This window comes from Maricaulis sp. D1M11 (assembly GCF_047308265.1).
GTDB lineage: Bacteria > Pseudomonadota > Alphaproteobacteria > Caulobacterales > Maricaulaceae > Maricaulis.
The window spans coordinates 391,503-444,651 of the sequence record NZ_JBKQWY010000002.1; the positions used below are offsets into that span (position 1 = coordinate 391,503).

Annotated in this window: 48 protein-coding genes and 4 tRNA genes (1 of these 52 running past the window's edge); 31 read left to right on the top strand and 21 right to left on the bottom strand. The window is 60.5% G+C overall.

Going from position 1 to position 53,149, the window contains the following annotated elements:
• The 9 genes from RMQ97_RS06110 to astB form a co-directional block, all read left to right on the top strand.
• Window positions 1-113, top strand: partial view of a SulP family inorganic anion transporter gene (locus tag RMQ97_RS06110; protein WP_413660020.1) — the final stretch only. It extends 1,363 nt beyond the left edge of the window; 113 of the gene's 1,476 nt are visible here — the last part of the coding sequence; its start codon lies beyond the left edge, outside the window; its stop codon occupies window positions 111-113.
• A 14-nt stretch (window positions 114-127) separates the two neighbouring features.
• Complete coding sequence (locus RMQ97_RS06115; RefSeq protein WP_413659969.1) at window positions 128-985, top strand: universal stress protein; 858 nt, start codon at window positions 128-130, stop codon at window positions 983-985.
• 198 nt (window positions 986-1,183) lie between these two features.
• Window positions 1,184-2,902: a L,D-transpeptidase family protein gene (locus RMQ97_RS06120; protein ID WP_413659970.1), complete on the top strand. Its 1,719-nt coding sequence runs from the start codon at window positions 1,184-1,186 to the stop codon at window positions 2,900-2,902.
• Window positions 2,903-3,164: 262 nt separating this feature from the next.
• Window positions 3,165-4,256: an OmpA family protein gene (locus RMQ97_RS06125; protein WP_413659971.1), complete on the top strand. Its 1,092-nt coding sequence runs from the start codon at window positions 3,165-3,167 to the stop codon at window positions 4,254-4,256.
• A gap of 353 nt (window positions 4,257-4,609) precedes the next feature.
• The gene (locus RMQ97_RS06130; RefSeq protein ID WP_413659972.1) at window positions 4,610-5,896 is read left to right on the top strand and encodes a cystathionine gamma-synthase family protein; all 1,287 of its coding nucleotides are present in this window, start codon (window positions 4,610-4,612) and stop codon (window positions 5,894-5,896) included.
• Window positions 5,897-5,977: 81 nt separating this feature from the next.
• Window positions 5,978-7,243, top strand: a complete 1,266-nt coding sequence (locus tag RMQ97_RS06135) for a hydrolase (RefSeq protein WP_413659973.1) — start codon at window positions 5,978-5,980, stop codon at window positions 7,241-7,243.
• A 35-nt stretch (window positions 7,244-7,278) separates the two neighbouring features.
• A complete protein-coding gene (locus RMQ97_RS06140) occupies window positions 7,279-8,292 on the top strand; it encodes an arginine N-succinyltransferase (protein WP_413659974.1) in 1,014 nt (337 codons plus the stop codon).
• 5 nt (window positions 8,293-8,297) lie between these two features.
• Window positions 8,298-9,749: a succinylglutamate-semialdehyde dehydrogenase gene (gene astD / locus RMQ97_RS06145; protein ID WP_413659975.1), complete on the top strand. Its 1,452-nt coding sequence runs from the start codon at window positions 8,298-8,300 to the stop codon at window positions 9,747-9,749.
• A gap of 3 nt (window positions 9,750-9,752) precedes the next feature.
• Complete coding sequence (gene astB, locus RMQ97_RS06150; protein ID WP_413659976.1) at window positions 9,753-11,093, top strand: N-succinylarginine dihydrolase; 1,341 nt, start codon at window positions 9,753-9,755, stop codon at window positions 11,091-11,093.
• A gap of 79 nt (window positions 11,094-11,172) precedes the next feature.
• Here astB and phhA read toward each other — a convergent pair whose 3' ends face one another.
• From phhA to RMQ97_RS06170, 4 genes are all read right to left on the bottom strand, one after another.
• Window positions 11,173-12,045, bottom strand: a complete 873-nt coding sequence (gene phhA / locus RMQ97_RS06155) for a phenylalanine 4-monooxygenase (RefSeq protein WP_413659977.1) — start codon at window positions 12,043-12,045, stop codon at window positions 11,173-11,175.
• Window positions 12,046-12,214: 169 nt separating this feature from the next.
• Complete coding sequence (locus tag RMQ97_RS06160) at window positions 12,215-13,387, bottom strand: beta/gamma crystallin-related protein (RefSeq protein ID WP_413659978.1); 1,173 nt, start codon at window positions 13,385-13,387, stop codon at window positions 12,215-12,217.
• A gap of 169 nt (window positions 13,388-13,556) precedes the next feature.
• Window positions 13,557-15,290, bottom strand: coding sequence for a gamma-glutamyltransferase (ggt, locus tag RMQ97_RS06165; protein ID WP_413660021.1), 1,734 nt, complete (start codon window positions 15,288-15,290; stop codon window positions 13,557-13,559).
• 66 nt (window positions 15,291-15,356) lie between these two features.
• Complete coding sequence (locus RMQ97_RS06170) at window positions 15,357-17,486, bottom strand: AsmA family protein (protein ID WP_413659979.1); 2,130 nt, start codon at window positions 17,484-17,486, stop codon at window positions 15,357-15,359.
• A 170-nt stretch (window positions 17,487-17,656) separates the two neighbouring features.
• Here RMQ97_RS06170 and RMQ97_RS06175 point away from each other — a divergent pair, with 170 nt between their 5' ends.
• Complete coding sequence (locus tag RMQ97_RS06175; protein WP_413659980.1) at window positions 17,657-18,451, top strand: M48 family metallopeptidase; 795 nt, start codon at window positions 17,657-17,659, stop codon at window positions 18,449-18,451.
• A 428-nt stretch (window positions 18,452-18,879) separates the two neighbouring features.
• Window positions 18,880-18,956 (top strand) — tRNA-His (locus RMQ97_RS06180).
• A gap of 63 nt (window positions 18,957-19,019) precedes the next feature.
• Here the strand turns inward: RMQ97_RS06180 and RMQ97_RS06185 are convergent.
• Window positions 19,020-20,039, bottom strand: a complete 1,020-nt coding sequence (locus RMQ97_RS06185) for an alpha/beta hydrolase (protein ID WP_413659981.1) — start codon at window positions 20,037-20,039, stop codon at window positions 19,020-19,022.
• 201 nt (window positions 20,040-20,240) lie between these two features.
• Here RMQ97_RS06185 and RMQ97_RS06190 point away from each other — a divergent pair, with 201 nt between their 5' ends.
• Together RMQ97_RS06190 and RMQ97_RS06195 are read left to right on the top strand one after the other, a co-directional pair.
• On the top strand, window positions 20,241-20,972 hold the full coding sequence (locus RMQ97_RS06190; protein WP_413659982.1) for a hypothetical protein: 732 nt from the start codon (window positions 20,241-20,243) through the stop codon (window positions 20,970-20,972).
• A gap of 214 nt (window positions 20,973-21,186) precedes the next feature.
• Window positions 21,187-21,438, top strand: a complete 252-nt coding sequence (locus RMQ97_RS06195) for a hypothetical protein (RefSeq protein WP_413659983.1) — start codon at window positions 21,187-21,189, stop codon at window positions 21,436-21,438.
• 62 nt (window positions 21,439-21,500) lie between these two features.
• On the opposite strand, the gene RMQ97_RS06200 is transcribed toward RMQ97_RS06195, so the two are convergent.
• A complete protein-coding gene (locus RMQ97_RS06200; RefSeq protein WP_413659984.1) occupies window positions 21,501-22,487 on the bottom strand; it encodes a helix-turn-helix transcriptional regulator in 987 nt (328 codons plus the stop codon).
• A gap of 133 nt (window positions 22,488-22,620) precedes the next feature.
• Here RMQ97_RS06200 and RMQ97_RS06205 point away from each other — a divergent pair, with 133 nt between their 5' ends.
• Entirely contained in the window at window positions 22,621-23,415 is a 795-nt protein-coding gene (locus RMQ97_RS06205; protein WP_413659985.1) for a hypothetical protein, read from the top strand.
• 106 nt (window positions 23,416-23,521) lie between these two features.
• On the top strand, window positions 23,522-24,652 hold the full coding sequence (locus RMQ97_RS06210) for a DUF2336 domain-containing protein (protein WP_413659986.1): 1,131 nt from the start codon (window positions 23,522-23,524) through the stop codon (window positions 24,650-24,652).
• 95 nt (window positions 24,653-24,747) lie between these two features.
• Here RMQ97_RS06210 and RMQ97_RS06215 read toward each other — a convergent pair whose 3' ends face one another.
• The 4 genes from RMQ97_RS06215 to RMQ97_RS06230 form a co-directional block, all read right to left on the bottom strand.
• A complete protein-coding gene (locus tag RMQ97_RS06215; RefSeq protein WP_413659987.1) occupies window positions 24,748-25,245 on the bottom strand; it encodes an Hpt domain-containing protein in 498 nt (165 codons plus the stop codon).
• Between the two features lie 26 nt (window positions 25,246-25,271).
• Window positions 25,272-25,760, bottom strand: coding sequence for a response regulator (locus RMQ97_RS06220; RefSeq protein ID WP_413659988.1), 489 nt, complete (start codon window positions 25,758-25,760; stop codon window positions 25,272-25,274).
• A 91-nt stretch (window positions 25,761-25,851) separates the two neighbouring features.
• A complete protein-coding gene (locus tag RMQ97_RS06225; RefSeq protein WP_413659989.1) occupies window positions 25,852-26,625 on the bottom strand; it encodes an NAD kinase in 774 nt (257 codons plus the stop codon).
• A 31-nt stretch (window positions 26,626-26,656) separates the two neighbouring features.
• Window positions 26,657-27,715, bottom strand: a complete 1,059-nt coding sequence (locus RMQ97_RS06230) for a DUF2336 domain-containing protein (protein ID WP_413659990.1) — start codon at window positions 27,713-27,715, stop codon at window positions 26,657-26,659.
• A 97-nt stretch (window positions 27,716-27,812) separates the two neighbouring features.
• Between RMQ97_RS06230 and egtB the strand changes: the two genes are divergently transcribed.
• The 3 genes from egtB (at window position 27,813) to RMQ97_RS06245 (ending at window position 30,831) form a co-directional block, all read left to right on the top strand.
• Window positions 27,813-29,081 (top strand): ergothioneine biosynthesis protein EgtB, encoded by a 1,269-nt coding sequence (egtB, locus tag RMQ97_RS06235; protein WP_413659991.1) that lies wholly within the window; start codon window positions 27,813-27,815, stop codon window positions 29,079-29,081.
• A gap of 140 nt (window positions 29,082-29,221) precedes the next feature.
• Window positions 29,222-29,989: a class II aldolase/adducin family protein gene (locus tag RMQ97_RS06240; protein ID WP_413659992.1), complete on the top strand. Its 768-nt coding sequence runs from the start codon at window positions 29,222-29,224 to the stop codon at window positions 29,987-29,989.
• A 14-nt stretch (window positions 29,990-30,003) separates the two neighbouring features.
• On the top strand, window positions 30,004-30,831 hold the full coding sequence (locus RMQ97_RS06245) for a hypothetical protein (RefSeq protein ID WP_413659993.1): 828 nt from the start codon (window positions 30,004-30,006) through the stop codon (window positions 30,829-30,831).
• Window positions 30,832-30,877: 46 nt separating this feature from the next.
• On the opposite strand, the gene RMQ97_RS06250 is transcribed toward RMQ97_RS06245, so the two are convergent.
• Both RMQ97_RS06250 and RMQ97_RS06255 read right to left on the bottom strand, forming a co-directional pair.
• Complete coding sequence (locus tag RMQ97_RS06250; RefSeq protein ID WP_413659994.1) at window positions 30,878-31,345, bottom strand: c-type cytochrome; 468 nt, start codon at window positions 31,343-31,345, stop codon at window positions 30,878-30,880.
• 84 nt (window positions 31,346-31,429) lie between these two features.
• Window positions 31,430-33,415: a hypothetical protein gene (locus tag RMQ97_RS06255; protein WP_413659995.1), complete on the bottom strand. Its 1,986-nt coding sequence runs from the start codon at window positions 33,413-33,415 to the stop codon at window positions 31,430-31,432.
• Between the two features lie 260 nt (window positions 33,416-33,675).
• Between RMQ97_RS06255 and RMQ97_RS06260 the strand changes: the two genes are divergently transcribed.
• A complete protein-coding gene (locus tag RMQ97_RS06260; protein WP_413659996.1) occupies window positions 33,676-33,873 on the top strand; it encodes a hypothetical protein in 198 nt (65 codons plus the stop codon).
• Between the two features lie 408 nt (window positions 33,874-34,281).
• Here RMQ97_RS06260 and RMQ97_RS06265 read toward each other — a convergent pair.
• Window positions 34,282-34,357 (bottom strand) — tRNA-Thr (locus RMQ97_RS06265).
• A 205-nt stretch (window positions 34,358-34,562) separates the two neighbouring features.
• On the opposite strand from RMQ97_RS06265, the gene RMQ97_RS06270 reads away from it, so the two are divergent.
• Window positions 34,563-35,825: an APC family permease gene (locus RMQ97_RS06270; RefSeq protein WP_413659997.1), complete on the top strand. Its 1,263-nt coding sequence runs from the start codon at window positions 34,563-34,565 to the stop codon at window positions 35,823-35,825.
• Between the two features lie 48 nt (window positions 35,826-35,873).
• Here RMQ97_RS06270 and RMQ97_RS06275 read toward each other — a convergent pair whose 3' ends face one another.
• From RMQ97_RS06275 to RMQ97_RS06285, 3 genes are all read right to left on the bottom strand, one after another.
• On the bottom strand, window positions 35,874-36,437 hold the full coding sequence (locus RMQ97_RS06275; RefSeq protein WP_413659998.1) for a DUF1826 domain-containing protein: 564 nt from the start codon (window positions 36,435-36,437) through the stop codon (window positions 35,874-35,876).
• A gap of 71 nt (window positions 36,438-36,508) precedes the next feature.
• Window positions 36,509-37,738 carry a GTP-binding protein gene (locus tag RMQ97_RS06280; RefSeq protein WP_413659999.1) on the bottom strand — a complete coding sequence of 410 codons (1,230 nt, stop codon included), beginning with the start codon at window positions 37,736-37,738 and terminating at the stop codon, window positions 36,509-36,511.
• A 109-nt stretch (window positions 37,739-37,847) separates the two neighbouring features.
• On the bottom strand, window positions 37,848-38,282 hold the full coding sequence (locus tag RMQ97_RS06285; protein WP_413660000.1) for a DUF1761 domain-containing protein: 435 nt from the start codon (window positions 38,280-38,282) through the stop codon (window positions 37,848-37,850).
• Between the two features lie 145 nt (window positions 38,283-38,427).
• On the opposite strand from RMQ97_RS06285, the gene metG reads away from it, so the two are divergent.
• Window positions 38,428-40,140, top strand: coding sequence for a methionine--tRNA ligase (gene metG, locus RMQ97_RS06290; RefSeq protein ID WP_413660001.1), 1,713 nt, complete (start codon window positions 38,428-38,430; stop codon window positions 40,138-40,140).
• Window positions 40,141-40,149: 9 nt separating this feature from the next.
• On the opposite strand, the gene RMQ97_RS06295 is transcribed toward metG, so the two are convergent.
• Entirely contained in the window at window positions 40,150-40,875 is a 726-nt protein-coding gene (locus RMQ97_RS06295; protein WP_413660002.1) for an ABC transporter permease, read from the bottom strand.
• A complete protein-coding gene (locus RMQ97_RS06300; RefSeq protein WP_413660003.1) occupies window positions 40,872-41,879 on the bottom strand; it encodes an ABC transporter ATP-binding protein in 1,008 nt (335 codons plus the stop codon). Before RMQ97_RS06300 ends, RMQ97_RS06295 begins: the two co-directional genes overlap by 4 nt.
• A gap of 134 nt (window positions 41,880-42,013) precedes the next feature.
• On the opposite strand from RMQ97_RS06300, the gene RMQ97_RS06305 reads away from it, so the two are divergent.
• From RMQ97_RS06305 to RMQ97_RS06325, 5 genes are all read left to right on the top strand, one after another.
• Window positions 42,014-42,967: a peptidylprolyl isomerase gene (locus tag RMQ97_RS06305; protein WP_413660004.1), complete on the top strand. Its 954-nt coding sequence runs from the start codon at window positions 42,014-42,016 to the stop codon at window positions 42,965-42,967.
• Window positions 42,968-43,040: 73 nt separating this feature from the next.
• A complete protein-coding gene (locus RMQ97_RS06310; RefSeq protein ID WP_413660005.1) occupies window positions 43,041-44,411 on the top strand; it encodes a M20 metallopeptidase family protein in 1,371 nt (456 codons plus the stop codon).
• Between the two features lie 6 nt (window positions 44,412-44,417).
• Window positions 44,418-44,867: a RidA family protein gene (locus RMQ97_RS06315; RefSeq protein WP_413660006.1), complete on the top strand. Its 450-nt coding sequence runs from the start codon at window positions 44,418-44,420 to the stop codon at window positions 44,865-44,867.
• Window positions 44,864-45,478 (top strand): glutathione S-transferase family protein, encoded by a 615-nt coding sequence (locus RMQ97_RS06320; RefSeq protein ID WP_413660007.1) that lies wholly within the window; start codon window positions 44,864-44,866, stop codon window positions 45,476-45,478. Before RMQ97_RS06315 ends, RMQ97_RS06320 begins: the two co-directional genes overlap by 4 nt.
• A 25-nt stretch (window positions 45,479-45,503) precedes the next feature.
• The gene (locus tag RMQ97_RS06325; RefSeq protein WP_413660008.1) at window positions 45,504-46,724 is read left to right on the top strand and encodes a DUF819 family protein; all 1,221 of its coding nucleotides are present in this window, start codon (window positions 45,504-45,506) and stop codon (window positions 46,722-46,724) included.
• A 47-nt stretch (window positions 46,725-46,771) separates the two neighbouring features.
• Here RMQ97_RS06325 and RMQ97_RS06330 read toward each other — a convergent pair whose 3' ends face one another.
• Window positions 46,772-48,127 (bottom strand): amidohydrolase family protein, encoded by a 1,356-nt coding sequence (locus RMQ97_RS06330; protein WP_413660009.1) that lies wholly within the window; start codon window positions 48,125-48,127, stop codon window positions 46,772-46,774.
• 114 nt (window positions 48,128-48,241) lie between these two features.
• Between RMQ97_RS06330 and RMQ97_RS06335 the strand changes: the two genes are divergently transcribed.
• Complete coding sequence (locus RMQ97_RS06335; protein ID WP_413660010.1) at window positions 48,242-48,748, top strand: MarR family winged helix-turn-helix transcriptional regulator; 507 nt, start codon at window positions 48,242-48,244, stop codon at window positions 48,746-48,748.
• 243 nt (window positions 48,749-48,991) lie between these two features.
• Window positions 48,992-49,987 (top strand): GIN domain-containing protein, encoded by a 996-nt coding sequence (locus RMQ97_RS06340; RefSeq protein WP_413660011.1) that lies wholly within the window; start codon window positions 48,992-48,994, stop codon window positions 49,985-49,987.
• Window positions 49,988-50,065: 78 nt separating this feature from the next.
• On the opposite strand, the gene RMQ97_RS06345 is transcribed toward RMQ97_RS06340, so the two are convergent.
• Window positions 50,066-50,896 (bottom strand): LytTR family DNA-binding domain-containing protein, encoded by an 831-nt coding sequence (locus tag RMQ97_RS06345; protein WP_413660012.1) that lies wholly within the window; start codon window positions 50,894-50,896, stop codon window positions 50,066-50,068.
• 184 nt (window positions 50,897-51,080) lie between these two features.
• On the opposite strand from RMQ97_RS06345, the gene RMQ97_RS06350 reads away from it, so the two are divergent.
• The gene (locus tag RMQ97_RS06350; protein ID WP_413660013.1) at window positions 51,081-51,692 is read left to right on the top strand and encodes a DUF2306 domain-containing protein; all 612 of its coding nucleotides are present in this window, start codon (window positions 51,081-51,083) and stop codon (window positions 51,690-51,692) included.
• Here the strand turns inward: RMQ97_RS06350 and rlmB are convergent.
• Window positions 51,656-52,456: a 23S rRNA (guanosine(2251)-2'-O)-methyltransferase RlmB gene (gene rlmB / locus RMQ97_RS06355; RefSeq protein ID WP_413660014.1), complete on the bottom strand. Its 801-nt coding sequence runs from the start codon at window positions 52,454-52,456 to the stop codon at window positions 51,656-51,658. The genes RMQ97_RS06350 and rlmB overlap by 37 nt on opposite strands.
• Window positions 52,457-52,581: 125 nt before the next feature.
• Between rlmB and RMQ97_RS06360 the strand changes: the two genes are divergently transcribed.
• Window positions 52,582-52,669: transfer RNA gene (locus RMQ97_RS06360), tRNA-Tyr, on the top strand.
• 193 nt (window positions 52,670-52,862) lie between these two features.
• Window positions 52,863-52,936 (top strand) — tRNA-Gly (locus RMQ97_RS06365).
• The last annotated feature ends 213 nt before the right edge of the window (window positions 52,937-53,149 follow it).

Below are 53,149 nucleotides of genomic sequence, written 5' to 3' on the forward strand. Positions count from 1 at the left end.
GGGAAGGCGCCGAGGTCGAACTGGTCGGCATGAATGAGGCCAGTGAGACCCTCGTTGACCGTCTGGGCGAGCACAACAAGCCGGGGGCGCTCGAACGCCTTCTCGGCCACTAGTCGGGGACAGGTTCATGAGCAAGATCATCGCCTTTGTGGATGCATCGGAATACGGCCAGAGCGTGTGCGATCACGCGGCCTGGCTGGCGGGTCTGAACCAGACCGATATCGAATTGCTTCACGTGCTCGGGCGTCGTGAGGCCCGCGGCGAAGCACGGTCCAACCTGTCAGGCATGCTCTCTTTGGGCGCGCGTTCTGGACTGTTGGAAGAATTGACCGAGCATGACGAAGCCGCCGCACGTCTGGCCCAGAAACATGGCCGGGCGATTCTGGAGGCTGCTCACACCCATATCGAGGGGCAGAGTGATCGGCCGGTCGCGGAACGTCTGCGCATGGGCGATTTGCTGGACGCGGTTGCGGATGTGGAGGCCGAGGCCGACGTGCTGGTCATGGGCAAGCGGGGCGAGGCGGCAGATTTCGCCCGGCTTCATCTGGGGTCAAACCTGGAGCGGGTCGCACGGTCGGCTCACAAACCGCTGCTTGTCGCGTCCAGAGAGTTCAGCCCGGTCGAAACAGCGATCATCGCCTTTGACAACGGGGAAAATGTAAACTCTGCCATCGACCGTCTTGAGGACGGGACTTTCCTGCCCGGGCTCAAACTGCATCTGGTTCATGTCGGACCGGCAGATGGTGCGGCCGGGGCGGCCATGTCAGCGGCGGCCGATCGTTTGGTCGCGTCCGGACGGGCTGTGACCACCGGTTTTGAAAGCGGGGAGCCGGAAACAGTCCTGGCCGAGCTGGTCGAGCGTGAGGGTTATGATCTGTTGATCATGGGGGCTTACGGCCATTCGCGCATCCGCAATCTGTTTATCGGCAGCACGACAACGGAAATGATCCGGGCCTGTCGTATACCGGTTCTGCTCTGGCGTTAGACGGAGCTGGCGTTAACCGGGCTCTGACGCCTGTCCCCCGTTGCGGGCAAGGTGTGGCCATAGCGCCGCAACTTCACGGGCTTGTGTCGGTCGTGCGTGTGATTTTCGCGCGAAACCGCTTTTAGAATCCTGTCCAAATGGTTAATGTCCGGGCGATTTCGGTCATCAGGCAAACGCCAGAGGGGGCGGCGGAGCACGATGAAAACGCGTATTGATACCTGGCTTGTTGCGATCACGACCCTGGTCCTTGTGGGCGGGTTGGCGACGCCTGCGCTGGCGGTCCACTTTGAGAGCACTTTGCTTGAGACCAGGCTGGAAGAGGCCCGGTCGGAGAATGCGGGCAATGAAGACTCAGGGAACGAAAACTCGGAAGATTCACCTCCGGAGCCCGGTCTGGAACTGATCGAGACCGAGCCGGAAGAGATTGTCATTCCGCGGATCGATATCCCGGAGATCCAGGCTCAGCTCCCGGTCTTGCCCGTCTGGAACGACGCTCAGCGTCTTGAACTGGTTGATGCCCTGCTGGATGCGTCCAGCCACGGATTTCCGGCCCAGGACGCCCTGGCTCTCTCCTTGATGGACGATACAGGGACGCTGGCCGAGCGACAGGACGCCGCCAATGCAGCCTATCTGCGCCTGGCGAGCTGGTTGCGTTTTGGTCTGATGGACCAGGAAACCCGCCTGCCACGACGCTACACTGCGGGTGAGGGTCAGGTGCTGATCGATAATCTGGAACAGGCGCTGCGTGGCGAGGCCGGTGTGACCGCGGCTCTGACCGCGATGCAACCGCCTGTTCGCGATTATGATCTGTTGCGGGCCGAGATGGTGCGTCTGCAATCGGTCCGGCCGATCTGGACCGGTATTGATCCGGGCGAGGCGCTTCTGCCGGGCATGGACGGCCCCCGTGTCGACCAATTGCGGGCCAGATTGAGCGCTGAAGGTCTCTTGCGCGCGCACTGGCAGCCGGGCGATGTGTTTGATGCAGTGCTGGATACAGCCGTGCGTCGGTTCCAGGGGCGGGTCAATCTTGCACCGACTGGACGGGTGGACCGGGATACGCTGCGTCAACTCAATATGACGCCTGAAGACCGGATGGCGCAGTTGCGTTTGAACCTGGAACAGCGTCGCTGGCGATCGCGAGATCTGGGAGATCGTCATATCTGGGTCAATCTGGCGGACTTCCGGCTCGAGGCCTGGTCCAATGGTCAGCTCGAACGTGTGCACCAGGTGATGGTCGGTCGTGAGGCCTCATCCACACCGGAATTCTCCGAAGAGATGCAATACCTGGTCATCAATCCTTGGTGGGGCATTCCCGGCGGGGCCGCGCGTGCGCGCTTCCGGTCTATCCGCCGTAATCCCGGCCTTGTGCGTGAATATGGTTTCCGTCTGTCAGACGGGCAGGGATATCCGATCTCGGTGTATGATATCGACTGGAGCCGCTGGGGCACGCGGAGCTGGAATTACCGTATCGCCCAGCCACCAGGCCCGGATAATCCGCTTGGCGAGATCAAGTTCATCTTCCCCAACCGTCACAACGTCTACATCCATGACACGATTGAACGGTCGGAATTCATCCGGACCCGTCGGGATTTTTCGGCAGGCTGTATCCGTGTCGAGGATCCCTTCGCGCTCGCGGAGTGGGTGCTGAATGGCCAGGACGGTTGGACCGAGGAGAGCGTGACCGAAACGGCTGCGGGTCGGAACCCGCGCGTGGTGTGGCTCGATCAGCGCCTGCCGGTGCATCTATCCTACTGGACAGTTGTCGGCGATGATGAGGGCGGTGTGCGCTATCTCAATGATTTGTACGACCGCGATGAGGCATCCATGCGAGGTCTTGTGGCAGTGTTCGATTCATTGTCTCGAGAAACAGGAAACGAAAACTATGTCGGACAGTCCCCTGTGACTGCTCTGCACTAGTTTCGTGAAAGTTCAAATTCGTGCCACAGAAGACGAATAGGGCCTCCAATAGTGTAGTGTTGCACTAAAGCGTCACCTTTTCACAGAGGTTGGTTAAGGTGCCAATTAGTCACTCTATTACGCCAATTTCGGGTGGCACTCTCAGCGCAATTCATGTATCGAAAATTACAGGAATGGCCTTGATCAGGCGATTCTCTGCGTTTCGGCATGGGCCGAATGTTGCTTGTCACACCAAGGGGGCTGGGCCTCCGGAGGGGGAATGATGAAAAAATGGCTTCTTACGGCGGCCGCCGTCGGAGCCTTGGCAGCGACGCCCGCGTTCGCTGACGAAGGCTGGTATGTGCGTGGCGCTGTCGGGTACGGCTTCCCGGGCGAAACGGACGTTACGGGCGGGCTGAATGGTGGAATCGACGGCAAGTCTGACTGGCGTCAGGCTGTGGCTGCTGGTTACTCCTGGGCTGAAGGTCTGCGACTGGAAGGTGAACTGTCTCACCGCTTCAATGACACCGGTGCTGTTGGCGCGTTTGAGGACTCCGGTTCCAGCTTCCAGATGTGGTCGCTGATGGCTAACGCCTTCTACGACTTCAAAACCGAAAGCTTCTACCACCCGTATCTGGGTATCGGTGTCGGTGTTTCCGACGTGTCCGGTTCCCTCTACGGCTGGCGCACGGGTACGATCCCGGCAGACGTCGTCGCCAATGACCCGCGTTACGTCATCGCTTCTGGCGAAGAAATGCCGTTCACCTGGCAGCTGATGGCAGGTATCGGTTGGGAACTGACCGAGCGTCTGACCCTGGACACCGAATACCGCTACGTCTCCATGTCTGAGATGGATTTCTCCCGCGGTGTGTCCGTCGAAGGTCTGGATCACCACGAAGGTTGGGTTGGCCTGCGTTATTCCTTCGCAGCTCCGCCGCCGCCGCCGCCGCCTCCGCCGCCGCCGCCGCCGCCGCCTCCCCCGCCGCCGCCTCCTCCGCCTCCGCCGCCGCCTCCGCCGCCGGCTGAGTGTGATAACGTTGGCTTCACGGTTTACTTCGAGTGGGATTCCTCTGCTCTGACCGATCAGGCTCGTTCCGTGATCAACCAGGCTGCCCAGGAAGCTGGCGCTGACGGTTGTGGCGTGACCCGCGTCTCCATCGCTGGTTACACCGACCGTTCCGGTTCCGCCTCCTATAACGTTGGCCTGTCCGAGCGTCGCGCTCGTGCAGTGTCCGCCGAACTGGTTCGCCTCGGCGTTCCGGCTTCCCTGATCGCCATGGAAGCCTTCGGTGAGAGCAATACGGCTGTCGACACTCCGGACGGTGTCCGTGAGCCGCTCAACCGTCGCTCTGAAGTCCTGATCTCTCTGGACTAAGACCTCGGTCGACTGAATTTTGGGAACGGCTCGGGCTTCGGCCCGAGCCGTTTTCTTTTGGGCGCGCCTTGGAGGGGGCGTATCAAACGCCATGTCTGATGCGTTTCGCTCATAGTTTCGATGCCGCATGCGAAAGCGGGCCGGGCGTGTTGGTAACGACGCGCGCTAGTCCTGTACTAGGTTTTTGGGTAAAATTGGAAAATATGTGCTCGCCACTGAGATGGCTGTCGAAAAAACAACCAGATTTTCCGCTGTGATGAGGATGGGCTTGACCTTGCGCAATCGAGCAGACTAGAGGGGTTGATCAGCCCCTTCCGGCCCGTTCGGCCGGTCGACAGATTCAAGAGGATCCCATGTCCAAGCCCGAGGCACCGTATCGCAAACGCTCTGTTGCCGGTCACGAGCTCAGCCCTGAAACGCAGATGATGAGCTATGGGTATGACCCCAAGCTCTCTGAGATGTCGATCAAGCCGCCGGTCTTCTTGACCTCCACCTTCGCCTTTGCGACGGCGGAAGAGGGCGCAGCCTTTTTCCGCGTCACTCTGGGCCAGGCCGAGGAAGGCGATCCAGAAGCGGCCGGACTGATGTATTCGCGGTTCAACAATCCGAACATGGAAGTGCTGGAAGACCGTCTGGCCATTTTTGATGGTGCAGAAGAAGCCGCCGTCTTCGCCTCGGGCATGGCCGCCATTTCCACCACTCTGATGGCTCTGGCGCACGCCGGCTCGGTGATCCTGCAATCCACCCCGCTCTATGGGGGTACCGAAAGCCTGATCCGCAAATTCCTGCCCAATTACGGCATCAAGGCCGTGGATTTTGATGCGGGGGCCGACGAGGCCGACCTTGTTGTTGCTGCCGAGGCGGCGATGGTACAGGGCGATGTGTCCGTCATTTATTGCGAGACGCCGACCAATCCGACCAATGACCTCGTTGACCTGGCTGCGATTGGCCGGGTGGCCGATCTGATCGCGGAAAAACAGGGCGCGCGTCCAAAAATCGTAGTCGACAATACCTTCCTGGGCCCGGTGAATACCTCGCCCTTGAGCCTGGGCGCGGATGTGCTCGTCTACTCCCTGACAAAATATGTGGGTGGACATTCTGATCTCATCGCCGGTGCGGCACTAGGCGAGTCCGAAGCAATGGCAAAAGTGCGCGGCCTGCGCGGTTATCTGGGAACCAATCTGGATGCCCATACCTGCTGGATGTTGTTGCGCTCGCTGGAAACGGTGAAAATCCGCATGGCGGCGGCGGCCAACGGGGCGCTCAAAGTGGCCGAATTCCTGCGCGATCATCCCAAGGTCCAGCGTGTTCGTTATCTGGGTTTCCTGGAGGAGGGCAGTCGTGACAAGGCTGTTTATGACGCCCAGTGTGTTACGGCCGGATCGACTTTCGCCTTTGACCTTGCCGATGAAGCAGCGGCTTTCCGCATGCTCAACGCTCTGCAGGTCATGAAGCTGGCTGTTTCGCTCGGGGGGACCGAGACCCTGATCTGTCACCCTGGCTCGACAACTCACCGGGGTGTGGATCCGGTGTTGCGAGAGCGCCAGGGCTTTACCGACGGCCTGGTGCGGATCTCCGTGGGTATTGAAAACCCGGATGATCTGATTGCGGATCTGAAACAGGCGCTCGAGCACGCCTGATCCGCTGAGGACTGCGACTATCCCCTCCCGCCAGGGCAGGAGGGGGTAGACCGCGCCGTTTAAACCGCTAAGACGGATCACATGTCGACAGTTCTAGATCTTTCTCCAGAAGAGCGTGCTGTGCTCGACTGGATCGAGACCCGATCCGATCACATGATCGAGACGGTCAAAGCCTGGTCCGCTATCAATTCGGGCAGCCGCAATGCGGATGGTCTTGAAGCCATGCGCGGCTGTCTGGTCGAGGCGTTTTCCGAGCTGGATGATTGTGAGATTTCAGCCATCGAACTCGCGCCCAGCACAGTAGTGCTGCCCGACGGAACGGTGACTGAGCAGACGTATACCCCGTCCTTCCATGCCCGGATCCGTCCCCAGGCGCCCATCCGGATCGTGATGACCGGCCACCACGACACGGTGTTTCCCAAGGATAGCCATTTCCAGTCCTGCGAGATGTGGGATGAGGACACGCTTAATGGTCCAGGGGTTGCCGATATGAAGGGCGGCATCATCGTGATGTTGCACGCGCTTCTCGGCCTGCAGCGCTTTCCGGGGCATAAGGAGATCGGGGTGGATGTGCTCATCAGCCCGGACGAGGAGATCGGAAATCTGGGCTCGGGTCCCGTTCTGGCGGAACTGGCAGCCGGGGCTGATATCGGCATGACCTATGAACCGGCTCTGGCCGATGGTTCGCTTGCGGGCGCACGCAAGGGCTCTGGCAATTGGGCGCTCAAAGTGTCCGGGCGGGCCGCACATGCGGGTCGCGAACACCATCTGGGTCGTAATGCCCTGGTCGCCGCCTGCCAGTTCGGTCTGGAACTCGACCGCCTCAATGGCAAGCGCGACGGCGTGACGTTCAACCTGGCCAAGATTGATGGGGGCGGCCCACCCAATGTGGTGCCGGACACCGCGGTGGCCCGGTTCAACATTCGAGTGGCCGAAGAAAATGATCAGATCTGGGTTGAGGCCGAGCTGGAGCGTCTGCTGGACGAGATCCGGGTGCGTGATGGCATCGAAGCCGAACTGCATGGCGGTTTCACACGTCCGCCCAAGCCGATGAGCCCGGCCAATGAACGCATGTTCGAGTGGACACGAACGGCCGGTGAAGCTCTCGGTCTGACAATTCGCTGGCAGGACACGGGCGGTGTCTGTGAAGGCAATAACCTCTGGGCTGCCGGCTGTCCGAATGTCGACACTCTGGGTGTGCGCGGTGCGGACATTCATTCCGACCGTGAAATCGTCAAACTCTCCAGCTTCGTCGAACGGGCCCAGCTGTCCGCGGTGATGTTGATGAAATTTGCCAGCGGCACGTTCGATGCCCGCGATGCAAGAGCGCTGGCCAAGCGCCGATAACCCCTTTTGGGGACCCGGACAGGGGGAGGACTGGAATGCTGATCGCACGTGCTGCGAAACGGACGGATATTGACGAGTTGATCGCGCTCGCCAAATCGGCAGGGACAGGCTTTACCAGCCTGGCCGTGCCACCGGAGCAATTGGAAGAGCGTCTGGTAAAGTCGGAGACGGCTTTTGCGGCCCAGATCTCCCGGCAGACTGAAGATACGTATCAGCTGATGCTGGAAGACACGGAAACAGGCCATATTGTGGGCTGTTCTGCGGTCAAGGCGATGGTGGGCGTGTCGAAACCCTATTGGGATTTCAAGATCATCACCATGGCCCAGCATTCTGCGGAAGCCGACCGGCGTTTCGACATGGATGCGATGTTGCTGGTCAATGATTTTGCCGGCGCGACGGAGGTGGGCACACTATTTGTCTCCGAGGCCGGGCGGGGTACCGGGGCAGGCCGTTTGGCAGCCCAGTCGCGATACTTGTTGATGGCGGCTGACCGACCGCGCTTTGGCGAGAAGGTTTTGGCCGAACTGCGCGGTGTGGTGCGCGACGATGGATCATCGCCGTTCTACGATTATGTCTCGCGTCCCTTCTTCAAGATGGATTTTGCCGAGGCTGATCAGTTGAGCGCCTCCACGGACAACCAGTTCATTCTGGATCTTGGGCCCAAGCATCTGATCTATATGGATTTGCTGCCGCCGGATGTGCGCGCCGTTGTGGGGCAGACCCATGCGGTGGGCGTGGGGGCGCGCAAACTGCTGGAATGGGAAGGCTTCCACTATGACCGCTATATCGACATTTTCGATGGTGGTCCGCTGGTGTCGACCTGGACAGAGAATGTCCGCACCATTCGTGAAAGCCGACAATACACGGTTCGCGCCGCCACGCCGCATGGCGGTGTCCAGGGGCTGTTGTCGACGGACCGATTCGATAATTTCCGCACCACGCGGACCACGGTCATCCTGGATGGTGATGTGATCGGCGTGGATTTTGAAACCCTGCAAGCCCTGGATCTTTGTGAAGGAGATCGGGTTCGTTTCTGGCGTCAGAGGTAAGACACATGCAGTTTATCCAGGGTGAGTGGCAGACCGGGTCCGGTGCCGAATTTATGTCGTTCGATCCGGCCGATGACAGTGTGATCTGGGTCGGCGAGGCAGCCGGTCCCGATGATGTTGACGCAGCATTCAGGGCGGCCCGCGCCGCTTTTCTGCCATGGGCGCGTACCCCGCTGGAGCGGCGTATCGAGATCGTAAAAGCCTTCAAGGCGCAGCTCGAAGAGCAAAAGGATGCGCTGGCCGAACTGATCGCGCGCGAAACAGGCAAGGCCTTGTGGGAAGCCACGGGCGAGGCGGGCGCCATGATCGGCAAGGTGGATATCTCGCTCAAGGCCTTTGAGGAGCGGACCGGCGGTTTCACCAGCGAAACCCCGTTCGGCTTTGCCCAGCTGGGGCACAAACCGCTGGGTGTGATGTTCGTGCTTGGCCCGTATAACTTCCCCGGCCATCTGCCCAATGGTCATATCGTGCCGGCCCTGATCGCTGGCAATACAGCCGTGTTCAAACCCTCCGAACTGACCCCGGCGGTGGGCGAGATGATGATCAATGCCTGGGATGCGGCAGGACTGCCCGCCGGCGTGCTCAACATGGTGCAGGGGGCTCGTGAAACAGGTGCGGCAGCGCTCAATCATGACGCGCTCGACGGTGTCCTGTTCACCGGTTCTTTCGGCACGGGCCAGTTCATTCACAAGCATTTTGCCGGTCGCACCGGTATTCAGCTTGCCCTTGAAATGGGTGGCAATAATCCGCTCGTGATCTGGGATGCCGAGGATACGGAAGCCGCTGCACGGATCGCCGTGCACTCTGCCTTCATGTCTGCCGGGCAGCGCTGTTCGTGCGCCCGCCGTCTCATACTGCCGGACGGTGAGGCAGGTGATGCCATCATTGCCAAGATCATCGATCTGTCCGAACGCCTGACTATCGGGGCCTGGAATTCCCAGCCGACCCCGTTCATGGGTGCTCTCATCACGCAAAAGGCGGCTCAGCACGTGCTCGATGCCCAGGACGACCTCATCGAGAAGGGGGCCAAAATCCTCCACAAAGTGGCCCGGGATCCCGCCGGTCCGGCGTTTCTGCGTCCGGGGCTGCTGGATGTGACTGGTGTGGATGTGCCGGATGAAGAGGTGTTTGGGCCGTTATTGCAGGTCATTCGTGTGGCGACATTTGACGAGGCCATCGCTGCGGCCAATGACACCGCTTATGGCCTGGCCGCCGGGCTGGTCAGCGATGACCGGGCGCTGTGGGACCGGTTCTGGATTGAAAGCCGCGCGGGCATCACAAACTGGAACCGTCCGACGGTAGGGGCGGCGTCCAACATGCCGTTCGGCGGTCCCGGACAGTCGGGCAATCTGCGCCCGAGCGCCTATTATGCGGCGGATTATTGTGCCTATCCGGTTGCGACCCAGGCCGCTGAGACGCCGGAACGCCTGGCCATTCACGGGACACAAGAGGGGTAGGGCATGAACGCGAGCGAGGCGAATTTCGACGGAATTGTTGGCCCGACCCATAATTATGGCGGGCTCTCGGAGGGTAATCTGGCCTCCACCCGCAATGAGGGGCAGGCCTCGTCTCCACGCCAGGCGGCGCTGGAGGGGTTTGCCAAGATGAAAAGCCTGGCGGATCGCGGTCTGATCCAGGGTGTGATGCCGCCGCAGGAGCGTCCCTTCCTGCCGCAACTCCGCGCCATGGGGTTTACCGGTTCTGATAGCGAGGTCCTGCAGTCCGCCGCGAGGGAGGCGCCGCGTTTTCTCAAACTGGTCTCGTCCTCCTCCCATATGTGGGCCGCGAATGCCGCCATGGTCTCACCGTCGGCGGATACAGCCGATGGTCGGGTGCATTTCACACCGGCCAATCTGCTGACCACGCCCCACCGCGGGATTGAGGGGCCGCAAACCCAACGCGCCCTGTCGCGGATTTTTGCGGATGAGAGCCGGTTCGCTGTCCACGACACCCTGCCCATGCAGCCCATGTTTGCCGATGAAGGTGCGGCCAATCATGTGCGCTTGTGCGAGGCGCACGGGGACGCAGGTGTGGAGTTGCTGGTCTGGGGCCGTGAAGGCCTAGGGGCGTATGAAGGGCGTTTTCCGGCGCGTCAGACCCTTGAAAGCTGTGAGGCCATTGTGCGCCGTCACGGCCTGTCTGCCCGGCGCACCGTGCTCGCCCAGCAGGCCCGCCAGGCGATCGAAGCCGGCGCTTTCCACAATGATGTGGTGTGCGTGGGCACACGTCAGGCCTTGTTCTATCATGAGCAGGCTTTTGAACAGACGGCCCGTGTCCAGGATGCGGTGCGAGACGCTGCAGACGGCCTGTTTGATCCGGTTTTTGTGGAAGTGCCGGCCAGTGCCGTGTCGCTGAATGATGCGATCACCTCCTATCTGTTCAATTCCCAGCTGCTTGAGATCCCGGGCGAGGATCGTCTGGTCCTTCTTGCTCCCGAGGAGACCCGCGAAAACGCTGCGACACGGGCCTATTGTGAGGCGTTGATCGCCTCCAACGGGCCGATTGGAGCGGTTGAATTTGCGGATGTCCGCCAGTCCATGCGCAATGGTGGAGGTCCGGCCTGTCTGCGTCTGCGTGTCGTGCTGACGGACGCCGAGCATGCAGCCGTACTGCCGTCCTGCCTGATGAGCGATGAGCTTTACGCGCGTTTGTGCCAATGGGCCGAGACGCATTATCGCGACCGTCTTGATCCGGCGGATCTGGCGGATCCGCAGCTGATGACTGAAGCCCACACGGCGCTGGATGCCCTGACGGGGATTTTGGGGCTGGGCGGAGATTTCTACGCCTTCCAGCGGGTTTGATTGTTTCGTCTGAGGTGCGGACAAAAATCACCCCCGATGGCTGGGCCAGCGGGGGTGATTTTTGGGAGAAAATCTGTGATTAGCTTGCCTGGGCGTCCGCCTGGGACAGCGCATAGGCCTGGGTGCCGCGATGATAGACACGGTCTTCCGGCGCTATGGAGCTGGGTGTGTATTCCGGCAAAGTAGGCAGGCGCTCATAGATCGGTGCAAAATCCTGGGACGTGGCGTCCATCAGCTCGTCATAGCTGTCGATGACAAAATAGGTCTGCTGGAAGTCATCATAGCGGTAGTCGGTGCGCATCACCCGTTGAAGATCGAAATGGATGCGGTTCGGACTGTCATCACTCAGGCTGAAGCGTGACTCGGTTTTGGACGACACAATCCCCGCGCCATAGATGCGACGGCCTTCCGGTGTGTTGATGAGACCGAATTCGACCGTATACCAGTAGAGCCGTGCCATGTTCTTGATGGAATCGAACTCCAGCGAGCGCAGCCCGCCCTGGCCATAGGCCTGCATATAGTCGGCAAATACCGGCTGGGTCAGCAAGGGCACGTGGCCAAAGACATCGTGAAAAATATCCGGCTCGGGCAGGTAGTCCAGCTTGTGGGCATCACGGATGAAGCGCCCGGACACAAAACGACGATTGGCGAGGTGTTCGTAGAATTCCTTCTCCGGGATCAAGCCAGGCACTGTCACAACGGTCCAGCCGGTCAGGGCTTCGAGCTTCTCGTTGACGCGCCGGAAATCCGGAATGCCACCCTCATTGAGATTGAGCAATTCCAGTCCGCGAAAATGCTCAGGGGCCGCCTGTCCGACAAGTTCCTTCATCTGGCGATCATAGAGCGTGCGCCAGATGCCGTGTTCCTCCTGGCTATAGAGGTCCCACTTCTGCTCGATGGTAAAATCGGCAGCGGCATCCTGTTCGGCAACAATGGGATCATTGACCGGCATCGTCTCTCCCCGGGGCATTGTTATGCGGGTATAGTTTCGTTTGTAACCAATATAACCTGTTTCGCATTCTGCGCGAAAGGATTTTTGCAAGCGGACGCCGGTGTCACATAAAAATGCCGCCAGGCTGGGCCTGGCGGCATGTCTTGATCGTGATTGTGTGGATTTGACCCTATTCGACGCACAAAACATCGGTGATGGGCTGGCATTGCCCGCCATAACACTGGGTCCCCGTGCCCAGATCCACCGTGCGACTATTGCCATAACCTCGCTCGTAATGGACCGCATCGCGGGCCCCGGCAGCCCGACAGATGGCGTCGGCCACGGAAGCGTCACACCGGCGGCCATTATCCATACAGCGGGCGATCAGCGTCCCGTTGATCTGGGGGCGCGGGAAGAAGATTGTACGCACGCCCTCAACGCCGCCGGAGATCTGGTAATAACCACCGCCATGACCGCCACCGGGATTGTGATCAAGCCGGCGGGCAGAGGAGATGCCGTTATTCAGACCCAGACGGCTCAGGCTCGGCACGTCCTCGCTGCGGATCGTGGTGCAGCGACCGCGGAAACCGGCATCAGAACACACTTCCCAGACTTCGCCCTGGGCGACCGACAGCGAGCTGGCGCGATCATTGAAGCGAATGCTGTCGAAGTTCGAGTTTTCGTATTCGATATCAACGCGTTGACCGCCATAATTCTCGCCATCATAGAGCCAGATCCCGTTGCGCGGACGGAAACCGCCCCGGCCGCCGGCACTTGCGTCAGGCGTGGCCGAGCTGATCTGGCGCGCCATGGAAGACAGGCGCGGAATATCGCCGCGGATCTCCATGCACGAACCGCCATAATTGGCATGCTGACAGGCACGCCACGGGCGATTGCCGCTATAGCGGACCGATTGGGCCTGGTCGTTGAAACCAATGCGATCGAAATTGGGTTCCCCATGGCTCAGCGTGACCGAGCGGCCCGTGTAATTCGGTCCGGAATAAAAGGTGATATCGCCAAAACGTCCGCCGCGACGTCCGGGATTGCCGGGCCGGGAGGAGGCCGGCCGAAGCGAGGAAATGCGATTATTGAACCGTGACAGGCGCGCATCACTGCCCGATACCGTGACACAATCGCCGCGATAATCAGAATGTTCGCAGATCTCCCACTGACCGGTGCGAACCCGGAAGGACGAGGCGGCATCATTGAAGCCGCGACGGCTAAGGTCGGATACCGGACCGGTGATCACGACCGAGCGACCGGTATAGTTCGGGCCGTCGAACAGTTCGATTTGCTGGGCCGAGGCCGCGCTCATGGTCAGCGCTCCAAGCCCCAGGGCGGCGGACAGGATGTGTTTCATCATGGTGATCACCTTTGTGCGCAGTCTTGGCCGGCCGTGGCCGGATACTCATGGAACTCACCGGTAAACCGGCTGTGTGAACGCAGAATGCGTCGGCGCCCCTGAACCCGTTCCGAAGAAGGGTTTCAGCTGGCGTTCATCTTTGAACCCGGCGCGCGACTGGCTTCCGGATCTAGTAGCCAATGGCGCTGCCATCCTTGCGCATTTCCGATGCGGCCCAGTAGACACCCGTATCCGGGTCACGCCAGATCGCCTGATAGCCACCATAACCGCCCGCATCGACAACCACGTCATGGCCGAGCGCGCGCAATTCCTCGACAGTGGCTTCGGGCATGCCGCTTTCCACATGCAGCACACCCAACCCGCCGGTCGATACTGCGTCTGTGGGTTCGCTCGATCCGTCATGGCGCCAGCGCGCCGCATCACCGGCTTCCTGCACACCCAGACCGAAATCAATCATCGAGGTGATGATCTGCACATGGCCCTGGGGCTGCATGGCCCCGCCCATCAGACCGAAACTCATGACGGGTTCACCATTGCGGGTCACAAAGGCGGGAATGATCGTGTGGAAGGGGCGTTTGCCCGGCGCATAGACATTGGGGTGTCCGGCCTGCATCGAAAAGAGCTGACCGCGGTTCTGTAACATGAAGCCCAGACCATCGGGCACCAGTCCCGATCCCATGCCGCGATAATTGGACTGGATGAGCGAGACCATCATGCCATTGGAATCGGCCACGGTGAGATAGGTGGTATCCCCGTCTTGCAGGATCGCCGGATCACCATGCGCCACGCTCTCCATGGCCGAGTCCTGATCAATCAGGGCCCGTCGCTGATCAGCATACTCCGCCGAGATCAGGGCCTCGACCGGAGCTGGCGCAAAGTCCGGGTCGGCATAAAACCGGGCGCGATCCTCAAAGGCGAGGCGTTTGGCCTCCACCATCAGGTGCAGAGTCTGCGCGGTCATGAACCCGGTTTCCGAGAGATCATACCCGTTGAGGGTCTGCAGCATCTGCAAGGCTGCAATGCCCTGACCCTGGGGCGGCAATTCCCAGACATCATATCCGCGATAATTCACCGAGACCGGATCGATCCACTCCGAGCGATGCGCAGCCAGATCCTCATAACGCAGAGCGCCGCCGATGCGTTGCATATAGCGATCAATGGTTCGGGCAATCTCGCCTTCATAAAAGGCATCGCGCCCCCCGCTCGCCAGCAGACGATAGGTCTGGGCGAGGTCTGGATTGCGGAAAATCTCGCCTTCGCGCGGCGCATCTCCGTCGGCGGTGAGATAGGTCGCGCGGGTATTCTCGAATTCCTCGATCATGCCGGACTGCGCCGCCGGGGCGAAGCGAGTCATGTTCATATCCCAATAGAAGGCAATGGCCTCGGTGACCGGGAAACCGTCTTCGGCATAATCGATGGCCGGAGCGAGAATATCGCTCATGGGCAGAGAGCCAAAACGCTCATGCATGGCAAACCAGCCATCCACGGTCCCGGGCACTGAAACGGGCAGGGATCCGCCCGGCGGGATTTCGCCCCAGCGTTCGACATGGGCCTGCATCGCGTCGAACGACAACCCCATCGGCGAACGACCCGCGCCGTTGAGGCCGTAGACCTGTTCTGTTTCAGGATCCCAGAGGATGACGAAAATATCGCCGCCAATGCCATTGCCGGTGGGTTCCATCAGACCGATGGCGGCATTGGCCGCAATGGCCGCATCCACGGCATTTCCGCCCTGTTTGAGAATATCGATCGCGACCTGGCTGGCGAGGGGATGGGCCGTTGCCGCGACCCCATTCTGGGCGATGACAGCACTGCGCGTAGCAAAATGCTCACCCGAAATCCGGTCGCCCGGATAGCGGGTCTCCAGCTGGGCGGCGTCGCCATCACCGGAGATGCTAAACATCGCTACACCACTTACCAGACCCGCCAAGGCGGTTGTCCATCGTCCCATTATCCCTCTCCATCACAATCAGTTGCCGCCATCATCCTCGTCATTGCCGCCCAGGGCCTGGCCTAGGAAACCGCGCAACAGGGCTTCGGCCGGATCCACCTCTTCGGTCGGTTGTTCTCCGTCCGTTGAGTCTGCCGGTTGCGGATCCGTGGGCGGATTCAGGCCCAGTGCATCCAGCAAGCCGTCACGCAGTGCGTCTTCCGGACGGACTGGAGCCGAACCATCGCCGCCCAGCGCGTTGGAAATCACCGAATTGAGCAGCGCATTGGCGACCGCCTGGGTGTCGACACCAAAGGACAGGGCGTTGAACGAGCCGTGCGCGCGCACCGGCACGGTAATCCCCTGAATGTCCCGCTCGCCGCCCTGGCCTTGGATTGAGGCCACAGCGCGCGGCTGCAGGCGATAGTCAAGCGTCTGTTCGGGCAGATTGACCCAGCCACTGCCGGTGACCCGGATCAGCGGGCTCAGCATGGCCAGATCGGAATTGCGGGCCAGACCATCCGTCACCTGGAAGGTGGCCGAGAGTTCGGTGAAGTCGGTGGCTTCATCAGCGCCCACACCGCCAATCTCCTCACCGGAGGTTTCGGACGAGGTCTGGTCATTGGCCGCCGGTCCGGACACAAAACTCTGCACATTGCGGACGACGGAGGCGAGGTTAATGCCTTTGATAGCCCCGTCCCGGAAGGTGAACGCCCCGGTTCCGTCCAGGGCCGACATCATGGCGGCCTGGCTATTCCCACTGGTGGTGAGGTCCAGACGCAGCTCGCCCGTACCGCTGAGTTGCTCGAACCCGGCAGCCGCAATCAGGAAAGGTTCGGCATTGAGATCGCGAACATCCATCGCGGCGGAGAAGGAGGGGCGGGCCCGGCGTGCATTGGCGATGACCCGCACCGAGCCGCGGCCACCATAGAGGTCGAACTGGGTGAGTTCGGTCACCAGGCGGCTGTTTTCCAGTCGCACAGCCAGGGTTGGATCATTGACGACGATGTCGCGGAACTGGAACCGGCCCACGCTCAGGCTCAGATCAGCATCAGCCACACCCAGACCGGCCAGATCGATCGGTTCATCACTCCAGGGCGGGATGCCTGCTTCGCTGGACGGTGAGGCCTCGGCAGGAGCGGAGGACAGGTAAGGGGTGACGTCCAGCTCCGGCACCGTCAGCGAGCCGGTGATCACAGGGCGAGAGCCCCCCAGATTGACGGCCAGATCGCCATTGGCGGCAATCTCGTCCATGCGCACCTGCGCGCTGGTCAGCGCGAAACGGGTTCCGGCGACGGCCAGTTGTCCGGATCCGGACACGGATTGCAGATTTTCACCCTCCGGCATGGGGGATCCCGCGAAGGCGGCCAGGCCGCGAAGGTCGGGAATGTCCAGATCCACGCGTCCAGTGAGCGTGAAATCCTCGCCCTGGGGAACGCGTCCGTTAAAACCGGCCTGGATCAGGCGTCCGCTCAGATCCAGGGTGATCGGGGTTTCAGCCCCTTCGAACAGGGCGCGAATGGAGGCGATTTCCGCCTCGAATCCGATCGACTCACCATCTGCGTTCAACGCGCCATCCAGTCGGGCGGGGCTGTCGAAATTCTCCATGCTCACCGACAGGTCGAGGCCGGTGATGGCGTGGCTGTCCGTGCCATTGGTGTAATAGATCGACCCATTGGTGATGCGCACATCGCCCAGCACGGTCTCGAAGGGCAGGGCGCCGGGCTGGCGGACAAAACCCTCGCCCGCCGGGGCTGCGGGCGCGGTTTGAGCGTCGGCATTGCCGGTTTCAAACGTCCAGTTATTGCGGTTTCCGCGCTGTTCGAGGCGAATGACCGGATCCACCAGCACGAACTGATCGATCTCGACCCGTCGACCGAGCAGCGGCAACAGGCCGACCGCGACCTGGAGATCGGCGATTTCCGCGAACACGTCCTCGCCAAACCCGTCCGCATTGGCAATGCTCACATCGCGCGCCGAGATCTGCACACGCGGCAGGATGGAAAAGCTCAGATCGCCGGACAAATCGGCGTCGCGGCCCAATTGTTCCGACAGGGCGGTTCTGAGCGGTTCGCGATAGGTGTCCGCCGGGATCAGGGCGGGCAGGGCGAACACCGCCACCACGAGAAGGGCGATGAGGATCAGCACGATATTCAACAGGCGTTTCATCGGTTTCGCTCTTGGCTACCGGCGTGTGCCGTTTCACACGCCCGGGAGAAAACAGGACTGGCAGGGCCGGAACAGGGCAGAATATCACCCAAAGGCCGCATGGCAGGACTTGGCAATCTTGCGGGCCAGTGTAAGGGTTATCCGTGACAAAAACGAAGGGGGTAATCGTTATGTCGAGTGAAAAATCCACACCGCTGATGCGCCGACGTGAGCTGATCATGGGTCTGGCTGCGGGCAGTGTCGTGCCATTCATGGCCGGTTGCGCCGAAAACGCCGCGCTGGGCCGCTCCCAATTAATGCTCGTCTCTGATGGTCAACTGGCCAATCTCTCGGCCCAGGCCTGGCAGCAATCCCTGCAACAGGAACGTGTTCTGCGCGATCCGGCCTATAACCGCCGCCTGCAGCGTGTGGGCGAGCGTGTCGTCCAGGCCTCTGGTCAGACCCAGTATGACTGGGAATTCGTGGTGTTCGACAATGATACGGTCAATGCCTGGGTTCTGCCCAATGGCAAGGTCGGTTTCTACAAGGGCATTATGGACATGATGGTGACCGATGATCACCTCGCCACTGTGATGGGCCATGAGGTCGCGCACGTCGCCGCCCGCCACTCTGCCGAACGCGCCAGCCAGCAAATGGCCGCCCAGATGGGTCTGGGTCTGCTCGACGCCCTGGCCCAGGGCCAGATGGGCGATGCCTATGACCCCGACCTCGCCGCGGCGCTGGGTGCGGGTGTCACCTTCGGCGTGATCCTGCCCTATTCGCGTCAGCACGAATACGAGGCCGATCGTCTCGGTGTCGATTACATGGTACGCTCGCAATATGATCCGCGCCAGGCCGTCGATTTCTGGATGGCCATGTCCGAACAAAGCCAGGGGCATACGGCGGAATTCATGTCCACCCACCCCTCCGACGACAATCGCATCGCCGCCATGCGCGCGCACATGCAGTCGATGAATTACGTCTGATCACAACGCATCAGACCTGTATCAGACCTGTCGCCACACAGACCCGGGGGCCTCGTGCGCCCGGGTTTTTTGTGGAGTTCACGTTTTTTGTGGAGGTCACTCTGTCGATTGCGCTCGGCCGATAGCGCGTTGGCGCGTGGGTATCGACAGGGACGGATGCAGGCGCGAGGCCCGGGAGCGAAACCGGAGAGCGAACCGGGGGAACGAACCGGGGGAACGAACCGGGGAGAGAGCCCAAGTGAGCGCCGGGGCTGAGAAGCCGCTGAAGCGGTATGACAGGGCGCTGAAAAAGCTCTGACAGCGCGCTTGCCATGTCTGCATGCCGGCGTTAGTTTCCCGCGCCTTGACGCCGCTTGGTGTCAGGCCCGTTCTGACGGTCGGCCGGTGAGGCCTGCTCTCATCCTGCCGATCCGACCAGAGCCCGATGTGCCGCCTTAGCTCAGTTGGTTAGAGCGCTAGATTGTGGATCTAGAGGTCCCCCGTTCGAACCGGGGAGGCGGTACCATTTTTTCTCTCCGGAATGCGCTGTTTTCTTCGTCACGCAGCGCCCACCGTCATCCCCTCACACTCACTCCGCGCTCACGCCCCGCGTGTCGAGCCAGGTGGTGAACTGGGTCAGCCAGTCATCGGCCGGTGTGCCGCGCTGGTAACTGCCAAACCCGTGTCCGCCGCTCTCGTAATAGTGAAACTCCACCGGACTGCCGCGCGCCTGCCAGTCTTCGATCAGCGCAAAACCCTGACCGGCAAACAGGCTATCATCGGCGGCCAGTGCCACAAAAAGCGGCGGCGGCATGGCCGGGATTTCCGGCGGATTCATGGGGCCATAGACATAGCCGAGGAAGGCCGGAACCGGGATGGCCGTGTCGGCAGTGTCCAGGCTCAGACCCAGGGCGGTGATGGCGCCGGCGGAAAAGCCCAGCACACCGGTGCGGGTGATATCGATATCCCAGTCGGCAGCACCCTCATGGATAATCTGCCAGGCCAGACCGGCATCCTGCACAGCCAGACCCATGCCGCGCGTGCGGTCAAATCCGCTAAATGGCTCGCGTCCGGAGAAGATGGCGCGCATGTGGTTGGAAAACCCGGCCTCGTCCTGCGGTGTGGTCATGGTGCGGTATTTCAGCAGGAAGACCGTATACCCTTGGGCGACCAGGGGTTCGGCGATGCGATAGCCTTCATTGTCGATGGAGACAAACTGAAAGCCGCCGCCCGGAATGAGCAGGATCGCCGCACCATTGGCCGTGTCGGGATCCGGCAGGATGGGCAGAAGCGTGGGCCGGGTCACATTGCGCACCCAGCGTTCCTCACCAAAATCGGACCAAATTTCCGTGTCTTCCGGCATGGGTGGGGTGTCGTAGAGCGCCAGGGCGCCCGGATCGATCTGGGCGAGCACGCGTGTGGTCATGGCGGGATAAGAGTCCTCTGTCAGGTCCTGGGGCAGATCCTGGGTCCGGTCCTGGCTGTGCGCTGGGGGCAGGGCGAGTGTGAACAGAGTAAGAAGCAACAGGGCGAGTGTACTGAAGACGAACAGGCAGGCCCGGGCCATGACGCCGCGCGGCTGGTGCTCATCGAAACTGTAGGGTGTCATGGGGCCGACCTGGATTGCGTGAGTGCTTGATGATGGCAGTGCGCAGTCTAGGCCGAGGGGGCGGAGAGGAGCAATCCTGTGCGCGATGGGCTGAAGGCCTGGTCTTGAGCGGGTTTTGGTGTGCGTCATTTTTATGTTGCTGGACGCGCGTCCCGTCTCGCGTTAACTCTTTTTAGTTGTTTTACGGCTTTGGGGGAAAGCATGATCTGGCGTCGTGAAGATCAGAATTTCGGGTATGTGACCTTTAATGAAAACCGGGCGCGCCTGTCCTATGAGGGGGCAAAAGACGGCACATTCGTGCGTGCGGGCCTGTTGAATGACGGTGTGGAGGCCCTGACCGCCACAGATGATTTCTTCACCGGTGCCACGATCGGCTATGGTCGCGAATTGGTCAGTACGCAATCTTTCGATGTGCCTCGCAAGGTCGGGCTGTTGGACCGCCTGAGCCGCCAGGCGCCGCGTCTGTGCATGGATATCCAGCGCAAGATGGGCTTTGCCGTGCTGGCCGCCCGCGAATTCCAGAGCTTCCAGGTGCATTACGACAATACACTGGACGCGTTTCGCGCGGCCGAGGCTGCCGGCAATCAGGCGGCACAGGAAGAGGCCGCCGCGACCCTCGTGCGTTTGATGGCGGTCTATCTCGATCGCATGGGAGAGGCCTATATCACCCACCGCGCCGCGCTGCAGACGAAACTGATGCGCGATTTCAGAGGCGAGTTCGAGGGGTTGCGCGGTGCCGAGCAAAGCCGTGTTGAGACCTTCTATGCACGCCTCGAAATGGTTGCGGGCATTTTCTACCAGGTCTACGAAGTGGAAGTGCCGCCGGTTCTCGAAGCCGAGGATCTGACGCTGAGCCATCTCAATCGCTGGGTCGAATTTTTGATCGGTGCGCTGGTTCACATGGGCGAGGCCTTCGATGCGATCAAGGATTAAGGCGCCTCCCACAAGGGGTGTTTGACAAGCAATCCGGGGCCCGCGCATCAGTGTCGCGGGCCTTTTGTTTTGAGCGCGTTTCAGATTCGGGCTTTTGCCCGAATGCGTCCGACAGTGAGGGTTTTCGTTTGGGAACTTGGTGGGTGACTGAAATTGTCGCCCTCGTGGATCAGTATCTCTTCAACGCAGACGCACACAGTGTTGGAGAGACATCATGGCTATCGCTATTCACGCCTTTATCCCCGGAGCCGGTGGTCGCACCCGTTCAATGGTGCCGCACAAATTTCGTGACGGGTTTTTCCGCATGCAGGAGCCCAACAATGATGCCAGCTGCCTGCATGTTGAAGATCTGCGCTCGGTCTGTCGTTATCTCAATCGCGGGTATCGCCTGGCCATGAGTGCCGCGGACGGTCATGCCATGCCGTCCTGGATGGGGGCGGACAAGGTGAAGATCGCCATTCGCTAGGTTTTGGCGCCTGGTGCTGGCCCTGTTCTGGTCCTGATCAAGTCCTGATCTGGCCCTGTGCGTCAGGGCAGGGCGGGAAATTCGCGCTGATACCCGATCACCATGTCCTTGAGGCCCTGGGGTCGGATGACCTCCACCTCCTGACCCCAAGCATAGAGGTGCCAGCACATTTCCAGCCAGCCCGCCGCATTGAACCGGATGGTTAAAGATCCGTCCTGGGCCCATTCCAGCTCTTGCGCCGGGTGAAACCGAAAGCGGGCGGCATGGGGGGCGGCGCGCGGCGAAAACCGCCATTCCACCGGGCCGTACTCGTCTTCATTCTGGAAGGCGCCAAAGGCCCGCTGGGCATACCGATGAATGTCAAACCCCGGCGGGCGCTCGAAACTTTCCTCATGCAGGGTGGCCTGTTCAATGTCCTCGACCCGGTAATGGCGCAGGCTCATCGCGTCGCGCGCCCGATCACGTGCAACCAAATAGCGACGGGTGCCTAGCAGCAGGCCATAGGGTTCGATCTCGCGCTGGCGAGGGGCGGGGTCATTGCGGCTGCGATAGGAAATCGTCAGTACAAACGGACCTTTGAGCGCTGTGGCGATGGCTTCGTCAACATCTTCACGCGTGCGCGGTCTCGGTCCAGGCCGTGCGGCATGGCCCATGGCTTCGAGCAGGGCCTCCTGGTCGGCTTCAAGGCGGAAGCGGTGTCGGTCAGGGATCAGCGCCTGAACCGTGTCACGCAGGTTTTTCAGGGCCCGTGCCGCGCTGTCACCCTCATCGTTCAGGCGTTCGATAACCAGATCCAGTGCGGCGATCTCCTCGGCCTGGGGCGCCAGAAACTCCGCGACTCTGCGAGGTGGCAGGCGCCAGCGTTTGCGCCCTTCACTATCAAAATAATCCTCTGCGTCCGGGAAGACCTCGGCGAGGGCCTGACCCATGCGCTGGGCTGTTCGCCGGACTACACCAAATTCCCGCTCAATCTCGTCGAGGGATATTCCGACGCGCCCCGAGGCCAGCCGGGCCAGACGCAGTAGATCGACAGCTTTGGAGAATGACATGGAGGGTCTCATCACTATGGGTGACAGAATTTGACATGACACAGGTCGGGTGTCGAGCCGTGAGAATCGGCGTTAATCTCTGTTTAGTCTTATCTCGCTCACACTTCGCACGAACAGGAATCAGGAGACCGGCTTGGTCGAAGCGGTTGAACATACGGGCCTGCAGCGCTCGACACGGGTCATTCGCGACGCCGCCAATGCCACAGGGGCTGATTTCGACTTCCTCCTGCGAACGGCTGCGCGCGAAAGCAATTTCGATCCCGCAGCCCAGGCGCGCACCTCGTCTGCGGCGGGCATGTTCCAGTTTATTGAGCAGACCTGGCTGGGTGTGATGCAGCGCCATGGTGCCGCGCACGGTCACGGTGAACTGTCCCAGGCCATTGAAACATCGGCTGGTGGGCGTTTGTCGGTGAGTGATCCGGACACGCGCCAGGCCCTGCTGGATTTGCGGTTTGATGCTGGTTTGTCCGCGCGGATGGCGGCTGAGCTGGCGTCGGAAAACGCGGCTGTCCTGCAATCGCGTATCGGACGTGAACCGTCATCCGGAGAGCTCTATGCGGCTCATTTTCTGGGTGCATCCGGGGCGGCGGATCTGATCCAGGCCGCGGACCAGGCACCGGACGCTCCGGCGGATCAGTATTTTCCGCGCGCGGCTGACACCAATCGTCCCATATTTTATGAGCACGGCACACCGCGGTCCTTGCGCGATGTTCTGGCACGATTGACTGAGGAACGCCCGGTCAATCTGCCTGTCGAGCCCGCAGTCCAGGCAACGGACACCGTGCCTGCTATGGCGCAAGCGTCTGAACCACAGGGTTATTTCACACCTTCCGTCGTAGGCTATACCAGCGGGGAGTTATCGCCCTTGCTGGTGGAATTGCTGGCCTCGATGGACTTGCCCTTCGCGGACAAGGATCGTGAGTGGTAAACCGGGCGGTGTCCCGGAAAGCTTTCGTTAATCATGATTTCGGTAATCTTCCAGGTGATTTGGTGTGGTCCGTCTGCGGCCATGCCTGCTTCTGAAAGGGCCGATCATGAGTGTTGTCACTCTTCGCAACCGTTTGACGGAACAGGATATTCGTCGTCTCGTAAAGGGGGATGACGAAGATCGGGCCAATGCGGCCAGCAAGATCTGTCGGCGCGTTGACAGCGGGGCGTTGACCCAGGCCGAGCGCGAGGCCGCTGAAGGTATTCTTGAAATGATCGCCAGTGATGCCGCCGAGCTTGTCCGGAGGGCGATGGCCGTCACCCTGCGCAATTCTCCGCACCTGCCTCACGACATCGCCTGTAAGCTTGCCGCTGATATCGAAACCGTGGCCCTGCCTTTGCTGATGTCATCGCCCGTGCTGACCGATGATGACCTCCTGGAGCTGCTCGACACCTCCAACACCGTCAAGCGCAAGGCCATTGCCTCGCGGGAACAGGTGGGCACTGCGGTTGTCAAGAAGATCCTGGAAACCGGGGATGAGGCCGTCGTCAATGTGGTGGCCGCCAATAATGGCGCCTCCTTTGACAGTGAGTGTTATCAGGACGCCATGGAACGCTATGGCGACAAGACCGAGATCATGGACAGTTTTGTGGCCCGTAGCCACCTGCCGGTCGCCATCACCGAAAAGCTGATTTCGAAAATCAGTGACGAGGCCATGCAGCGCCTGGTGAAGACCCATGCCCTGCCGCCGCAGCTGGCCGTGGAGATCGCCGAGGAAAGTCGTGAAAGGGCCACGGTGGACCTGGTTGACCAGGCCGGGTTGGCCGAAAATCCGCGCCATTTCGTCCAGCAATTGCGATTGAATGGTCGATTGACACCGTCACTGGTTCTGCGGGCCACCTTGCGCGGACATATCGTGTTTATGGAGCATGCCCTGGCGGAGCTCGCCGGGGTCAGTCATGCCAAGGCCTGGCTTCTGGTGCATGATGCGGGGCCCTTGGGTCTGCGCGCGATTTATGATCGGACGGGTTTGCCGTCGCGCATTTTCCCGGCCTTGCGGGCCGCGCTGGATGTTTATCACGCGCTGGAGACGCCGCACGATCGTGACGGTCGGGCGCGTTTTCGTCGTCAACTGGCCGAGCGCGCGATTACCCGCTTCCAGGGTCTGCCGGAAGATGATCTGGAATATGTACTGGACCGGTTTGACGAGGATATGCGCGTCGCGATGGCCAGCTGAGGCGGCTTGATGGGTCTCTCTTACCGCCAAACACCTTAAATGAAAAAGCCCGGCCAGGAGCCGGGCTTTTTAATGAATGTAACAGGCGACTAAACCTAGTCGTCTTTCCATGGTTCTGCGAACTCATGGGTTTGTTTCTCCAGTTCAGCGGCCAGGGCGCCGGCAACCTGGTCATCCGTATTGCGAATGTTTTGGCTCAGAGCCGCGCGGATAGCGTGAACATGGGCGATGGCCAAAGCCTTGGACGCCACATCGCGTTTTTCTTGCATGTCGATCATCTTGGTCAAGGATGCGGAGATCCGGGTGATGATCGGAAATTCATAGGTCGAACCCAGCCCGCGCAGATCATGGGCGCGAATGAAGAGGGTTTCACCTTCTTCGCCCTTGAGGCCCTTGGCCATCACGGCCTTCGCGGCATCCTCAAGCTTGGTCACTTCTTCCTCGAGCCAGCCCTGGAATTGGCCGCGCATGTCTTTGAGCGCATCCTCGGCTTTTTCGATCAGGTGAAGATCGCCCTGTGAGATCGGGCCGCCAACCTTGATCTGCAGCATATTGGGCGGCGTGATCATTTCGGCTTCGTCAGGCTGCGCCATGGAGTCTTCCTTCCACTGGTATGCGATTAGCCGGCCATCATGGCCGGAGTGTCCGGTCGCGGCGTGGCGCGACGATCGGGGCCGAAGAAGGTTTCGGTCTCGATAAACGGACGATTGGAGGTCAGAACCGAGCGCAGGCAGCGCGCCAGGCCCTCGGCGGTGAAGGGTTTGACGAGAACATCATTGACGCCGGCATTGCGGGCCTGGCGCAGTTTCTCGGTCTGGGAATAGGCAGTCAGCATGATCACCGGCAGATAGGGGGCCGGACTGGCCATCGGATTGCGCAACTGGCGCACGAGCTCAATCCCGTCGAGCGGCTTCATCTTCCAGTCTGTGATCATCAGATCGACATGTTGTTTTTTGAGCAGGGTCAGGGCGCGTTCCGCGTTGTCGGTCTCGATCACCTGGGCACAGCCCAGGGCCTGAAGAGTGACACGCAGGGCTCCGCGCAGCGCTGCGTTGTCGTCAACGATCAGCACTTTGTATGCGGCAAAACTGGCGTGTTCAGCGGTCATCTGGTCCTGGCTCGACATTTCACGTCCAAATCGACCATCAAGCTAGGGTATTTTACTTAACGTGACGCTAAGCCGCAGGCCGGTTTTGGCCTCAGTTTTCGAACTGTTCAATCAGGATCCGTTCGGACAGATTTCTGTCCTTGTCGAACAACATGGTCAGGCAAATATCGCGGGCTTCGGCGACCTCGACATGTGTGACCTCGCGAAACTCCTGATTGTCGGCGACGGCAGACACGGGCCGGCGCATGGGATCGATGACGTCAAACCCAACGCGTGCCGCATGCGGCAACAGGGCGCCGCGCCATCGACGGGGCCGGAAGGCGCTGATCGGGGTCAAGGCGAGAACCCGGCTGTCGAGCGGCAGGATTGGGCCGTGCGCCGAGAGATTATAGGCGGTGGACCCAGCGGGCGTGGCGACCATCACCCCGTCGGCCTGGAGGCTGTCCAGACGTTCGCGGCCATCAATGGAGATGCGGATCTTGGCTGTCTGGCTGGTTTCACGCAGCAGGGAGACTTCATTGATCGCGAGCGCCGTGAAGCTCTTTCCATGAATGTCTGTTCCGGTCGCCCGCAACGGGCGGATGCGGGCGCGGTCGGCCTGGGCCAGGCGTTTGGGTAGGTTATTGGCCGAGAAATCATTCATTAAGAATCCGACCGACCCGAAATTCATTCCGAACACGCTGGCACCGGTCTCGATCGAGGCATGCAGCGCATCCAGCATCACGCCGTCCCCGCCCAGGGCGATCAAGGTCGTCGCGTCTTTCAGCGGAACAGAGCCATAGCGATCTTCCAGCATGGTGCGGGCCGCCTTGGCGTCGTCGCGGGGGCTGGAGAAATAGGCAAAAGCGGGAGGTGTGGAGGTCAAGTCAAAACGCCTGCTCGAAACGAGCGCGTATTCAACTCCGCGAACCCATCTGGCGCAAGACCTTGCTGGCTTTGTCTGCACCATACATGCGGAAGACATTGGCGGCGGCTGTCATGGCATCGCCTTCAAGGACCTGGTGGATGCGTCCGGCCTTCATCAGCGCCTTGTGAATGATGGGATAGGCACCGCGGTTTAACTCGGCGGCCTGGCAGGCCATGGCCGCTGCGCGCACGCCATTCATCGCCAGGGCGACCCGCCATTGTGCCGGAGTGATGCTGCACAAATGGGCGATCGCGTGATCAAAGACCGGGATATTGCCGGCCTTGATGGCGGTCAGTGCGAATTCGCCCGTCAAACGACCGGCCTCAATGGCGTCGGCGACAGTCTTGGCGGCTTCTTCGTCCTTGCTTTCGGACGTGGCGCTGAGCGCCGTCTCAATCGTCAGTTTCTCGACCTTGGCCTTGTCCAGGCCAAAGCGACGATACATTTCCTCGCGCCAGTTCTCCGGCAGCATGATGCACAACTGTGTCGCGAACTCGGTCGACAAGTCATGCCGACGGGCCAAGGCCTCACGCAGTTTCGGATTGTCTTTGGCCACTGTGAGGCAGATGTCCAGCGTATTCTCGCTGATCTCGGCGGTATCGTTATTGGCCAGAGCGCGCAGGATCGGCGCTTCCGCCGGCTCGGCCAGAATATCGGTGACCACAAGGGCCAGATTGGGTCGGGCTGCCAGCGTGCGGCGGTGATCGCGCGACCCGTCGCGGGCCAGATCCACCATGTCCTTTTCCGTGAGGGTTTTGGACTTCTTGATGACCAGGCTGGCAACCTCGATCTCTTCAAAAGCGAGATGGCGAATAATGGAGTGGGGTGCCCAGCGACACACAGCTAGCTTCTCGGCCATATGCACTTTGGACGGGGTGTTGGCCTTGGTTGAAACCATGACCAGAATTTCGCCCGCAATCTCACCTGCGACCTCGGACAGGGGCTGCGCGGTACACAGATCTGTGATCCCAATCGCCAGCTCATTCTGCTTGGATGGGTCTCGCAGTCGGGCCAGGTGGGTAATGGTGTGTACGGCGTTACTCGTCATGTCTTCAAAGGCAGCGGATTACAAAAACATCGTCAATCTGGTCTTATAGGCTGTGCCTTGAAAACTTATTAATTTGTTGAAATGGAAGGCGACACCGATGGTCGACATCGCAAATTCCGATCTAATATTTAATAACTACTGCAAAGTTCGAAACAACTCTCAAGCATGGGTTGTGGATCTGAGTGCCGAGGACATGGTGGTCCAATCCATGCCGGATGTATCGCCCACGAAATGGCATCTCGCTCACACGACCTGGTTTTGGGAGACCTTTCTGCTGCGCGAACACCTGCCGGGATATCAAGAGTTTTCCACAAAATTCAATTATTTGTTCAATTCATACTACGACCGTGTCGGGGCGCGTCACCCCAGACCGGAACGCGGCCTGCTCACTCGCCCCTCGATCGACGAGGTGATGGCCTATCGGGCCCATGTCGATGCGGGCATGGCGTCTCTGCTTGAAACCGGATGCAGCGAAAAGTTGCAGGCGCTGATAACCTTGGGCCTCGCGCACGAAGAACAGCATCAAGAGCTGATGTTGATGGATATCAAACATGTCCTGTCGCGCCATCCCTTCGCGCCTGTCGCATTTTCACGTGCGCCTGTGCCCGCGGAAGGGAGCGAGGACGAAGCGTCAACGGGCTGGATCGACGTCAAGGGCGGGGTGTTTGCCTTTGGCATGCAGGATGACGGCTTTCATTTTGACAATGAGGGTCCGGTGCATCAGGCCGTGCTCACTGATTTTGCACTGGCGCGTCATCCGGTCACCAATGCCGAGTATCTCGCCTTCATCGAAGACGGCGGGTATGCCGATCCTACACTCTGGCTGTCTGATGGCTGGGCGCATATCCAGGCCGAGGGTTGGACGGCACCACTGTATTGGCGGCGCGAGGCGTCGGGCTGGCGCGAATTCACCCTGCATGGGGAACAGCCCCTCGACCCGCACCAGCCTGTGGTGCATCTGAGTTATTATGAGGCATCAGCCTATGCTGAATGGGCCGGCGCGCGTCTGCCCGAAGAGCGTGAGTGGGAGCATGCGGCTCGCACGCTGGCGGGACCCGAGGTCGCTGGGGCGCAGCCGGGCGTGTCAGCGCACCCGTCAGCCCGCAGTGCGCCACACGGACAGCTGGCTCAGATGATGGGCGGGGTGTGGGAATGGACCCGTTCCGCCTATAGCGCCTATCCGCGTTACAAGGCGCCTCCGGGGGCTGTGGGTGAATACAATGGAAAATTCATGTGCGGGCAGTTCGTTCTGCGCGGTGGATGTGTTGCGACACCGGCCGGGCATGCACGTGTGAGCTATCGCAATTTCTTCCCGCCGCACGCGCGCTGGGCCTTCGCCGGATTGCGTCTGGCCAAAGACATTTGACGTCGGCGGGACAAAAGTCGATCTTGGGCTTGGCGGGCTCGAAGAGGCGTAAACGCCCGGCAGAACCCGGCCAGACGGTTTCAAGCGAGACAGTCCGTCGGCGGACGAGATCTCGCGATCGATAAGGGGAGGAGAACCCAATGGACGATCAAGCCGCGTTTTCCGCGCGTGAACTGGTCACGGATGAAGAATGGCAAGCCCGCTGCAGCCTGGCGGCCCTGTATCGCCTGGTGCGTATGCATGGCTGGGATGATCTGTTTTTCACCCATATTTCCATGCGTGTGCCGGGACCGGACGAGCACTTCCTGATCAATCCGTTCGGATTGTTGTATGAGGATGTGACGGCCTCGAATCTGGTGAAGGTCGATCTGGAGGGCAATGTCCTGCCGCCCTCACGCTATGGCATCAATCCCGCAGGTTTCACCATTCATTCGGCGCTTCACGCTGCGCGACATGATGTGAAAGTGGCGATCCATCTGCATTCCGATGCCGGCGTGGCGGTGGCGGCCCAGAAGGGCGGATTGCGACCGATCTCCCAGCTCGCGATGAATATCATGAATGATATCGCCTATCACGATTATGAGGGCCTGGCCCTGGAGGAGGACGAGAAGGTCCGCCTTGTGGGTGATCTGGGCGAAAAGAATCTCATGATCCTGCGCAATCACGGCACGTTGGCTGTTGGCGACCACCCGTTTAGCGCGTATGTTCGCCTTTATCTCCTGGAGCGTGCGTGCAAGATCCAGGTGATGGCACAGGCAGGCGGGGAGCTGGTCGAATGGGATCAGAAAATGCAGGACCGTGTCTTCGGGCAATCCTCCGAAATTGCCTCGAACGAACTCTTCAAGGAGATCGCCTGGGCCGCCGTACTCGACCGTGTCCGTCGGGAGAGTCCGGGTTTCGACGTCTGACATACAGACCCGATGTGTCGGAGCGCCGTCGATGGCGAGCGATCCGCACCCTGTTTTTGATGACCGGTCTGGGCCTTGTCGCCTGGGCCGGTTTTTCTTGGGAGGCGCACGCCGGAGCCTGGACCCAGAGGCGGGGCGAGGGTGTGTGGATTTCCACGGTCCAAGTCAATCGCTCGAATGCGGCGTATGACGCGGACGGAGCGGTGATTGCCGACCGGATCTTCCACAAGGATGAGGCGTCCCAGTATGGCGAGATCGGGTTGAGTGATCAAACTACCCTCGTCACGCGTCTGGCCTGGCAGACGGTCCGCATGCGCGCGGGTCCCAATGCCGACAGCGCTGAAGGGCTGGGAGCCAGCGAGATCGGTCTGCGCCGCCAGCTCCATACCGCCGGGCCTTATGTGGTCTCCTCCCAGCTCAGCGTGCTGATACCCGGTGAGGGAGAAAACCTGTCCAATCAGCCGCTGGGAGAGGGGGGATGGGCCTCAGATCTGAGGCTCCTGGCGGGACGCAGTCTGGATGAGGGTGTGTTCGACGGGTTTGTGGATGCCCAGCTGGGCTGGCGCTGGCGGGACGGGACACGGCTGGACGAGGCGCGGCTCGATCTGACCTGGGGGCAAGCCCTGGCCTCGCGCATCGACCTTTTGCTGCAATCGCATTCGGTCTGGAGTGTGGAGGGCGGCCGGGGCGTTCAATCCAGCTTTGCCCAGCACAAGCTCAGCGCCTCTCTCCTGGTGGAGTGGCGCGGGCGTCAGGTTCAGGCGGGAGTGTCGACAACCCCGTTGGGCCGCAATTCTCAACGCGAAAGGGCGGTCTTCTTCAGCGTCTGGCGCCGGTTCTGACCGCCCGTCTCTATGGCGTTGGCCCCGGATTTGGCAGGGAGCCTGCCTATTCGCTCACCACGCTGGTGGCGTCCTGCGCTGTTGTCTCGACCGCCAGATAGGCGATCACATCGCGGCGGGCTGCGGCGTCGCGCAGGCCGACAAAACTCATGCGATTGCCCGGCACCATGGCGCGCGGGTTTTCAATCCAGCTGTCCAGTGTCGCGGCATCCCATACCAGTCCGCTTTCGCTCAGCGGACGGGAATAGTTGAACGTCTCATTATAGGCGGCTGACGCCCCCACAATGCCCCACAGGTTCGGACCAACCGTATTGCGGCCGCCCTCGGTGAGTGTGTGACAGGACTGGCAGCGGCGAAATTGACGGGCGCCATTGCTCAGATTCGCCTCGAGATAGCCCTCGCCCAGCGCGGCGAGAACAGCCTGGGTGGCGGTGTCGGCGGCCTCATCCTGGGCCAGGGCCGGGGTGCTGAGTGCAAGCGTGGCCGCAGTCAGGGAAAAAACAAAACGTGACATCAAGAACTCCGATATGTGTCCCTCTTAGCCTATATACCGCAATTCGCCCCATGCCCAATGCGTCAGCATGGCGCGGGGGCAGATCTAGGTTACGCCGAGAAATTCACTATCCTCCGCGTTGAGTGCGACTTGCGTTGTCGCGGTCTTCCCTTTGGTCATGCGCCAGGACCAGCAGTTTTCGATCTCGCGACCATCAAGGCTGGCTTCCATGACCTTGTCCGCTTTCAATCGACAGACGACGGCCGCCGATCCGGGCTCGCAGACAATCGACCGTGGAGAGTTGATGTCATCCTTCCAAAGCGCAACGGAATAGTCTGGTTGGAAGTCCTGTTTTTCGGACGAATCCGGATCAGCTTGCTCTGCCTCATGTTTTTTCCGGTAGTGCTCGGCCGACGCATTGACCAGCGCCTTTGACGTTAAAGTCAGGACAGTTGAGCCCGGATCATCTGAAAGGCCGGTGGAATATCGAGCGGGCCAACGAAAACTGAGCTGTGGTCCGTCCATCAAGAGAACGAAGACCAGGGACGGCCCCAGGGATTTGAGGACTTCATGGACGGGTTCGCTGCGTGCCAGGTCTTCACAGATCAGTGTTGAAAACGCACTGCCTTCCCGAAACAGGTTCACGTGGAGTTCGCGTTCTTCAATCGGGATGTGTTCCCACCAGACAATGTCCGGATCCAGGACGCTGTCGAGACCATATCCTTCGATCTGAGACCGGTTGAGTTGCCAGCGATGATGTTTCGGGCGGCTGGTCGCAATAAAGCGTCGTTTCTCGTCCTCTGAGTCATCGTAGAAGTTCGACGTCAGGACAAAATTGCCATCAGGGTGTTTATGATAACAATTGCTGTTGGATCCGCTGGTCAACAAGGACACGGACGGGTGGTTTTTGGCGATCATGCCCGAGATGGATTTGAACAAATCCCAGTTCAGGGCAAATTCCGGGAAGACAACGGCATGGATCTTTCCTGCATTATCCTCCGCTGTCTGTATCAAGCGGTCGATCGTCTCCACAAATCTCGGGTATGAGCTGGCCCTGGGCAGCCAGGTTTGGTCCAGATGGAACCATCCCCATTTGCGAGTGGATTTTGAGGTTTGATGCTGTGGCTGGAAGGCCTCGGCGTCGATCTTGAACGGATAGGGGATCAGGAGAACATTGAAATCCTCTCTTATGGGGTCTCCCAGATCCCGGGCAGGCGGTCTCAACCAGTGCACGCGGATCTGGCCTTGGTTCGGCAAAAGCGACACATGATGGCTGAGTGCTCGCATGGTACAGCCCACGGCGGGGGTCTTGTTCTTGGGCTGGACACACGCCACATCCTGGCTCAGGCGGAGGGCCAGGGTCTTGAAGCGCGGCCGGATCGGCAGGTGTTCGTAGCTCTGGCCGGGGGAGGCTGTGTCTGGATCCACCGCGCGGTGTGGTGTGTCTGCGACGTGTGCGTTCTGTTTGAGCGAGGCCTGCCGGTCGCGTTCGAGGGTGGCTGAGTACATCTCGTCGAACCAACTGATATCCTTGTCGAGTTCGCCGCCTTCTGACTCACTGAAGCGCCCGATGCCCGCGCACGCCTGGTCGGCTACAATGGTCAACAGATAGACATTGATGCACCACTCGGGAATGGAATCGCCCGGTTTGAGGTCGAGATACAGAGTCTGCGCCCCATTGCGGGTGATTTCCTGCCACATCTCCTTGATGCGGGCAGGCGTTTCAACGAAGCCGTGAGTTCCGCTCTCGATCATTCTTCGAGAGGTGCGCCACTCATCTCCGAGCTTGATGGCGTCGCGATAGCGATCTTCTGGCACGAAGTGAAAGCCCTCGCCGTCCGCCTCGCCATCAAGCCGGGGGCTGAAAAAGCGATAGGCGCCTGACCAATGCAGGAGGAGGGCGCAAAAGCCGAAAACGTCCGGCGGGGAAGCGGGGCATGTCCAGCGGCGGCGATCATTTGCCATTTGTGTGCCACGCGGGAAGGCGACCCGCAAAAGGTGACGTATGGACGCACGTTGATCCAGAGTTCCGCTGGTATGTACCGGATTGGAATTATTCTCTGAACTCTCGCCCCCCTCAGCGCTCGTCATGCGTGTTCTGCCCCGTATATGCTGTGTTTTGAGAAGAATCTTGTTGCGACGAGCGTTAGCACTATGTTAAGAGTTAAGGCAACGAAAAGTTGTGAAACTGCGGGGTTTCTTGCAGTTTGCGGCGTTCTTTTCTGTCTGTACGGGCGCTTTAGCAACGCTATCGTAAGGTTTTCAGACCAAAAATAGTATATTTTTAAAACCAAGAAGAATCAATCTAAGCGGGAGTAAGGACGATCCCTGGCCCCGCGAAGCGAGACACGATGACAATCCTGACTGATGAGGCAACACACCGGGCGTATGCGCAAAAAGCAGAGCGGGCCAAACAGCGCCTGCACGCCCGATTTGAGGCCCCTGGCCGCACGGCGGAACAGATCGATACGATGATCGAGACCTACACCCGCGCACTACTCGAAAATAATGGCTATTTCGATGATATTGAAGGCGGTGCCACGCGTTAGTGATGATCGCTGACGGACACGGATCCAGGCTTGACCATTCCCGGCTCCATCCTTTCTGGCTTCAGCACTCCTTTAGGCTGTTCGAGACGCAACCCGGATCCATTGATCCGGGTTTTGTGTTTTCGGCCATGGCGCCCGATCTTGTGGATGTATGGAAGGGGCCGTTGAATGCGGCAGAACCTGCAAGCCGGTATTACAGAGAGCGCCGATTGATTGGACAGGATGTCGATTGGCATTGCTATTGATGCGACGCCTGAACGTGCGTCTGCCGACGGCGAAGGGGTGAGACAGGAGAAATCCATCAATATGTCCTCGGTCGCCTTTGAGAGATCAAGGAAAGTGAAATGACGGGATCAGACCAATATGATGCCGTGCTCGGGTCGAGCCGAGAGGGAATAAAAGAAAAAATGGTGCCGGCTGAGGGACTCGAACCCCCGACCCTCTGATTACAAATCAGATGCTCTACCAGCTGAGCTAAGCCGGCGCGCGGCGAACGCGCGAAGCCCTTGCAATACGCCGCTGCGCGAGAAAGCTCAAGCGCCCGCTGCGGCCCGAATGCAGACGGGGTGAATTCGGTCGGTAAATGGGCCCAGTCAGCAACGTTCAAAGGAAATTCACTTTTTTGGATGCAAGTCTCAGTGTACCGCAACTAATCCGGCTAGATAGCGTTAAACAAGGCAGGTTTGTCGATGGAACCCGAGACTGGCTCGCCGGCGCGCACCGCTGATCTGCATCGCGTCATCGGACCGGTGGGGCTCACGCTCTATGGTGTGGGTGTCACGCTGGGCGCGGGTATTTATGCGCTGATCGGCGAGATGGCCGGAGTGGCGGGCATGCATGTGCCGCTGGCCTTCCTCTTTGCTGGATTTCTCGCCGGTTTGACCGGTTTATCCTATGCCGAACTGGGGTCGCGCTATCCTGAAAGTGCGGGTGAGGCCGTTTATGTCCAGCAGGGTTTTCGGCTGAAACATCTCACATCGGTGGCCGGATATGGGGTGGCCCTGTCGGGCTGTATCTCTGCTGCGGTCGTGCTGCACGGTTTTGCTGGATATCTGCACGATTATGTCGACCTGCCCGATATTGCCGTCATGGCCATGGTTCTGGTGGCACTGACAGGTGTCGCGCTGTGGGGCGTGAGAGAATCCGTGTGGCTGGCCGCTCTGATTACGCTAGCAGAAGGTTTCGGGCTGGTTTTGATCCTGGGCGTGGCCGCGCCGGATGCACTGGCCTATGAAGCGCCGCCCTTTGCCGCCCGCAATGACGGTCTGGCCGCCTGGCCCTGGGCCGGTTTGCTGGCTGCGAGTGTGATGGCGTTTTTTGCCTTTATCGGCTTCGAAGACATTGTGAACCTGGCCGAGGAGGTTAAGGATCCCCAGCGAAGCCTCCCGATAGCCATTCTTGCGACACTGGGGATCTCGGCTGTGTTCTACATGGCGGTCTCCTGGGTGGCGGTCCGGGTGGTGTCTCCCCAGGAACTGGCTGAGTCATCGGGGCCGCTGGTGACGGTGTTTCAGGCCGCGACCGGCCGGCCGGGCCATATTCTGGCGGCCATTGCCCTTGTCGCGATGATCAATGGTGCCCTTGTGCAGGTGCTGATGGCCTCGCGCGTACTTTATGGTCTGGGCAAGCGCGGGCTGGGTCCGGCCTGGCTTGCCTTTGTCAGCCCGTCGCGCAAGACCCCGCTCTGGTCCACCCTGATTGTCGCGGGCTTGGTGTTTGTGCTCAGCCTGTCAGGTGTGCTCGGTGGTCTGGCCATTGCGGCCTCGGCCGTCACCCTGATTGTGTTCGCGCTCGTCAATGCAGCCCTTCTCGCGGTGCGACGCCGGGAGGCGCGGCTGGACGAGGCGCCGTTTACGGCTCCCCACTTCCGGGCCCCGCTCTGGGCGCCTGTGGTCGCCCTGCTTGTCAGCGTGTTTGTTGTAGTGGTCGTGGCCGTGACGACGGTTTTCTGAGGCCGGGCCCTAGTGTTTCCCGTTCTGGGGCGACGGCGCGCGTAGGGGTCAACGCGCTTCGTTCAGAACCATCACCAGGCGGGCGCGGGGTTGACCCGTGCCGGTGCCGTCGGACAATGGCGGCGACCGGTGCAGTACGGTTCCGCGCAGACCGTCGGGCCAGAGCTTGCCTTTAAGAACAACCGGATGCCCTGTCGGTACAGGGTCGATGACCTGGGCTTCGTCAGCCGTCTCGCCTAGTGCCAATTCCGTGCCCGGCCCGGCATAGGTACAGATCAATCGCGCTCCGACATGATCGCGATGAAAGCGCCGACATGCATCATCGCGGATGATTTCGAGCCTCAGATGCAGGTGGTGCCAATCGGTAAACTTCGCATAGGCGCGGGCGAGCGTGGTGATATCCGATTGTAGCCACGCACGGGCCGACGGTGTCGGCCAGTTCCAGTCTGTCAAAATCTCCATCACCCCGGCGCCGACATGATCAACTGGTGTGGTGATACGCAGATTGTCGAGAGGGCGTGCGGGAACGTCGTTGAGTGCAGCGGCAACGCCCGACGGCACAGTACGATCCCAGACCAGGGCCTCACACGCCGGGTCACGCAGGTGATCCATGGCGTCGAGATGTGAGACCCTGGCAACGGGATGACCATGGGTGTCAGGTCTGGGCGCGGCCGCAGCCGACATTACTGAGCAGCCTCATCGGCTCGACGCCAGAGCGGGAAAGGGTCGGGCAGGCGTGGCGGGTTTTGCGGAGAATACAGCGTGGCTTCCGGTAGAAGAGCCGCATCGAGCCGGGCTTTCAGGTCGAGCCAGTCGATGTCAGAACCGATAAACACAATCTCCTGACGCCGATCGCCGAACGGCTCCTGCCAATTCTCTTTGAGATAGGCTTCGATCTCCACGCCCTGCGGCCAGCGCTCTTGCGGGACGGATGCCCACCAGGTGCCCAGGGGGGTGATGGAGGAGAGGGCGCCGGCCATCGAGAACTCAGCGACCCATTCCGGGCGCGTGGCGATCCAGAAATGCCCTTTCGCCCGGATAACGCCCGGCAGGGGGCCATTGAGGACGTCATTAATGGCCTGGGGATCAAACGGACGGCGGGCACGGTAGACATGGGAGGTGACACCATATTCTTCGGTTTCCGGCGTATGGTCCGCATATCCATAAAGTTCCTTGGCCCACATCGGATGTTCATGGGCCTTCTCGAAGTCGAAGAGACCGGTATCCAGGATGTCATCAGCTGGGACGTCGGAATAATTCGCCTCGATAATGCGGACATCGGCATTGAGCGCACGGATAATTTTGCGGGCGGCATCGACCTGGTCCGGGCGGGCGTCATCCACCTTGTTCAGCACAACAATGTCGGCAAATTCGATCTGGTCGGTCAGCAGATCGACCAGCGTGCGCTCATCCTCTTCGCCCAGGCTCTCGCCACGATCCTTGAGGAAGTCATGGCTGGAGAAGTCCTTCAGCAGGTTCACGGCATCGACCACGGTGACCATGGTGTCGATCCGCGCCACATCGGCCAGGCTCTCACCGTCCTCATCGCGAAAATCGAAGGTCGCGGCAACGGGCAGGGGTTCGGAAATCCCGGTCGATTCAATCAGCAGATAGTCAAATCGGCCTTCGCGGGCGAGGCGGCGCACCTCGTCGAGCAGATCATCGCGCAAGGTACAGCAGATACAGCCATTGGACATTTCCACGAGGGTCTCGTCGGTCCGGCTGAGCTCGGTGCCGGAGCGGACAAGGTCGGCATCAATGTTCACCTCTGACATGTCATTGACGATCACGGCGACACGTCGTCCGTCGCGATTGTTCAGGACCCGGTTCAGCAGAGTGGTTTTGCCGGCCCCCAAAAAACCGGAAAGCACGGTGACGGGCAGGCGAGGATCCTGTTGGGCAATAGCGGACATGGGAGCTCCAGAGTGTCAGGCGACTAGTTACGATATAACATAATCTGCCCTTGCCGCAGGTTCAATCATCCACGCTGGAAGCGAGCGGGACCGTGCGCAGTCGTGCGGACTAGTCTCGTGTCAGCACATTGCGCATCAAGACATGGATGGCGGCCATGATCGGAAAGCCGACGACCTGATAGCCCGCATCAATGAAAAAGAGCGGCAGGGGCGTCATGGCATAGACCGGATTGTAGAACTGGGTCAGCACGACAAAGCCGAAACACAGGATCAGCGACCATTGCAGGGCGGCGGCCATGGACGTGGCACCGACCTTGTTCAGCACAAAGCCCAAAAACCCGGCGGAGAGGATTGAGACCAGAAAGCCCAGACTCATCGAAATGGCGACATTGGCTTCACCCGCCGCAATCTGTTCCGGAGTAAAGGCGTGCAGCGCAGACCAGGCCTGCTGGAAGATTGCGCCGAACCACACAGCGCCCAGCATGAACAAGGCCAGTCCGGCGACCAGGGTCGCGATGATATTCACTCCGAATATGCGTGGCATAAGCTGTTTCCTCTCTGCGTGCGGACGGTTATGTCTTCGCCAGACCTTTAGTGATCCGCGGTTCACGAGCGCAGGCACTCGCCCCTCAGGCGAAGCATGCTACACGCTTTGGCGGAAAACGCACTTTGAAAGAAGACTGACCGATATGGCTCGTATCCTCATCACCAGCGCTCTGCCCTACATCAATGGCGTCAAACATCTCGGCAATCTGGCCGGTTCCATGCTGCCCGCCGATGTCTATGCCCGGTTCCAGCGTCTGATGGGGCATGAGGTATTGTATGTATGTGCCACGGATGAACACGGCACTCCGGCCGAGCTGGCGGCAGCGGATGCGGGCATGGATGTCCGGGCCTATTGTGACGCGCAACACGAGATCCAGAAAACCGCCGGGGCGGGGTTTGGGCTCTCCTATGACGTGTTTGGGCGGACGTCGAATGCGCCCAATATCGAACTGACCCAGCATTTCGCAAGCGTGCTGGAAGAGAAGGGGTTGATTGAGGAACGGGTGGAACATCAGGTTTTCTCGATCGATGATGATCGCTTCTTGCCGGATCGGTATGTCGAGGGCACGTGTCCGCATTGCGGGTTCGAGCGTGCCCGTGGTGATCAATGCGATAACTGCGGACGTTTGCTGGAGCCGACCGATCTCAAGGAGCCCTATTCCAAGATTTCCGGTTCGAAAAATCTTGAAGTTCGTGAGACCAAACACCTACACCTGCTCCAGACCAAGGTGGAAGAGGACATCCGGGCCTGGGTGGACGCCTCGACCGAATGGCCCGTTCTGGCCAAATCCATCGCTTACAAATGGCTGGACGAAGGTCTGCGCGATCGCTCAATCACCCGCGACCTGAAATGGGGCGTGCCGGTGACACAGGGCGACGCGCCTCGGGACGGCTTTGAGAACAAGGTTTTCTATGTCTGGTTTGATGCACCGATCGGATATATCGGTGCCACGCGTGAATGGGCTACGGCCACCGGCGGTGACTGGGAGCGTTGGTGGGATACCGACAAGGGCGCGCAGGACGTGACCTATGTCCAGTTTATGGGCAAGGACAATGTCGCGTTCCATACCGTTTCGTTCCCGGCCACGATTATCGGTTCTGGCGAGAGCTGGAAAAAGGTCGACAAGCTCAAGGCCTTCAACTGGCTGACCTGGTATGGCGGCAAATTCTCCACCTCGGAGAAGCGCGGTGTCTTCATGGACCAGGCACTCGACCTGCTGCCGGGCGATTATTGGCGCTGGTATCTCACGGCCAATGCACCTGAGGGCTCGGATGCCCAGTTCACCTGGGAACATTTCCAGGGCGTGATCAATTCGGACCTGGCCAATGTGCTGGGCAATTTCGTCAATCGCATCACCAAATACGCCAATTCCAAGTTCGATGGCCAGGTGCCCGCGACGGGCGAAGCCGGAGCAGATGAGGCCTGGATCGCGGCCGAGCTGGAGGCGCGCCTGCCCGCCATCAAGGCCAATCTGGAAGCGATGGAGTTTCGCAAGGCAGCGGCTGATGTGCGTGCGGTCTGGGCCGCGGGCAATGAATATCTCACACGGGCCGAACCCTGGGTGAAATACAAGAGCGATGTCGACGCGGCGGCCGTGGGCGTTCGCACGGGTCTCAATCTGGTGGCCCTGTTTGGTATTTTGGCCCAGCCTTTCATTCCCGACACGGCGGACACCATTCTCGACGCCCTCAATATTCCTGATGACAAGCGCAGTTGGGATTTCGGTGAGAATGCGGCTGATCTGCTCGACGCCTTGCCGCACGGTCATGCCGTCACACCGCCGGCCATGTTGTTCAAGAAGATCGAAGATGCCGATCTGGAGGCCTGGGCGGAACGCTTTGGTGGCAGCGCCTGAGGACGGGCGTCAGGCCCAGTCGCGGCGGGTCAGCCAGGCAATGCCGATGGCGAGGATAGCAAGCCCGCCCAGACTACCCAGCAAAAGCGCGATCTGGGCGCGTTCGGGATCGCTGGCGAGAATATTCACCGGCATCAACCACGGGAAATACAGTCCCGAACGGGCTGAGGTCGCCGCGACCGCCACGAAGGTCCCGCCAATACCAACCGAGACCGGGATGGCGAAGGCGTAAAAGCGCATCGAAATGGTCCACTGGATCGCCATGAGCATGATCCCGGCCAGCCACATCCGGCCATAGAGACCCGCGGCGAGGGCGAGATCAGGAGAACCGTCCAGGGCGTTCGCGGGGCTTATCACCCCCCCGACCCATGCGGCGAGCAGCCCCGCCAGCGCCACACCCAGACTCAGGATGGCCATCAGTCCCAGGCCCAGGGCGGCCTTGACGGCCAGGATCTGCCATTTCGGCCAGGGAGTGGCGAGCACATAGGTCCATGTGCGCGGCGCGTGTTCGATCTGGGCAAGCAGGGCCATGACGCCGATCACACTCATGGGCATCAGGAAATAGGCCCAGATCGCGGCTCCGGCCATGATATGTGTCGACCAGTCCTCCACCGCATTCCCGGTCACAATAACCATCACACCGAGCAGGGCGACCATGGCAGGCGGGGTGATCAGGATCAGCAAGACCAGAGACCGGCGCAGTTTGAGCAGTTCGGCGCGAACAAGGGCGATCATGACGCGACCTCCTCTGGCTGTTGGACCTGGTTCGATTGTCGGGGGTCGTTTGACTGTCTGGGATCATGCGAATGGGTGAGATCGAGGAAGAGATCTTCCAGCCCGGCGTTTTCGCGACACAGGCCGTGGACATTCACTCCGGCCTCCACAAGGTGACGGTTGAGCTGGGCCGTGGAGGCTGCCCCACCTCCAGCTTCGATGTTCAACACGGCTTGGGTGTTGGGTTTGTTGGTGTCAGCTGTGCTCCCGCGAGCGATCAGGCTCCAGCCACAGGCCGCGATCGAGGCCAGGGCTGTGTCGACCTGGTCCACTTCCAGTCGGATCCGGCGTGGCCGTGTTGCCAGGAGGGCCTCAAGTGAACCCTGGAACAAGACTTCACCGGACCGCAACAGGGCCAAATGTGTAGCAGTCTGTTCCACCTCGCTGAGCAAGTGGCTCGACATGAATACCGTCGTGTTGGCCGCCTCGGGCAGGCGGCGGATCAGATGGCGCATATCGCGAATGCCGGCGGGGTCGAGGCCATTGGCCGGTTCATCGAGGACAAGCAGTTTGGGTCGGGCGAGCAGGGCGCGGGCGAGTCCCAGGCGTTGACGCATGCCCAGTGAATAATGTCCGACCTTGCGATGGGCATCACGGCTCAGTTCGACCTGGTCGAGAACATGGGCCACGTCGCGGGGCGAGCTGCCGGTCAGGTGGCGGGCGATATCCAGGTTTTCGCGCCCGGTTAGATTGGGATAAAGCGCGGGTGTTTCTACGATCGCCCCGACCGAGGCGAGGGCCTGACGGCGGTTCGTACGCAGATCATGGCCATTGATCGTCATCTGCCCCTGCGTCGGGCGCAAAAGCCCCATCATGCAGCGGATCAGCGTGGTCTTTCCGGCGCCATTGGGACCCAGAAATCCAAAAATGGATCCGGATGGAACGTCGAGATCGACAGATTTGAGCGCGTGGAAATCGCCGAAATAGCGGTCCAGACCGCGGATAGACAGGGGAGCTGCAGACATGGGTGCAGTTTAGATTGTTGCACCCTGGCGCCTACTTAAACTGTGTCCATGATACAGCGACGATAGGGGTTCGGCGACTTGACCGCAGGCTTGGAAACATGCTGGCCTTTCGAAACGATCTCGGGGAGGGGCGTATGCGGGTATTGTGGGGTGCCGGAATTGCGGTTCTGCTGGTGATCATCGGCTGGTCGATGATGGCGCGGCAGGGCGAAGCGGGTCATATCCCGTCCTATCTCGAAGACGCCGCTCTGCCGTCGGCGCAGGCCCAGAGCCAGACCCTGGGCGATGACAGCTTTCCCGACATTCCCACCTGGCGACCGGTCGATCCGGAAAATCTGCTTCTCATCGATGTGGAGACGGGCAGGATCGCCATCGAGTTGGCCGACTGGATAGCCCCGCGTCATGTTGATCGCATGCGAACCGCGGCCCGCGATGGATTTTACGATGGGCGCCGGTTTTACCGGGTGATTGACGGTTTTGTCGCCCAAGGCGGGCGGGGTGAAGATGAGAGCGCACAGGATCTGCCCCAGTATCCCGCTTTGACTGGCGAGTTCTGGGTGGCCGGGGCGCAGGTCGATTTCACCGCGATGATCGATGCAGACCTTTACGCCCCGCGTGTGGGGCATGTCTCCGGTTTTCCTGTCGCGAGCACGGAAGACGGGTCACAGGTCTGGCCGCTTCATTGTCCCGGAACAGTGGCCATGGCGCGCGACACGGATCCCGATTCCGGCGATGTGGAGTTTTACATCGTCATTGGCCACGGGCCGCGACACCTTGATCGTATTATGAGCGTGTTTGGCCGTGTGATTGATGGCATGGAGCATGTGCAGGCGCTCAATCGCGGAGACCCGGCGGTGAATTCCGGCGTGATCGCCGATATCACTGACCAGGATCTCATCGTGTCTGTCCGCCTGGCGGCCGACCTGCCCGCTGATCAACGCCCGGCCTATGAGGTGATGGATACGCGCAGTGCAGACTTCCATGCGCGCAAGGCGGCGCGACGCGAGCGCACCCATGAATTCTTCTTTGAAACACCGCCCCCTGTCATCGAGGCCTGTCATCTGCCCGCACCAGTGCGCCGGCTCTGATCCGCGACCGGGTTTGACCTGACGCGCGGATAGGGGTTCGATGCTCGCGCGGAAGACCAAGGGAGGCGGTCACATGAAATCCATCTTACGGGGTGCCGTTGCGGCATGGGCAGTCGGGGCCTGTTCGGCCGGTGCGCAGGATTATGATCCAGAGTGGACGGCCGGCGAAGATGCCTTGCGCCAGTCGATCCGGGCCGATTATTCGGCGCATCTTGAGGCGCTCTACCAGCATTTCCATGCTCATCCGGAACTTTCTCTGCGCGAGTTCAACACGGCGGCCCGTCTGGCGCGCGAACTGCGCGAAGCCGGGTATGAGGTGACCGAAGGGGTCGGTGGCAATGATGAAGAGCCGGGCGGTGTTGTGGCCGTTTTCGAAAACGGCGACGGTCCGACGGTGATGCTGCGCGCGGACATGGATGGTCTACCGGTGCGCGAACAGACATCGGTGGATTATATCTCCACCGATACGGGCATTGATCGTTATGGCGTGGAAAGTCCCGTCATGCATGCCTGCGCTCACGATACCCATATGACGGCCCTGGTGGGGGCGGCCCGGGAAATGATGAATCGGCGCGCGGAGTGGTCGGGTACGCTCGTCCTGATCGGCCAGCCGGCCGAGGAGCTGGGCCTTGGAGCCCAGCGCATGCTGGATGACGGCCTGTTTACGCGGTTTCCCACGCCGGATTTCAATCTGTCCTTCCATACATTCTCAGCCGTGCCGGCCGGGCGCATTACCTATGTGCCGGGTTTTGCGATGGCCAATGTCGATACGGTTGATGTCTGGGTCCAGGGGCGCGGCGGGCATGGTGCCTATCCGCACACCACCAAGGACCCGGTCTATCTGTCGGCTCAGATTATCGTCGCCCTGCAATCCCTGGTCAGCCGGGAGCTCAGCCCGCTGGATCCCGGTGTCATCACCGTGGGCGCCATCAATGCCGGTACAAAGCACAATATCATCAGCGATGAAGCGCATCTCCAGCTGACGGTACGGTCCTATTCCGACGAGGTGCGCCAGCATCTGCTCACCGGTATCGAGCGCGTGGCACACGCCCAGGCCGCCTCGTATGGTCTGAACGAGGATGAATATCCGCGTGTTGTCGTGGAGACGCCCTATACCCCGGCGCTCTATAACGAGCCGACGCTGGCGCTGCGATCCGTCGAGATCATGCGCGAGCGATTTGGAGATACGGCTGTGGTCGAGGCTAGCTCGATCATGGGCGGTGAGGATTTTTCCCGCTATCACCGGACGGAGCATGCCGTACCGACCTTTATGTTCTGGGTCGGCGGAACAACCCAGGAAAGATTGGACGGCTATGCGGAATCCGGCTTGGTTGCACCGTCCAATCACTCGCCTTTCTTTGCGCCTGATGCGCCGGAGGTGAGCATTATCCAGGCCACGGAGGCGATGACCGCTGTGGCGCTCGACATTCTCGCAACGGAGTAGCGTGAGGTGAAGACCACCGATGATGGCACAACCCGGCGGGCCCATTCCGGTGCAGTTTGGGAAGACAAGGTCGGCTATTGCCGGGCGGTCCGCAGGGGCGCTCACATCTGGGTGACCGGGACGGTCTCGGTGGATGCCGAAGGTCAGGCGCTGCATATCGATGACCCCCAGGCCCAGGCGCGCCGGTGTTTCGACATCATCGAGGAGGCGCTCAAGGCGCTGGGCGCGGATCAGTCGGATGTTATGCGCACTCGTATGTTTGTCACCGATATCAGCCATTGGGAGGCCTTCGGCCGAGCCCATGGTGAGCGGTTTCGCGATCACCCGCCTGCCACCACCATGGTTGAGGTGTCGCGGTTTATTGCCCCGGAATTCCTGATTGAGATTGAAGCGGACGCCTGTGTTATCGAGACGGGTATTCTCGAGACCGGCACAATCGCGGAGGACACACAATGAGCGAACTGAGCCTGTATTACTGCCCGCAAACCCGATGCCGCACGATCCTGTGGATGCTGGAGGAGGTGCGGGCTGATTATCGTCTCGTGCCGGTCAATGTGCGCGACGCCAATGCCAATGAGGCCTTTGGTGTCATTAATCCGATGCGCAAAGTACCCGCCCTGATGACGGGGGGTGAGCTGGTCACTGAAACCGCCGCAATCTGTCTCTATCTGGCGGATGCCTTCCCCGAGGCCGGGCTGGCCCCTGAAATCAGTGGGCCGGGACGCGCGGAATACCTGCGCTGGATGTTTTTCGGCTCCGCTGTGATGGAGCCGGCCGCATTTGACAAGGCCTCCGGGCGCGACAGTCCGGCCGGTGCCGTGGGTTGGGGCGAGTGGGGCCGTGTGCTCGACACCTTGCACAAGGGTCTCGACGCGCATGACTATCTTGTCGGCGACCGGTTCTCCGCGGCCGATGTCGTCGTCGGGGCGACAATGGGCTTCCTCATGAATTTCAACATGATGGAAAAAGACCCGGTCTTTGTCGCCTATCGTGACCGCTTGACTGAACGCGCAGCCTTCAAAACCGCCTCTGCGCTGGATGCCGAACGCGCTGCGGCGGCCGGCTGAGCCTGTTTGATACTCGGAGTTTTCCATGTCCCTTATCCCTGCGGATAACGCCCTGGCCTGTGTGGCTGCCCTGTTTGTCATTGCCGCCTGCGGCTTCCTGATGGAGAAAACCCGGATTGGCGCTCTCCTGACCGGGGCGGTGTGGGCGATCCTGTTCGCCATCCTGGCATCGAACCTGCCTCTGCCGGTCTGGGTGGACGGACAGTTCGGTCTTCATCCGCTCATTCCGCAATCCTCGTCCGGATACAGCTTCGTCTTCCGTTATTTTGTTCCGGTCCTGATCCCGCTCTTCCTGATGAAGGCCGATTTGAAGAAGATTTTCTTCGAGACGACCCGCATGACCGGGGCTTTCATTCTTGCCTCGATCGGAACGGTTCTGGGGGCGATCGTGGCGTTCTCGCTGATTAGTGTTGGGGATAAGACGGCCGCCGCGGCCGGTGTTTTTACCGCGACCTATATCGGCGGTTCCGTCAATTACGCGGCCTTGATCGAGGTTACGGGCCTAGGCGAGAGCGACCCGTCCTTTGTGTCGTCTGCCACGGCGGTCGATAATCTCTTCTCCGGCCTGTTCCTGGCTGTCCTGGCCATCCTGCCCGGTGTGAGCTGGATCGCGAACCGGTTTGTTAAACGGGATCATTCCGAAGACACCGGGGCAACAAACAGTGCCGAAGCGTCGGCGGCTGGAGAAGAGGCGAACACGACAGGCAAGATCACAGCGGCCAGCCTGACCTATTCCATCGCCTTTGCGATGATTGTTGTTGTGATTGGCGACCTTCTCACCGCTGGCCTCACGAGCCTTGTCGGCGATGCGGGCGGAAACTGGCGTTATGCCTTGATCACCGTCGTGGCTTTGATCCCTGCGACGGCCTTCCCCAAGACCATGGCCAAACTGCACGGTGGATATGAAATCGGCATCGCCCTGAGTTTCGTGTTCTTTGCCGCAATTGCGGCCGGTGCTGATGTTGTCAGCCTGGTCGCGGATGCACCCCTGCTGATCCTGATCATCGGTATTTTGCTGAGTGTGCACGGTGTGGTGACGTTCGGACTGGGGAGCCTCTTGCGCCTGTCTCTGCCGGAACTGATCACGGCGTCCAATGCCGCCATTCTCGGCGCGACGACCGCGCCGGCATTGGCCGCAGCAAAAGGCTGGAAAGATCTGGTGACACCCGGCGTCCTGGTCGGTGTGTTCGGTTATGCGCTGGGGACGATTATCGCCACCGCAGTCTACCAGTTCTGGCCGGGTTAGTCGGGGTATAGGTGGCGCCCGGGTCTCAGCTGGCTCCGGGTGTCGGGCTAGCGCTCAGCCTGCCAACTCGCTGCGAGCGCGGCGTCCCGGTCGATGACCACGCCGTCTTGCACGACAAGATGGATCGACTGGGTATGGGCAATATTCTCCAGGGGCGAGGCGTCAAGCACGAGAAGATTGGCTTCATCGCCCACGGAGAGGCCGAAATTTCGGCCGAGAAACTCGCCGGGGCCTGTCGTCGCGGCGGCCAGGGCTTGCCAGGGCGTGAGACCCGCCTCGACCAGTTTGATCATTTCGCGATGCAGGGAATAGCCCTGGATCGTGCCCCAATTGCCACCATCCGTGCCGGCCAGGATTTCCACCTCCGCTTCGGCCAGAGCGTGGAGTGACACCAGCCGGATGGCGTCTTCAGCGCGCCAGCGCGGTTCGCGATTTCCCCATTGAGTGCTGACCCGGTCAGACGAATAGGCGGCCAGAATGTCCGGGGTGGTCATGGCCTGGGCGAGAGGTGTCGCGATGACCTCCGGTGAGAAAATGAAGTCGGTCAGCTCTGTATGTACGGCCAGTGTGGGGATGATCGCCAACCCGGCCTCGGCCATGATCTGCGCCACATCGTCAGGCATGGTACCTGGAGGTATGTGAGTCACAGCATCTGCACCGACTTGCGCACTGTCGCGCACATCCTGCCAGGTTTTGATATGGACGATGGTGGCGATTCCGTGCAACCGGGCCTGGTGAACAGTGGCCCGGAAGGTCTCCAGGTCCATGGAGGGCTGGTCGTCGGACGGCTGGTAGACAATCTTGATGACATCCGGTGCGCGAAGCGCCAGATCATCTACGACCGTCACCGCCTCCTGCGGGCTATCTATCGTGCGCGTGGGGATGCCATACTCCGTACAATGGCCATCTGTGGCGGTGAGACATGACAGGCTGGTGAGCAATTCAGCGCCACCGGTTTCCCCGTTCCGCTGCCGCTCGCGGACTGCGTAGAGCGTGTCTTCATCACCAAACAGATCCAGCATGGCTGTCACGCCGGCATATTGCACCCGATAGGATATGGCCTGGCTGCCGGGTGAATCCCCGTACGCAAAAGGCGCGCGGTTGCCGAATGAATGTGTGTGCATGTCGACCAGGCCGGGCATGATCCAGCGATCCGTCAGCTCGATCACTTCGCCTTCAAACACTTCGGGCGCGCGATCCAGGATGGCGCTGATCCGTCCGTCGTCGATGATAATCGTGCCCTGTGTTTGTGTCTGCGTGGCGGGATCAAGGAGGCTTGCGCCGGTCAGCATCAGATCGCCCTCGACGGGCTGCGGGCTTTGAGAGCAGGCCTGGAGAGACAGGGTCAATGTCGCAAGCGCGGTGAACGGGAAACGACGGATCATCCGGGTTGTCAACTGCATGCTTCGCTCCAAACACCTTGTTCCCGGCTCGACATCACCGGGACGGCAATATAAATCTTTATGTAAAGACAAAAGCCTTTATGTAAAGATAAATATGCAGGGCGGAGGCACGTTATGACGGATGACAAGAAGGATTTGATTGACCGGATCCGCTCGGACTGGGCGCGTGAACGGCCGGAGCTGGACACCTCAGCCATGGAGATTATTGGCCGCATCATCCATCTGGGTGGAACCTTCCGCTCACAGGCGGATCAGGCGCTTAAAGGCTTTGACCTCCACTATAGTGATCTTGATGTCCTGGCGACGTTGCGCCGGTCCGGTGCGCCGTATCAGCTCAATCCGACCGAATTGATGAAATCCGTCCTGCTCACCTCCGGGGCGATGACCGCTGCTCTGGGGCGGTTAGGTCGGGCTGATCTCATCACCCGTCGGCCAGATGCCTCTGATGGACGGGTTCGGGCGGTGCGCTTGTCGGCCAAGGGCCACGCCCTGATTGATGAAGCCATTCCGGTTCGTTTCCAGATCGCCAGGGAGGCCGTAGCCGAACTCTTGCAAGATGACAGACAAAGGCTGGGTGACCTGCTGCGCAAGCTCAGCCTGACGACCGGGCCGGGGGTGTGAGTAAGGCCTCTCAAAGGTCCAACAGCCAGCGCGCGGACGTTATCGGGATGAGGGCCGGGCCAATCCCGCTAGCCGGATTGAGGTCGGTATTGCATTACAGGACCGTCACGCACTCGTCAGTGCCGGGAAGGGCGATCTGCCCTAGCGTGCATCCAAATCGCGCCGTGGGGGCATCATGTGGGCAGAGCGAATTGTCCACGATTGTGAACGGACACAGATCAACAGATCGAACGGGGATCTTCGATGAAAAAACATGCGCTTCTTGTGACCGGTGCCCTTGTGGCCCTCGGCGTGACCGCCACTACCGCCATTGCCAGCTCGCAACCAGCCGGTGAGAGCTATTCTGGCGATACGCTGGTCGTTCGTGGATTTATCGGCCGTATCGAAATCGATACGACGGCGAGCGGGGATGTCAGCGTCGCCATTGATGAGGGCCGCAATATCGTTGAGCGCCCGGAACTGGAGACGCGCAATGACCGCGTCGTTATTGATGGCGGCCAGGACATGTCCGGCCTCCAGTGCCAGTCCCGCAACGGGCAATACCGTCTGGGTCGTCGCTGGGGCGACAAGCATGATATCGAGGACTATCCCACGCTTCGCATCAGCGCGCCGGCCAGCCTCCATCTGGACATCGCGGACAGTGCCTTTGTGGCCGAGGCTGGTGATCTGGGCAGCCTGGATCTCACCGTGAACAGCTGTGGCGATTTCCGCGCCGGAGATGTGGCGGGCGACGCTCGTGTGCGTATCAATGGTTCCGGTGATGTTGATGCCGGTGAAATCGGCGGCGCGACCCTGATCAGCATTAATGGTTCCGGTGATGTGTCGCTGGGAGATCTGCAGGACGGTGTCGATATCAATATCTCCGGGTCCGGCGACGTGGCCCTGGGCGATATCACTCGCGCGGCCGAGATCAATATCAATGGTTCGGGCGATGTGACCTTCGGCCGGGTGGCGGGTCTGGACATTGATGTGTCTGGCTCCGGTGATGTTACCGCGCGTCATCTCGATGGCCCGTTTGACGCTCGCATCAATGGATCCGGTGATATCGAGATCTATGATGGTCGTGCTGAACCCTTCCATGTGTCGGTGAACGGTTCCGGCGATATCGAGTTTGGCGGAACAGCCGTCAATCTCCGCGTCAATGAAAACGGATCCGGCGATGTGTCCGTCGATGATATCGAGGGCACGGTCGAGTGGCGCCGCCATGGCCGCACGGTTCTGCGGGTCGGTGCAAACTAGCCTGCGCTCTCTCGACTGAATGACACAACGGGCTGCCCGGCGGGTGGCCCGTTTTGCGTGCAAGGCTGAGCAGACAGATCAGCGATGCGACGGAAGCACACCGGCATCGCGCAAAGCCGGGGCATGGGTGCGGCTGACTGGGGCTTGCAGGCCCGTTGTCAAAAGGATCCGTCCGGTGCCCCGCTTGAATTCGCCGGACTGGATGGCCGCTTTAGCAACCCACCATGAGCGATGGGTCTGATATCCCTCCACGGGCACCATTTCTGCCATGGCATCGGCCAGTCGTATCAGAACAAGCTGTGAGCCTTGTGGCAGGTGGACGCGCACATAGTGGTCCTCAGCTTGCAGAGCGAGAATGGTTTCGGCGGCGGCCGGACCGTCCAGCCTGTCGAGGAAAACCGGTCGCTCGGACCTGGTCGGCGTGGGTTCATCCATCGTGCGGCGGGGCGCTGAGCCATTGTGGGCCCGGGTTCGGATATAGGCGCGAACCAGGCGTATCAGCGGTACCATCGCCAGCATCACCAGGATCACGGACCCATACAGACCGGCCAGGGCTGAGGCTTGGCTCCATACCGAGGCAAAGTCGTTATAGGTCAGTCCAAAAATGACACGTTCGCAGATGAGGACGATGATGGATTGGGGCAGAGCCGCTAAAGCGGCCACAAGGATGACCTGTCCGACTGCGGACCGCAGGTGGGGACGGATCCATCGCACACCATGTTCAGCCAAGATGACGCAAACCCCGCCCGCCGGCATGACGGTTATCCAATACATCAGCCGTAGCGAGAGGGATGCGCGGTCGGACCCGAAGGGCCCGAGAAAACCGAAAAACACCCCGACGGCCAGCATCAGGCCGAGGTCGATGGCCCATTGCGGGACGGACAGAATATGGGCACGCGGTGTCGTCATCTCAGTCTCGATCAAGTGGTGTGCAGCTAGCCCGGCTCGGTTGCGCTTGTCCAGATGTGACGCTCACGCTGCGTGAAATGCGCGGATGGGAAGACTCGCGAAATCCCTGCGTTATCAGCGCACGCAATGACCACGACCCGGGCGGACCGGGGCACAAGATCTACCGTCATCAAGGGAGATAAATATGCGGCGTGTCGGTTTTGGTCTGATCTGGTTTCTGTGCGCGGGTGTGTCCTTCTACGCCGCGCAATATTGGAGCGGATGGACATTCGTGCCCGGTTTCAATCCGGTGCGAAATCTCCTCGGAGAGGGGGCGCTTGCGCTTCATGCCGGCTTCGGCTCGCTCGCACTTGTGACCGGACCGTTTCAGTTCTCCAGCCGGTTGCGAAACGCGCGACCCGGCGTGCATCGCTGGACCGGCATGGTCTATATGATGTCGTGTACTGTTTCGGGCCTAGCCGGTCTGGCGCTCGCCTTTGGTTCGGTCGAGACCCTTGTGGCAAAGCTGGGCTTCGGCACACTCGCCGTCTTCTGGCTGACGACTATTGCGATGGGATATCGTACCGCGCTGGGGCGCCGTTTTGTCCAGCACCGTCAGTGGATGTGGCGATCCATGGCCCTGACCTTCGCCGCAGTCACTCTGCGTATTCTCTTGCCGCTGGGCATGATGACCGGCCACGCCTTTTCAGACGTCTATGCCGTCATTGCCTGGATGTGCTGGGTGCCCAACCTGCTCGCCGTGGAGCTCGTCTTGAGGCTTCAGCCGCGTTTGGCGCGCCAGCGGTCTGCAGCGTAGAGCGAGATGGCAGCCGCGTTGGAGACATTCAGGCTTTCCACAGCGTCGCTCATCGGTATCTGGGCCAGGACATCGCAATGTTCCGCCACGCGCGGACGCAGGCCCTTGTCCTCTGATCCCAGGACGAGCACCAGGCCTGGCCCCCAGCCTTGCCCGTCCGGACCGGCGAGGGCGGTGTCCAGCGCCTCCGACCCATCGCCAGCAAGCCCGATGACATATCGGCCCGCATCGCGAAACTCCTGCAGTGTATTGGCGATATTGGTGACCCGCACATGCGGCACGCGTTCAGCGGCGCCCACAGCACTCTTGCACACTGTGCCGAACAGGGGCGGGGATTTTCGGTCCTGCATCACCAGGGCGCGCACACCGAAGGCTGCCGCCGAACGCAGGATCGCACCCACATTATGCGGATCGGTTATCTGGTCGAGCACGAGGAGCGTGCCGTGGGTCGGGTCGGTGACACCGCGCACACTCTCCGGATCCAGCGCGGCCGCCTGCAGGGCAAATCCCTGGTGAACGGCGCCCGCGGGCAAGTGGCGATCAATCTCGCCAGGCTCGGTCAGGGTGTGATCAAAACCCTCGGGCAGGTCGCGCGCGGCATTACGAGTCACCAGCAGCGACAAGACCTTGCGGCGCGGGTTGGCGATGGCGGCGAGCACCGCATGACGTCCCCATATCCAACCCTCGCGGGGGGCGGAATCGCTGCCTGCATTTCGTGTGTAATCCGTGCGTTTACCGGTGTTGCGCATATTTTGAACCGTCACTATAGTCCGCGCTCCTGTCACGGGGCGCTCGCGAAATCTCTGGCCTGCTTAACACGTTGGCTGCGGATTGAGGCGCTTCGTTGCAGACTTTTTGGCAGATCTCCCGTGCCGGAAAGTCACCCTGTGGAGGGGTGGGAGAGTGGTTGAATCCACCAGACTGTAAATCTGGCCGCGTAATGGCGAACGCTGGTTCGAATCCAGCCCCCTCCACCACTCACTCTGATCCGCCTTCGCGTCCGTTTCGTTGCTCTTGGCTAAAACTGCGAGGCTATAGCTGTGGGCCGGAGGTCGTCCTTGCAAAATCGCTGTTCAGCCCTTTGACCGTCGTCGTTGTGGCCCAACTGCAGATCTGCCGCAACGCCCTCTCGACGGACACGCCCGAAACCGCTAAACGATTTCGCCCGGCGCGGGTATAGCACAATGGTAGTGCAGCAGCCTTCCAAGCTGAGGATGCGGGTTCGATTCCCGCTACCCGCTCCATCAATTTTCCTGACTTCGTAATGCCTTGATCACGTGGCTGCATTTGCACTTGCATTCCGGGTGCGCGCGCGTGTATCAGGCCGCTTCATGTCAGGTGTTCCGGCACCTTTTCATCCACCCACTCAGTCGATCGGCCATTCGTCTCCAGATCGACATCTCATGAGGTATAGATCGATGGCGAAGGAAAAGTTTGAGCGGACGAAACCGCACGCA

Excerpts from the sequence above, each read along its gene's own strand:
- RMQ97_RS06115 (WP_413659969.1), top strand. The coding sequence starts at position 128 with ATGAGCAAGATCATCGCCTTTGTGGATGCATCGGAATACGGCCAGAGC.
- RMQ97_RS06120 (WP_413659970.1), top strand. The coding sequence starts at position 1,184 with ATGAAAACGCGTATTGATACCTGGCTTGTTGCGATCACGACCCTGGTC.
- RMQ97_RS06125 (WP_413659971.1), top strand. The coding sequence starts at position 3,165 with ATGAAAAAATGGCTTCTTACGGCGGCCGCCGTCGGAGCCTTGGCAGCG.
- RMQ97_RS06130 (WP_413659972.1), top strand. The coding sequence starts at position 4,610 with ATGTCCAAGCCCGAGGCACCGTATCGCAAACGCTCTGTTGCCGGTCAC.
- RMQ97_RS06135 (WP_413659973.1), top strand. The coding sequence starts at position 5,978 with ATGTCGACAGTTCTAGATCTTTCTCCAGAAGAGCGTGCTGTGCTCGAC.
- RMQ97_RS06140 (WP_413659974.1), top strand. The coding sequence starts at position 7,279 with ATGCTGATCGCACGTGCTGCGAAACGGACGGATATTGACGAGTTGATC.
- astD (WP_413659975.1), top strand. The coding sequence starts at position 8,298 with ATGCAGTTTATCCAGGGTGAGTGGCAGACCGGGTCCGGTGCCGAATTT.
- astB (WP_413659976.1), top strand. The coding sequence starts at position 9,753 with ATGAACGCGAGCGAGGCGAATTTCGACGGAATTGTTGGCCCGACCCAT.
- phhA (WP_413659977.1), bottom strand. The coding sequence starts at position 12,045 with ATGCCGGTCAATGATCCCATTGTTGCCGAACAGGATGCCGCTGCCGAT.
- RMQ97_RS06160 (WP_413659978.1), bottom strand. The coding sequence starts at position 13,387 with ATGATGAAACACATCCTGTCCGCCGCCCTGGGGCTTGGAGCGCTGACC.
- ggt (WP_413660021.1), bottom strand. The coding sequence starts at position 15,290 with ATGTTTAGCATCTCCGGTGATGGCGACGCCGCCCAGCTGGAGACCCGC.
- RMQ97_RS06170 (WP_413659979.1), bottom strand. The coding sequence starts at position 17,486 with ATGAAACGCCTGTTGAATATCGTGCTGATCCTCATCGCCCTTCTCGTG.
- RMQ97_RS06175 (WP_413659980.1), top strand. The coding sequence starts at position 17,657 with ATGTCGAGTGAAAAATCCACACCGCTGATGCGCCGACGTGAGCTGATC.
- RMQ97_RS06185 (WP_413659981.1), bottom strand. The coding sequence starts at position 20,039 with ATGACACCCTACAGTTTCGATGAGCACCAGCCGCGCGGCGTCATGGCC.
- RMQ97_RS06190 (WP_413659982.1), top strand. The coding sequence starts at position 20,241 with ATGATCTGGCGTCGTGAAGATCAGAATTTCGGGTATGTGACCTTTAAT.
- RMQ97_RS06195 (WP_413659983.1), top strand. The coding sequence starts at position 21,187 with ATGGCTATCGCTATTCACGCCTTTATCCCCGGAGCCGGTGGTCGCACC.
- RMQ97_RS06200 (WP_413659984.1), bottom strand. The coding sequence starts at position 22,487 with ATGTCATTCTCCAAAGCTGTCGATCTACTGCGTCTGGCCCGGCTGGCC.
- RMQ97_RS06210 (WP_413659986.1), top strand. The coding sequence starts at position 23,522 with ATGAGTGTTGTCACTCTTCGCAACCGTTTGACGGAACAGGATATTCGT.
- RMQ97_RS06215 (WP_413659987.1), bottom strand. The coding sequence starts at position 25,245 with ATGGCGCAGCCTGACGAAGCCGAAATGATCACGCCGCCCAATATGCTG.
- RMQ97_RS06220 (WP_413659988.1), bottom strand. The coding sequence starts at position 25,760 with ATGACCGCTGAACACGCCAGTTTTGCCGCATACAAAGTGCTGATCGTT.
- RMQ97_RS06230 (WP_413659990.1), bottom strand. The coding sequence starts at position 27,715 with ATGACGAGTAACGCCGTACACACCATTACCCACCTGGCCCGACTGCGA.
- egtB (WP_413659991.1), top strand. The coding sequence starts at position 27,813 with ATGGTCGACATCGCAAATTCCGATCTAATATTTAATAACTACTGCAAA.
- RMQ97_RS06240 (WP_413659992.1), top strand. The coding sequence starts at position 29,222 with ATGGACGATCAAGCCGCGTTTTCCGCGCGTGAACTGGTCACGGATGAA.
- RMQ97_RS06250 (WP_413659994.1), bottom strand. The coding sequence starts at position 31,345 with ATGTCACGTTTTGTTTTTTCCCTGACTGCGGCCACGCTTGCACTCAGC.
- RMQ97_RS06255 (WP_413659995.1), bottom strand. The coding sequence starts at position 33,415 with ATGACGAGCGCTGAGGGGGGCGAGAGTTCAGAGAATAATTCCAATCCG.
- RMQ97_RS06260 (WP_413659996.1), top strand. The coding sequence starts at position 33,676 with ATGACAATCCTGACTGATGAGGCAACACACCGGGCGTATGCGCAAAAA.
- RMQ97_RS06270 (WP_413659997.1), top strand. The coding sequence starts at position 34,563 with ATGGAACCCGAGACTGGCTCGCCGGCGCGCACCGCTGATCTGCATCGC.
- RMQ97_RS06275 (WP_413659998.1), bottom strand. The coding sequence starts at position 36,437 with ATGGATCACCTGCGTGACCCGGCGTGTGAGGCCCTGGTCTGGGATCGT.
- RMQ97_RS06280 (WP_413659999.1), bottom strand. The coding sequence starts at position 37,738 with ATGTCCGCTATTGCCCAACAGGATCCTCGCCTGCCCGTCACCGTGCTT.
- RMQ97_RS06285 (WP_413660000.1), bottom strand. The coding sequence starts at position 38,282 with ATGCCACGCATATTCGGAGTGAATATCATCGCGACCCTGGTCGCCGGA.
- metG (WP_413660001.1), top strand. The coding sequence starts at position 38,428 with ATGGCTCGTATCCTCATCACCAGCGCTCTGCCCTACATCAATGGCGTC.
- RMQ97_RS06295 (WP_413660002.1), bottom strand. The coding sequence starts at position 40,875 with ATGATCGCCCTTGTTCGCGCCGAACTGCTCAAACTGCGCCGGTCTCTG.
- RMQ97_RS06300 (WP_413660003.1), bottom strand. The coding sequence starts at position 41,879 with ATGTCTGCAGCTCCCCTGTCTATCCGCGGTCTGGACCGCTATTTCGGC.
- RMQ97_RS06305 (WP_413660004.1), top strand. The coding sequence starts at position 42,014 with ATGCGGGTATTGTGGGGTGCCGGAATTGCGGTTCTGCTGGTGATCATC.
- RMQ97_RS06310 (WP_413660005.1), top strand. The coding sequence starts at position 43,041 with ATGAAATCCATCTTACGGGGTGCCGTTGCGGCATGGGCAGTCGGGGCC.
- RMQ97_RS06320 (WP_413660007.1), top strand. The coding sequence starts at position 44,864 with ATGAGCGAACTGAGCCTGTATTACTGCCCGCAAACCCGATGCCGCACG.
- RMQ97_RS06325 (WP_413660008.1), top strand. The coding sequence starts at position 45,504 with ATGTCCCTTATCCCTGCGGATAACGCCCTGGCCTGTGTGGCTGCCCTG.
- RMQ97_RS06330 (WP_413660009.1), bottom strand. The coding sequence starts at position 48,127 with ATGCAGTTGACAACCCGGATGATCCGTCGTTTCCCGTTCACCGCGCTT.
- RMQ97_RS06335 (WP_413660010.1), top strand. The coding sequence starts at position 48,242 with ATGACGGATGACAAGAAGGATTTGATTGACCGGATCCGCTCGGACTGG.
- RMQ97_RS06340 (WP_413660011.1), top strand. The coding sequence starts at position 48,992 with ATGAAAAAACATGCGCTTCTTGTGACCGGTGCCCTTGTGGCCCTCGGC.
- RMQ97_RS06345 (WP_413660012.1), bottom strand. The coding sequence starts at position 50,896 with ATGACGACACCGCGTGCCCATATTCTGTCCGTCCCGCAATGGGCCATC.
- RMQ97_RS06350 (WP_413660013.1), top strand. The coding sequence starts at position 51,081 with ATGCGGCGTGTCGGTTTTGGTCTGATCTGGTTTCTGTGCGCGGGTGTG.